Origin of the sequence: Nocardioides agri (assembly GCF_013778305.1) — a bacterium.
GTDB classification, from domain to species: domain Bacteria; phylum Actinomycetota; class Actinomycetes; order Propionibacteriales; family Nocardioidaceae; genus Nocardioides; species Nocardioides agri.
Genome location: NZ_JACEIC010000002.1, coordinates 335,005 through 375,634 on the forward strand (window position 1 = coordinate 335,005; position 40,630 = coordinate 375,634).

Annotated in this window: 39 protein-coding genes (1 of these 39 cut by a window edge); 14 read left to right on the top strand and 25 right to left on the bottom strand. The window is 68.9% G+C overall.

Annotation, left to right across the window (positions count from 1 at the left end; genetic code table 11):
• Together HZF07_RS06150 and HZF07_RS06155 are read right to left on the bottom strand one after the other, a co-directional pair.
• Positions 1-353, bottom strand: the 5' portion of a protein-coding gene (locus HZF07_RS06150) for a hypothetical protein (RefSeq protein ID WP_157340226.1). 268 nt of this gene lie to the left of the window's left edge; the window shows 353 of its 621 coding nt (coding positions 1-353); its start codon is at positions 351-353; the stop codon falls past the left edge of the window.
• Positions 354-438: 85 nt separating this feature from the next.
• Positions 439-918: a GNAT family N-acetyltransferase gene (locus HZF07_RS06155; RefSeq protein WP_157340227.1), complete on the bottom strand. Its 480-nt coding sequence runs from the start codon at positions 916-918 to the stop codon at positions 439-441.
• A gap of 63 nt (positions 919-981) precedes the next feature.
• Between HZF07_RS06155 and HZF07_RS06160 the strand changes: the two genes are divergently transcribed.
• Positions 982-1,293: a hypothetical protein gene (locus tag HZF07_RS06160; protein WP_157340228.1), complete on the top strand. Its 312-nt coding sequence runs from the start codon at positions 982-984 to the stop codon at positions 1,291-1,293.
• Here HZF07_RS06160 and HZF07_RS06165 read toward each other — a convergent pair.
• The 6 genes from HZF07_RS06165 to paaA are packed head-to-tail and all read right to left on the bottom strand — an operon-like array spanning position 1,281 to position 5,548.
• Positions 1,281-1,985 carry a hypothetical protein gene (locus tag HZF07_RS06165; protein WP_157340229.1) on the bottom strand — a complete coding sequence of 235 codons (705 nt, stop codon included), beginning with the start codon at positions 1,983-1,985 and terminating at the stop codon, positions 1,281-1,283. The genes HZF07_RS06160 and HZF07_RS06165 overlap by 13 nt on opposite strands.
• Before the next feature lie 10 nt (positions 1,986-1,995).
• Positions 1,996-3,057: a 1,2-phenylacetyl-CoA epoxidase subunit PaaE gene (paaE, locus tag HZF07_RS06170; protein ID WP_181644859.1), complete on the bottom strand. Its 1,062-nt coding sequence runs from the start codon at positions 3,055-3,057 to the stop codon at positions 1,996-1,998.
• Between the two features lies 1 nt (position 3,058).
• Positions 3,059-3,532, bottom strand: a complete 474-nt coding sequence (gene paaD / locus HZF07_RS06175) for a 1,2-phenylacetyl-CoA epoxidase subunit PaaD (protein WP_309504578.1) — start codon at positions 3,530-3,532, stop codon at positions 3,059-3,061.
• The gene (gene paaC / locus HZF07_RS06180) at positions 3,529-4,287 is read right to left on the bottom strand and encodes a 1,2-phenylacetyl-CoA epoxidase subunit PaaC (RefSeq protein ID WP_181644861.1); all 759 of its coding nucleotides are present in this window, start codon (positions 4,285-4,287) and stop codon (positions 3,529-3,531) included. Before paaC ends, paaD begins: the two co-directional genes overlap by 4 nt.
• Positions 4,284-4,568, bottom strand: coding sequence for a 1,2-phenylacetyl-CoA epoxidase subunit PaaB (gene paaB / locus HZF07_RS06185; RefSeq protein WP_157340230.1), 285 nt, complete (start codon positions 4,566-4,568; stop codon positions 4,284-4,286). Before paaB ends, paaC begins: the two co-directional genes overlap by 4 nt.
• Positions 4,565-5,548 carry a 1,2-phenylacetyl-CoA epoxidase subunit PaaA gene (gene paaA, locus HZF07_RS06190; protein ID WP_181644862.1) on the bottom strand — a complete coding sequence of 328 codons (984 nt, stop codon included), beginning with the start codon at positions 5,546-5,548 and terminating at the stop codon, positions 4,565-4,567. Before paaA ends, paaB begins: the two co-directional genes overlap by 4 nt.
• Before the next feature lie 77 nt (positions 5,549-5,625).
• Between paaA and HZF07_RS06195 the strand changes: the two genes are divergently transcribed.
• The 3 genes from HZF07_RS06195 to HZF07_RS06205 all read left to right on the top strand — a co-directional run bounded on the left by HZF07_RS06195 (position 5,626) and on the right by HZF07_RS06205 (position 7,338).
• A complete protein-coding gene (locus HZF07_RS06195) occupies positions 5,626-6,171 on the top strand; it encodes a GNAT family N-acetyltransferase (RefSeq protein ID WP_157340231.1) in 546 nt (181 codons plus the stop codon).
• Positions 6,172-6,352: 181 nt separating this feature from the next.
• Positions 6,353-7,042 carry an AzlC family ABC transporter permease gene (locus HZF07_RS06200; protein ID WP_157340232.1) on the top strand — a complete coding sequence of 230 codons (690 nt, stop codon included), beginning with the start codon at positions 6,353-6,355 and terminating at the stop codon, positions 7,040-7,042.
• Positions 7,039-7,338 carry an AzlD domain-containing protein gene (locus HZF07_RS06205; protein WP_157340233.1) on the top strand — a complete coding sequence of 100 codons (300 nt, stop codon included), beginning with the start codon at positions 7,039-7,041 and terminating at the stop codon, positions 7,336-7,338. The genes HZF07_RS06200 and HZF07_RS06205 overlap by 4 nt, the downstream gene beginning before the upstream one ends.
• A gap of 52 nt (positions 7,339-7,390) precedes the next feature.
• On the opposite strand, the gene HZF07_RS06210 is transcribed toward HZF07_RS06205, so the two are convergent.
• Together HZF07_RS06210 and dapB are read right to left on the bottom strand one after the other, a co-directional pair.
• Positions 7,391-8,914, bottom strand: coding sequence for a M4 family metallopeptidase (locus HZF07_RS06210; protein ID WP_157340234.1), 1,524 nt, complete (start codon positions 8,912-8,914; stop codon positions 7,391-7,393).
• 127 nt (positions 8,915-9,041) lie between these two features.
• Positions 9,042-9,788, bottom strand: coding sequence for a 4-hydroxy-tetrahydrodipicolinate reductase (dapB, locus tag HZF07_RS06215; RefSeq protein ID WP_181645499.1), 747 nt, complete (start codon positions 9,786-9,788; stop codon positions 9,042-9,044).
• A gap of 124 nt (positions 9,789-9,912) precedes the next feature.
• Here dapB and HZF07_RS06220 point away from each other — a divergent pair, with 124 nt between their 5' ends.
• Genes HZF07_RS06220 through HZF07_RS06230 form a run of 3 tightly spaced genes read left to right on the top strand, consistent with a single transcriptional unit; the run spans position 9,913 to position 11,598 of the window.
• The gene (locus HZF07_RS06220) at positions 9,913-10,380 is read left to right on the top strand and encodes a class I SAM-dependent methyltransferase (protein WP_232523019.1); all 468 of its coding nucleotides are present in this window, start codon (positions 9,913-9,915) and stop codon (positions 10,378-10,380) included.
• Between the two features lie 55 nt (positions 10,381-10,435).
• A complete protein-coding gene (locus tag HZF07_RS06225; RefSeq protein WP_157340237.1) occupies positions 10,436-11,029 on the top strand; it encodes a transposase in 594 nt (197 codons plus the stop codon).
• Complete coding sequence (locus HZF07_RS06230; protein ID WP_157340238.1) at positions 11,026-11,598, top strand: hypothetical protein; 573 nt, start codon at positions 11,026-11,028, stop codon at positions 11,596-11,598. The genes HZF07_RS06225 and HZF07_RS06230 overlap by 4 nt, the downstream gene beginning before the upstream one ends.
• A gap of 266 nt (positions 11,599-11,864) precedes the next feature.
• Here the strand turns inward: HZF07_RS06230 and HZF07_RS06235 are convergent, their stop codons facing one another.
• Positions 11,865-14,444, bottom strand: a complete 2,580-nt coding sequence (locus tag HZF07_RS06235) for an AAA family ATPase (protein ID WP_181644863.1) — start codon at positions 14,442-14,444, stop codon at positions 11,865-11,867.
• 343 nt (positions 14,445-14,787) lie between these two features.
• On the opposite strand from HZF07_RS06235, the gene HZF07_RS06240 reads away from it, so the two are divergent.
• The gene (locus HZF07_RS06240; protein ID WP_157340240.1) at positions 14,788-16,104 is read left to right on the top strand and encodes an ApeA N-terminal domain 1-containing protein; all 1,317 of its coding nucleotides are present in this window, start codon (positions 14,788-14,790) and stop codon (positions 16,102-16,104) included.
• Positions 16,105-16,429: 325 nt separating this feature from the next.
• Here the strand turns inward: HZF07_RS06240 and HZF07_RS06245 are convergent, their stop codons facing one another.
• From HZF07_RS06245 to HZF07_RS06260, 4 genes are all read right to left on the bottom strand, one after another.
• A complete protein-coding gene (locus HZF07_RS06245; RefSeq protein WP_157340241.1) occupies positions 16,430-17,974 on the bottom strand; it encodes a hypothetical protein in 1,545 nt (514 codons plus the stop codon).
• Between the two features lie 278 nt (positions 17,975-18,252).
• On the bottom strand, positions 18,253-18,750 hold the full coding sequence (locus HZF07_RS06250) for a DUF4160 domain-containing protein (protein ID WP_157340242.1): 498 nt from the start codon (positions 18,748-18,750) through the stop codon (positions 18,253-18,255).
• A gap of 148 nt (positions 18,751-18,898) precedes the next feature.
• A complete protein-coding gene (locus HZF07_RS24675) occupies positions 18,899-19,363 on the bottom strand; it encodes an HNH endonuclease (RefSeq protein WP_350339695.1) in 465 nt (154 codons plus the stop codon).
• A gap of 115 nt (positions 19,364-19,478) precedes the next feature.
• Positions 19,479-20,570 carry an HNH endonuclease gene (locus tag HZF07_RS06260; RefSeq protein WP_157340244.1) on the bottom strand — a complete coding sequence of 364 codons (1,092 nt, stop codon included), beginning with the start codon at positions 20,568-20,570 and terminating at the stop codon, positions 19,479-19,481.
• A gap of 216 nt (positions 20,571-20,786) precedes the next feature.
• Between HZF07_RS06260 and HZF07_RS06265 the strand changes: the two genes are divergently transcribed.
• Positions 20,787-22,433: a serine/threonine protein kinase gene (locus HZF07_RS06265; protein WP_157340245.1), complete on the top strand. Its 1,647-nt coding sequence runs from the start codon at positions 20,787-20,789 to the stop codon at positions 22,431-22,433.
• 116 nt (positions 22,434-22,549) lie between these two features.
• Here the strand turns inward: HZF07_RS06265 and HZF07_RS06270 are convergent, their stop codons facing one another.
• A complete protein-coding gene (locus tag HZF07_RS06270; RefSeq protein WP_157340246.1) occupies positions 22,550-24,052 on the bottom strand; it encodes a hypothetical protein in 1,503 nt (500 codons plus the stop codon).
• On the opposite strand from HZF07_RS06270, the gene HZF07_RS06275 reads away from it, so the two are divergent.
• The 3 genes from HZF07_RS06275 to HZF07_RS06285 all read left to right on the top strand — a co-directional run bounded on the left by HZF07_RS06275 (position 24,035) and on the right by HZF07_RS06285 (position 27,527).
• Positions 24,035-24,604 (top strand): tyrosine-type recombinase/integrase, encoded by a 570-nt coding sequence (locus tag HZF07_RS06275; RefSeq protein WP_157340247.1) that lies wholly within the window; start codon positions 24,035-24,037, stop codon positions 24,602-24,604. The two genes, HZF07_RS06270 and HZF07_RS06275, sit on opposite strands and share 18 nt — an antisense overlap.
• Positions 24,605-25,123: 519 nt before the next feature.
• Positions 25,124-26,149 carry a zinc-binding dehydrogenase gene (locus tag HZF07_RS06280; RefSeq protein WP_157340248.1) on the top strand — a complete coding sequence of 342 codons (1,026 nt, stop codon included), beginning with the start codon at positions 25,124-25,126 and terminating at the stop codon, positions 26,147-26,149.
• Positions 26,150-26,447: 298 nt separating this feature from the next.
• Positions 26,448-27,527, top strand: coding sequence for a serine hydrolase domain-containing protein (locus HZF07_RS06285; protein WP_181644864.1), 1,080 nt, complete (start codon positions 26,448-26,450; stop codon positions 27,525-27,527).
• A gap of 128 nt (positions 27,528-27,655) precedes the next feature.
• Here the strand turns inward: HZF07_RS06285 and HZF07_RS06290 are convergent, their stop codons facing one another.
• The 3 genes from HZF07_RS06290 to HZF07_RS06300 form a co-directional block, all read right to left on the bottom strand.
• On the bottom strand, positions 27,656-28,270 hold the full coding sequence (locus HZF07_RS06290; protein WP_198346335.1) for a histidine phosphatase family protein: 615 nt from the start codon (positions 28,268-28,270) through the stop codon (positions 27,656-27,658).
• 161 nt (positions 28,271-28,431) lie between these two features.
• Positions 28,432-30,444, bottom strand: a complete 2,013-nt coding sequence (locus tag HZF07_RS06295; protein ID WP_181644865.1) for an AMP-binding protein — start codon at positions 30,442-30,444, stop codon at positions 28,432-28,434.
• A 156-nt stretch (positions 30,445-30,600) separates the two neighbouring features.
• Positions 30,601-31,542, bottom strand: coding sequence for a lytic transglycosylase domain-containing protein (locus HZF07_RS06300; RefSeq protein ID WP_220131831.1), 942 nt, complete (start codon positions 31,540-31,542; stop codon positions 30,601-30,603).
• A 631-nt stretch (positions 31,543-32,173) separates the two neighbouring features.
• Between HZF07_RS06300 and HZF07_RS06305 the strand changes: the two genes are divergently transcribed.
• Positions 32,174-32,446 carry an acylphosphatase gene (locus tag HZF07_RS06305; protein ID WP_157340252.1) on the top strand — a complete coding sequence of 91 codons (273 nt, stop codon included), beginning with the start codon at positions 32,174-32,176 and terminating at the stop codon, positions 32,444-32,446.
• A 136-nt stretch (positions 32,447-32,582) separates the two neighbouring features.
• On the opposite strand, the gene HZF07_RS06310 is transcribed toward HZF07_RS06305, so the two are convergent.
• The 3 genes from HZF07_RS06310 to HZF07_RS06320 form a co-directional block, all read right to left on the bottom strand.
• Positions 32,583-33,368: an alpha/beta fold hydrolase gene (locus tag HZF07_RS06310; protein WP_157340253.1), complete on the bottom strand. Its 786-nt coding sequence runs from the start codon at positions 33,366-33,368 to the stop codon at positions 32,583-32,585.
• 167 nt (positions 33,369-33,535) lie between these two features.
• Positions 33,536-33,874: a hypothetical protein gene (locus HZF07_RS06315; protein WP_157340254.1), complete on the bottom strand. Its 339-nt coding sequence runs from the start codon at positions 33,872-33,874 to the stop codon at positions 33,536-33,538.
• 246 nt (positions 33,875-34,120) lie between these two features.
• On the bottom strand, positions 34,121-35,245 hold the full coding sequence (locus HZF07_RS06320) for a ThuA domain-containing protein (protein WP_157340255.1): 1,125 nt from the start codon (positions 35,243-35,245) through the stop codon (positions 34,121-34,123).
• A gap of 346 nt (positions 35,246-35,591) precedes the next feature.
• On the opposite strand from HZF07_RS06320, the gene HZF07_RS06325 reads away from it, so the two are divergent.
• On the top strand, positions 35,592-36,641 hold the full coding sequence (locus HZF07_RS06325) for an ROK family protein (RefSeq protein ID WP_198346337.1): 1,050 nt from the start codon (positions 35,592-35,594) through the stop codon (positions 36,639-36,641).
• A 128-nt stretch (positions 36,642-36,769) separates the two neighbouring features.
• Here the strand turns inward: HZF07_RS06325 and HZF07_RS06330 are convergent, their stop codons facing one another.
• The 3 genes from HZF07_RS06330 to HZF07_RS06340 all read right to left on the bottom strand — a co-directional run.
• Positions 36,770-38,365: a peroxidase family protein gene (locus HZF07_RS06330; protein ID WP_157340257.1), complete on the bottom strand. Its 1,596-nt coding sequence runs from the start codon at positions 38,363-38,365 to the stop codon at positions 36,770-36,772.
• 57 nt (positions 38,366-38,422) lie between these two features.
• The gene (locus tag HZF07_RS06335; RefSeq protein WP_157340258.1) at positions 38,423-39,034 is read right to left on the bottom strand and encodes a hypothetical protein; all 612 of its coding nucleotides are present in this window, start codon (positions 39,032-39,034) and stop codon (positions 38,423-38,425) included.
• Positions 39,035-39,416: 382 nt separating this feature from the next.
• A partial coding sequence (locus HZF07_RS06340) for an Ig-like domain-containing protein (protein WP_181644866.1) occupies positions 39,417-40,630 on the bottom strand: 1,214 nt, incomplete at its 5' end.

Here is a 40,630-nt window from a genome sequence, read left to right on the forward strand (position 1 = left end):
CGCCACGCCACGGTGGTCTCCGCGGCCAGCTGGCCGTCCCACGGCGTGCTGACCAGGACAGACAGGCCCCAGGTGCGGCTGGTGCGCACGGTCACGGTGGCCGTGCCGTCCTCGACCGTGGCGTCGGGGCCGTTCCAGGTGCGGACGCCGTACCTCGCGTCGTCGTCCCACCGGGACTGGACCAGCGAGAGCTCGCAGCCCTCGCAGTCGGGGACCTCGAAGGTGAGCGTGGTCGTCCTCGGCGCCGTCTGGCTGTCGGCCTCGGCGCTCGGGAGCGCCGCCGTGCCGGCGTAGAGGGCGGCGACCGCCGCGGTGAAGGCGAGGGCGGTGCGGAGCGTGCTGCGGGTGGTCATGTCACTGCTTTCTCGTTGCTCGTGAGTGGGGTGTGCAGTGGAGACGCCCGTACCCCGCCCGCGGTTGCATCGAGCTCGCGGTGATCTAGCCGCCCAGCGGGCGCTCGGCCCAGACCTGCTCCGGCCAGCCTGGCTGCTCCGCGGCCTCGCGGCGCACCTCGACGAACCCGTGCCGCGCGTAGACCGCGGCCGCGCGGTCGTTGCCCGCGGCGTACTCGATCGAGATCGCCCGGCGGTCCGCGGGCACGGCGTCGACGAGTCCGCGCAGCAGCGCGCCCCCGACGCCGGCGCCCTGCTGCGCAGGCAGCACGTAGAGCCGCCAGATCACGGGCACCTCGGGGCGGAGGTCGACGTTGGCGACGCCGACGACCTGGCCGTCGACCTCGGCGACGAGCGTCGTGGTCGTCCGGAGGCCCCGCTCCACCGCTGCCGGCGACCACCACGAGGTGAGGCCGTGCTCGATGTAGTCGTCGCCGGCGAAGTCGTACGTCGCGGGCCAGGTCGCGTGCCCGATCGCCGTGATCGCGTCCACGTCGGCGACCGTGGCGGGGCGGACGTGGACCATGCGGCGACAGTACTCATCGCGCGCCCGCGCCGTACTCTGATCCGAGACGACAGGAGGCAGACCATGGTGGCGAGCAGATCGGCTCGCGAGCGCAAGGCGGGTGCGGAGGCCGGCCCGCTGGCGACGGCGAAGATCGACCTCGACGCCCAGCAGCAGTTCGTCTACAAGATCGGCTGCACCAGCTGCGTCACCAAGAACCAGAGCGCCTGGTCGACCTACCGCTCCGGCGACGACAACGGCTACCTCGCGGCGATGGACCGCTGGATCCTGCACCTGACCGAGCGGCACGCCGGTGCCGAGGCGCCCTGCCTGGTCTACCTGCCCCAGGCCCAGCAGCGGCTCCAGGAGCGCCGCGAGGGCTTTCAGCCGTCGTAGCCGAGGTCCCAGTACGCCGCGGTCGCGTCGTCGGGCCCGTCGCCGAGGACGGCGCCGGTCCCCCGGCTGCGGATCAGCCCGAGCAGTCCGTCGTCGAGAGCGACCCCGTTGCTGACGAGCGCGACGCCGGTCAGCGAGGCCAGCGGCACCGACCCGGTCACCGCCTCGACCGCGGCAGCGGGCTCGTCCTTGGCGATCCAGTAGCCGCCGGGCCGGTTGCGGCGGGCGCGGAACGCCGAGATCTGGTCGGCCAGCGTGTCGTGGGCGGCCAGCACCTCGGCCCGGACCGACACCTCGCGCGGGTCGGTCACGACGACCGGTGCGGCCGCGTCGAGGACGACGCAGACGTCGGCGAGCACCAGGTAGTCGAGCCGGTCGTCGACGGCGCGCACGACGGCGACGGCGGCCTGCGGGCTGCTGGGATCGGCCAGGTCGCAGGTGTCGTGGTGGAGAGCGGCGACCTCGGAGATGGACTCCGCGAGCAGCGCCGACAGGTCGGCAGAGCCGGGCAGGCGGGCGAGCAGCGTCGCTCCCAGGCGGTGGGCGAACCACGCGGTCCCATGCCTGCAGAGGTGCTCACTCCCCCGGATGCCCGCGCCGTCGAGCAGCACCACGGCTCCGGGCACGGCGCCGACGAAGTCCTCGTTGGACCGGCCGGGGTGGCCGGGGCGGGTGGCCATCGCGACGCGCACGGGGCCGACGCTAGCCGTCGTAGTCGAGCACGACCTCGTCGGAGGTCGGGTGCGACTGGCAGGTCAGCACGTAGCCGGCGTCGATCTCGTCCGGCTCCAGGGCGTAGTTGGTGTCCATGACCACGGTCCCGGAGACCAGGCGCGCGCGGCAGGTGCCGCACACCCCGCCCTTGCAGGCGAACGGCAGGTCCGAGCGGACCCGCAGCGCGGCGTCGAGGACGGGGACGTCGTCGGGGCGCAGCGACAGCGACGACGAGCGCCCGCCGAGCCGGATCGTGACCTCCGCGGCGCCGTCGGCCCCGGACGTGAGCGCGGCGACCGGCGCCCGCGGCACCGGGTCGGCGTGGAAGAGCTCCGCGTGCACGTGGCCGGCGGGGACGCCGAGGTCGGCGAGCGTCGCGCGCAGCTCGGCCAGCATCTGCTGCGGCCCGCAGAGGAACCACTGGTCGACGTCGCCGACCGGCACCAGCGCCCCGAGGATCGCGGTGAGCCGGGCGCCGTCCAGCCGGCCGGAGAGCAGCTCGACCTCCGAGGTCTCCCGGGAGAGCACGTGCACGATCTGCAGCCGGGCCGGGAAGCGGTCCTTGAGGTCGTGCACCTCGTCGAGGAACATCACCGACCGGTGGGTGCGGTTGGCGTAGACCAACGTGACCGTCGAGCCGGGCTCGCCCTCGAGCAGCGCGCTGATGATCGACAGGACCGGGGTGATGCCCGACCCCGCCGCGACCGCGACGTAGGAGCGGGCCGCGCTCGGGTCGACGGCCACCGTGAAGCGGCCGGCCGGGGTCATCACCTCAAGCTCGTCGCCGACCCGCAGCCGGTCGACGACGCCCTCGGAGAACGCACCACCCGGCAGGCGCTTCACGCCGATCCGCAGCCGCCCCGACGAGGGCGGCGTGCAGATCGAGTAGGACCGGCGAACGTCGTCGCCGCCCCGGATGTTGAGGTGCTGACCAGGCAGCCAGGCGAAGTCGTCGGACAGCTCGGCGGGCACCTCGAAGGTCAGCGCGACCGAGTCGTCGGTCAGCTCGTCGATCGCTGCGACCCGCAGCGGATGGAAGGTCGCCGACACGTCACAGGGCCTTGAAGTGGTCGAAGGGCTCGCGGCACGAGCGGCACACCCACAGCGACTTGCACGCCGTCGACCCGAAGCGGCTGGACTCGCGCGTGTCGAGCGACCCGCACTGCGGGCACCGCACCGACAGCTGCAGCGCGACGGGGCCGGGCGGGGCCACGCCGTACGCCGCGAGCTTGGCCTTCGCCTCCTCGGTCATCCAGTCCGTGGTCCAGGCCGGTGACAGCACGAACTCGACGTCGACGTGCTGGTAGCCGGCCGCCGTCAGCGCGTCGACCAGGTCGTGGGAGATCGTCTCCATCGCGGGGCAGCCGGAGTAGGTCGGCGTGACCTGCACGTGCACCCGGCCCTGGTCGTCCTCGGTGACGTCGCGCAGGATGCCCAGGTCGGCGATCGTCACCACCGGCAGCTCGGGGTCGGGCACGTCGGCGGCGATCTTCCAGGCGGCGCCCCGGATGGCGGAGCCGGTCACCACGTCGCCCCCGGGTGCGAGCGATGCAGGTGCTGCATCTCGGCCAGCAGGTGGCCGAGGTGCTCGGTGTGCAGCCCGCGCCGGCCGCCCCCGACGGTGGGCGCGACGTCAGGCACCTCGAGGGTCGCCTCGCGGACCACCGCGGCGACCCGGCCGAGGACCGCGTCGCGCAGCGACGCCGGGTCGACGAGCGCGCCCTCGACGGGGGTGAAGAGCTCGTCAACGTAGGGCCACTCGGCGTCGAGCGCAGCCTGCATCCGCTCGTGCGAGACCTCGGTGCCGTCGCCGAGGCGCAGCGTCCAGAGCCGGGCGTGGTCGAGGTGGTAGGCGACCTCCTTGACCGCCTTGCCGGCGACGCCCGCGAGCGTGGCGTCGGAGGACGCCGCGAGCGCGGCGTAGAGCTCGGCCTGGTAGGTCGCGAAGACGAGCAGCCGGGCGATCGTCACGCCGAAGTCGGTCTGCGGGCGCTCGACCAGCCAGACGTTGCGGAACTCGCGGTCGTCACGCAGGTAGGCCAGGTCGTCCTCGGTGCGTCCCGCCCCCTCCAGCGCTCCGGCGTACGTCAGCAGCGTGCGCGCCTGGCCGAGCTGGTCGAGCCCGATGTTGGCGAGGGCCAGGTCCTCCTCGAGCTCGGGCGCGCGGCTGATCCACCAGCTCATCCGCTGCGCGGAGACGAGCGCGTCGTCGGCGAGCCCGAGGACGTAGTCGGAGGAGAAAGGAAGCGGGGGCGTCGAAGAACCCGGTGGGGTGATCACAGGTGCTCGACCCCTTCGGGGACGTCGTAGAACGTGGGGTGGCGGTAGACCTTGTCGTCGGCCGGGTCGAAGAACGCCTCCCGCTCCCCCGGGTCGGACGCGACGATCTCCGCGGACGGCACCACCCAGAGCGAGACGCCCTCCTGGCGGCGGGTGTAGACGTCGCGGGCGTTGCGCAGCGCCATCTCGGCGTCCGGGGCGTGCAGCGAGCCGACGTGGGTGTGCGAGAGCCCGCGGCGCGAGCGCACGAACACCTCCCAGAGCGGCCAGCCGCGGCTCATGCGGCCCCCTCCGTGCGGGCGACCTGCTTGGCGGCGTAGGCGTCGGCGGCCTCGCGCACCCAGGCGCCGTCCTCGTGCGCCGCGACCCGGTGGGCCATGCGGTCGCGGTTGCATGGCCCGTTGCCCTTGATCACCTCGAAGAGCTCCGTGAAGTCGACGGTGCCGAAGTCGTAGTGGCCGCGCTCCTCGTTCCACCGGATCTCCGGGTCGGGCAGCGTCAGCCCGAGCACCTCGGCCTGCGGCACGGTCATGTCGACGAACCGCTGGCGCAGGTCGTCGTTGGAGAAGCGCTTGATCCCCCAGGCCATCGACTGCGCGGAGTTGGGCGAGTCGTCGTCGGGCGGGCCGAACATCATCAGCGACGGCCACCAGTAGCGGTCGACCGCGTCCTGGGCCATCGCCTTCTGCGCGGGCGTCCCGTGGGACAGCGTGTGCAGGATCTCGAAGCCCTGCCGCTGGTGGAACGACTCCTCCTTGCAGACCCGCACCATCGCGCGGGCGTAGGGCCCGTAGGAGCAGCGGCACAGCGGCACCTGGTTGACGATCGCGGCGCCGTCGACCAGCCAGCCGATCGCGCCGACGTCGGCCCACGACAGGGTCGGGTAGTTGAAGATCGAGGAGTACTTCTGCCGGCCGGTGTGCAGCTGGTCGAGCAGGTCCGCGCGGTCGACGCCCAGCGTCTCGGCGGCGGCGTAGAGGTAGAGCCCGTGGCCGGCCTCGTCCTGCACCTTCGCCATCAGGATCGCCTTGCGGCGCAGCGACGGCGCCCGGCTGATCCAGTTGCCCTCCGGCTGCATGCCGATGATCTCGGAGTGGGCGTGCTGCGCGATCTGCCGCACCAGCGTGCGCCGGTAGCCCTCGGGCATCGGGTCGCGCGGCTCCACGCGCCCGTCGTCGGCGAGCAGCGCCGCGAAGGCCTCGTCGGTGAGTTCTGGTGCTCGCTCGGGGGCGCCGAAGTCGTTGCCGTACACGTGGGGCACGCTACCACGATCTGTTACAGGATCGATCCGGACGAACGCCGTTCTGTAACACCGCGGGAGGCTGACAGGATGGCCGCATGAGCAGCCCCACCGCCGACGTCTCGGTGCGCGTCGCCTGGGCCGACGACGCGCCCGCCATCGCCGAGCTCCAGCTGCGCACCTGGCGCACGACGTACGCCGAGCTCGTGCCGGCCGACGCGCTGCCGACCGACGTCGACGCCGCGGCCGAGAGCTGGCACGCCGCGCTGACCAGGCCCGGCGACGCCCGCAACCGGGTGCTGGTCGCGCTCGAGCGCAACCGCGTGGTCGGCTTCGCGATCACCTCCCCCGCGTCCGACCCCGACTGCGACCCCGTCGCCGACGCCGAGCTCGCCGAGCTGACCGTCGATCCCGGCGAGCGGGGCAAGGGACACGGCTCGCGGCTCCTGCAGGCCGGCGTCGAGACCATGCAGGCCGATCGCTTCACGCGCGCGGTGCTCTGGGCGGTCGCCACCGACGACGCGTTGCGCGCGTTCCTCACCGGCGCCGGCTGGGCCGCGGACGGTGCGCACCGCGAGCTCGACCTCGACGGCGAGGGCAGCGTCCTGGTCAAGCAGGTCAGGCTGCACACCGCGATCGCTTGATTTCCTGCGATCCGGAGTCAGGATGGTCTCGTGTTCGGACCGCTGCCCCGGCTCCACCGCATGGTCGTCAGGATCGCCGCTCTGCTCGCCGGCCTGATCGCCGGCCTCTGGGTGGTCGAGGCCGCGGCGGCGCCGCTCGGTCGCTGAGCCGGTCTCTGAGCCGGCCGCTACTCTCTGAGCGATGACCGACGCGCCCCTGGACCGCAGCGAGCGCGCCGCGATCATCCGCGACAGCCTCGGCGTGGGCATCGCCACCGGCGCGTACGGCGTCAGCTTCGGCGCCGTCTCGGTGTCGGCCGGCCTCTCGGTCGCCCAGACCTGCGCGCTGTCGTTGCTGGTCTTCACCGGCGCGAGCCAGTTCGCCCTCGTCGGCGTGGTCGCCGCCGGCGGCGCGCCGCTCTCCGGGGCGCTCACCGCACTGCTGCTCGGCACCCGCAACACCCTCTACGGCCTGCGGATGGCGCCGCTGCTGCGGTTCACCGGCTGGCGCAGGATCGGCGCCGCGCAGGTGCTCATCGACGAGTCGACGGCCATGGGCGTGACCCGTGAGACGACCGCCGCCGCGCGACTCGGCTTCCTCACCACCGGCGTCTCGATCTTCGTGCTCTGGAACCTCTTCACGGCCGTCGGCGCCGTCGCCGGCAACGAGATCGGCGATCCGCGCACCTACGGGCTCGACGCGGCGGTCGGCGCGGCCTTCCTCGCGCTGCTGTGGCCGCGGCTCCGGAGCCGGCGCAACCAGCTGGTCGCGGCGGCGGCCGCGGTGGTCGCGCTGGCGACCGTGCCGATCGTGCCCGCCGGCGTACCCGTGCTCGCGGCCGCCGCCGTCGCGCTGCTGGCGGGCGTCCTCACGACGGGTGAGAGCCCATGATGTGGTGGGCGGTGCTCGGGGCCGCGGTCGGCTGCTACCTGCTCAAGCTGGCGGGCCTGTCGGTGCCGCCGCGCGTGCTCGAGCGGCCCGTCATCGCGCGGGTCGCCGACCTGATCCCCGTCGCGCTGCTCGCCGCGCTGATCGCGGTCCAGGTCTTCGCCAGCGGCCACGACCTCGTCGTCGACGCCCGCGCGCTCGGGCTGGGCGTCGCGGTCGTGCTGCTGCTGCTGCGCGCGCCGTTCCTCGTCGTGGTCTTCGGCGCGGCGCTCGCCGCCGCCCTGGTGCGGCTGGCATGACGCGGGGCCCGCGTCGCAGTGCGACGCGGGCCCCTCGCGGTCTCCTGGAGGGTCAGCTCACGCCGACAGCGCTCCAGGCCGTGGCGACCGCGCTCTGCTGCGCGCTGCCCGGACCGTAGAGGTCCTGAGCCGCGCTCAGAGTCGCCGTCCGCGCACCGTGGTAGTCGGTGCTGGACGTCATGTAGACGGTCAGCGCGCGGTACCAGATGGCCGCCGCCGCCGTCCTGCCGATGCCCGCGACGGTGGAGCCGTTGCAGGTCGGGCTGTTGTGCGCGACGCCGTTGATCGTCTTGGCGCCCGAGCCCTCGGCGAGCAGGTAGAAGAAGTGGTTGCCGACGCCCGAGGAGTAGTGGACGTCGAGGTTGCCGACGCCCGAGGACCAGCAGTTGACCGAGTCACCGTCGGACGCGGGGTTGTCCATCCGCCGCAGGCCAGTGTGGTTCTTCAGGTCGAACTCCTCCCCGATGAGGTAGTCACCGGGGTCGTTGCTGTTGGCCGCGTGGAACTCCACCATCGTGCCGAAGATGTCCGACGTCGACTCGTTGAGACCGCCGGACTCGCCCTCGTAGGTGAGGTTGGCGGAGTGCTCCGTGACGCCGTGCGACATCTCGTGCCCGGCCACGTCGAGCGAGACCAGCGGACCGTAGCTGACGCCGTCGCCGTCGCCGTACGTCATCTTGGTGCCGTCCCAGAAGGCGTTGACGTAGTTCTTGCCGTAGTGGGTGCGGTTGTAGGACCCGGCGCCGGTGCCGAAGATCCCGTTCCGGCCGAAGGTGGACTTGTAGTAGTCCCACGTGACGTTGGTGCCGTACTGGGCGTCGACGCCTGCGGACTCGCGGCTGCTCGTGGCGCCGTTGCCGAACGACGTGTCCGGGCTGGTGAAGAGCGTGCCGGTCTTGCAGTTGACCCCGAAGAGCTGGCAGCCGAGGGAGTCGGTGCCGTTGTTGAGGTCCGTCGTGTAGGTGTTGCCGCGGGTCGGGTCCTTGAGCTGGTAGGTCGAGCCGGACCTGGTCAGCTGCAGCGGGACCGTGCCGGAGTAGAGCGACTGGCCAGAGCCGTCGACGGTCTCGATCTGCTGCTCACGCCAGAGCACCTTGCCCGTGGCCGCGTCCACGTAGGTCGCGAGGCGGCTCGGGGTGCCGTCGTCCTGGGTGCCGCCGGTGACGACCTCCCAGGCGAGCCGACCGGTGCCGGAGGTCGCGTCGACGACGAGGCGGGACGACTGCTCCTTCGCTCCCGTGATGTCGCGGGTCGCCGGCGCCTTCGCGAGCGCGTGGGTCGCGGCGGCCGCAGCGCTCACCGCCGGCGTCGTCACGAGCCGCAGGGGCGCGTCGAGCGTCTGACTGACGCCCTCGCGCTCGCCGGCGGCGTCCTCGTGGACGACCAGGTCGCCGCCGACGACCGGCAGCCCGCCGTACGTGCGCACCATCCGGGTGTGCGTCGTGCCATCGGCGTCGGTGATCGTGTCGACCACCCGGAAGCCCGTGGAGTCGTTCTCCGAGGCCTCGGCCGAAGGCAGGCCGGTGACGGACAGTGCGACGACCGCTGCCGCGGCGGCGCCCGAGAGTATGCGCATGTCGAAGATCCTTCTCGTCGTTGAGACGGCTACGGATCCGCAGCCTTGTCGGGCTCAACGACGAGCGGAACCGGGGGCGACGCTCAGGTTCGTGCAATGCACGAACCTGCACCTCCCGCCCGGTGGGTCAGTCGAGGTCGAGGAAGTGCTCGAGCCCCACGGTCAGGCCGGGGTGGTCGCCGATCGCGCGCAGCCCGGTGAGGACACCGGGCACGAACGACGCCCGGTCGAGCGAGTCGTGCCGGATGGTCAGCGTCTCCCCCGGGCCGCCGAGGATGACCTCCTGGTGCGCGACCAGCCCCCGGATCCGCAGCCCGTGCACCCGGATGCCGTCGACGTCGGCGCCACGGGCGCCCTCGAGGCCGGTGGAGGTGGCGTCCGGCACCGGGCCGAGGCCGGCCTCGCGCCGTGCCGCGGCGATCAGCTCCGCCGTACGACGTGCGGTGCCGGAGGGCGCGTCGGCCTTGGTCGGGTGGTGCAGCTCGACGACCTCGACCGACTCGTAGAAGGGGGCCGCCGCGGCCGCGAAGCGCATCATCAGGATCGCGCCGATCGAGAAGTTCGGCGCGATGAGCACGCCCACGCCGGGCGCGTCGGCGAGCCAGCCCGCGAGGACGTCGAGGCGCGACTGGTCGAAGCCCGTCGTGCCGACGACGGCGTGCATCCCGTGGTCGATGCAGAACTCGAGGTTGTCCATGACGGCGTCGGGATGGGTGAAGTCGACGACCGCCTCGGCGCCCGCCTCGACGAGTGCCGCGATGTCGTCGCCCGCGTCCACCGCGGCGACCAGCTCCATGTCCGCCGCCGCTTCGACGCCCGCGCACACCTCGGCGCCGACCCGTCCGCGCGCGCCGAGCACCCCCACCTTGACCACGCCGTCGCTCACGTCGGCCAACCTACCGGCCCGGCGGTGCCTGACTACACGCCGCCCGTCTGGCAATCTGGGGCCTATGTCAGTGCAGACGATCCCGCCTCGAATCCGGTGGGCGGTGGAGCTGATGGACGTCCAACCGTCCGACCACGTGCTCGAGATCGGCTGCGGGCCAGGGTTCGGTGCCGAGATGATCTGCGAGCGCCTGGAGACGGGCAAGCTCTTCGCGATCGACCGCTCCGAGTCCGGCGTCGACCGGACCAAGCGGCGGTGCGCCAAGTACGTCGACGCGGGCCGGCTGACCGTCCGGCAGATCGACCTGGCGACGCTCCGGGTGCCGGTCAAGCGGCTCCACAAGGTCTTCGCGTTCAACGTGAACCTCTTCTGGGTGCGCGACTGCGCCGACGAGGTGGCACTGCTGCACGAGCGGGTGCTGCCGGGCGGTGGCGTCTACCTCTTCTACGACTCCAGCCAGCGCGACCTGGTGCCCAACATCGTCCGCAAGGCCTCGCTCGCCCTCCAGCAGGGCGGCTTCCGGGTCTCGGTCGTGGACCAGAAGGCGCCGCCCGTCGTGGCCATCATCGGCCGTCGGTAAGGAAATAGCCTTCATCTCTCTTGCATAAGGCAATTCCCTGAACTAGCGTCGTTCCATGACCGTCGTCGTCCTCACCGTCGACCAGCGCGGCAGCCGGCGCGGCGCGGACCTGGTCCCCGACGCCCTCGCCGCGCTCGACGGCGTGCCCACCCGGGCGGCGTTCGAGCGGACGGTCGGCGACGAGCTCCAGGGAGTGCTCGACGACGGCGCGGCGCTCGCGGGCGCGCTGGAGGCACTGCTGCGCGCCGACTCGTGGAACATCGGCGTCGGGATCGGCCCGGTCGAGGAGCCCCTCCCCGACCACGCGCGCGCCGGCCGCGGCACGGCGTACCTCCACGCGCGCACTGCCGTCACCGCCGCCAAGTCGAGCCCCTGGCACACCCGCGTGGTCGGCGACGACCCGGGGGCGCGCGCCGTCGAGACGACCGTGTGGCTCTGGGCGGCGGTCCTCGGGCGGCGCACCAGCCGCGGCTGGGAGGTCGCCGACCTGGTGGCCCAAGGCCTCTCGTACGCCGAGGTGGGCGATCGGCTCGCGATCAGCCAGTCCGCCGTCAGCCAGCGAGCCCAGGCGGCGGGCATCGTGGAGTCGCGGCGGGCCCGGGAGCTCGTCGCGGACCTGACCGACGACCTGCTCGGGAGGCAGTCATGAACCCGTCCGACTACGGCGTCCTCGTCGCCGTCCTGCTCGGCCTCGGCGTCCTCGTCGCGGTCGCGGGCTGGTCCTCCCCCGCCGCCCGGCGGGTCTGCGCGCCGGCCACGGTCCTCCTGCTCCTCGCGGCCGCGATCTTCGCCGCCGCGCCCGACTCCGTGGCGGTCCCCTCTGGATCGGCCAAGGTCGTGTTCGTCGGCCTCGCGGGCCTGCTGGCCGTCGCCGGCGGCGGGCCGCTCACCGCCCTCGTCTTCGACCTCGTCGACCGCCGCGAAACGCCGGCGGACTCGCTCGCGCTCGCCGGCCACGTGCTGCGCGGCGGCGCCTGGATCGGCGGCCTCGAACGCGCCGCCACCTTCGCCACCCTCGTCACCGGCTGGCCCGAGGGGCTCGCGATCGTGCTCGCCCTCAAGGGCCTCGGCCGCTACCCCGAGCTGCGCGCCGCAGAATCTGGTGTCCGCAGCGGCGCCGCCGAGCGCTTCATCATCGGGACCTTCGTCAGCGTGCTGTGGGCCTGCGGGTGCGCCGGCGTGGTGGTCGTGACCACCGTCGGATCAGGCATCGGCTGAACGGTTCGGCCACGTCCTGGACGCACTCATCTGCCGTATCCGTCCTCCCTGCGAGCGAGTCCTTCCGCCCAGAATGATGCGCCTGTCGACTTCGTAGGAGCGCCAGGTGGACCGGTCGCAGACCAATGGATGGGTAGGTCAGACTCCCAGCAGTTCCGGTCACGCGCGTATCGAGGCAGCACCGGACTCCTCGGCTCGGCTGATCGACTCCTATCAAGTCCGCATGGCGCCCAGGAGCATGTGGAAGGGACTTCGCCGACCGTCCATCAGGCCCTAGCGGTCAGGGACGCGTCCAGTTTCCGAGTGCGGCGAGCGAAGGGAGTCTTGCCGCCCTCTAGGTGGTGGAGCGCGAGCTTGTTGAGGTCGTATCGTTCAAGCGAACCGCACGCCTCCACCTCGCCTTTGCCGGCGGTGGCACGCATTGTGATGAGCTGTTCAGAGTCGGCGCTCACAACCAGACCGGGGCTCCGTGTCGCGAACAGGTATTGGCGAGAGCCCCTCGATTGCCGAAGACGGTCGACAAGGTATTCCTCAATCCACGGTGCGTGCAGGGCGTCCTCGGGCTGGTCAATCAGTACCGGCGTCGTGCCGTCGGCAAGCAGGATGACGAGGATGGCGGTGCACTTCTGTCCGTGCGATAGATCCTCGATGCTTACATAGTCCTGCCCTTCTGGCTTGCGGAACTTCACCTCAAGGACGTCAGGTGTCTCGATGAGTTGAGCATCCAACAACTGCGCCCACAGGTCGCGGTCGCCGACCGTCGTAAGCAATCGCGCGAAATCTACAGAGGTGACCCCGTCTGGGAGATCACCAGCCTTCGAGGCATCGCCGCTCCAGAGTGCACGAACGAAGTTGTACGGCCGGATGTTCTCGGCGATCAGGTCGAGCGTGCGCTCACGGACCCGTGAACCAACCTTCAGCGCGTCGAGCGCACTGCGGAATGCCGTTGTGTCTCCCTTCGCCGGAATGTCGATCTTCACGAAGCCAGAGGTCTCGCGATTGAGATCTGCCGCGCGGGCTCGGCGCAGAGCCCGTCGATCGTCACGTGCCCGCTTAAGCTCACCGAGCATGGCTTCGCGCTCATCTTCGAGCCGCGTGTAGGTCGGCTCCGCATCGTTCTTCAAGGTCTGTGCGGCCGCCTCGGCCATGCTGAGGTTCGTCTGCGCCGTTTCAAGTTCACTACGCAACCGCGGAAGGGAGGTTGTCCCGGACTTCTCCAGTGTCTCGTCGAGTTGCTTCTTGAAAGCGCTGAACTCTGTGCCCAGTTCGTCTTTGACCGCGTGTACGACAGCCTTGAGATTGGCCACGCTGTCAACGACCAGCTTTTCGGCCGCGTCGACAGCGGACTTGAACGCCGCCTGCGCGACTTGGACCTTCTCGAACTGATCATCGTGGTCGGGGGTCATCTTGGATGTCGCGACAGCGGGCTCGCTCGGTCGGACAAAGGTGATGCCATCTACGGCATCCACGAGAGTCGTTAGCGCAGCCTGCTCGGCCGTCCAGCGCCCTTGGGACTTCACGAGGTCGTCGTCGAACAGTGCGGATAGTTCTCGCTCGCGTTCTTTCAGGCTCTTCGCCTCGGCAGCTTGTTCTGTGAGCATCTGCACCCTGTCGCGGGCGGCGATCAGAGCGGTGGCGTTCTCACGGAGCTTGGATTCGCTCTCTGCGATTCTGACGTCAATCTCGGTCAGGTCGAGTTTGGCGTCAATCAGGCCTACCCGGCCGACGGGCTGTCTGGCGTACTCGAGGATCTCCCCCTGCGAGAAGGCCGCGATGGTGAGGAGGTCGGCTGGGTCGTGGTCGACCCGAACCCATTCGTTGGCGACGTCCTGCTCGACCACGGGAACAGATTCTGCAACTCCGAAGGTCCGCGACACTCGGTACTGGTCGCTCGGCGCGCTGATCTCCACAGCAACGGTTGTTCCCTCGAGGAGAGCGGTTTCAAGTCGCCGATCGACTTCATCGCGGATCGTGGTGAACAGCTCGCCGTCGACCTGCTGGTTCAGCGCGAAACGGATCGTCTCAAGGACCAGTGACTTGCCAGCGCCGGTACCGCCCAAGAGGCAATTCAGGTCTGGGCTGAACTCCAACGACGTACCCCCGAGGAAGCCACCGGAAATCGAAACCGTGTCGATCGTGGGGTGCCGATCCGCGGTCACTGGATCGGTTAGCGTCACGCGTAGTTCGGGATCCTGTAGCGCGTAGCGGAGGCCACAGAGATCCGGGCGCGCAGCCTTGACCCAGGAACGCCGAATCCCGATACCCGTTCTGGCGTGGCGGCTGAGCGTCGCGTCGTAGGCGTCGGAACTCTGAACCAGGGCAGGCAGGCCAGCCTCACCGAGCTTCGCGGCAACCCTCGACGGAGTCTCGGCGAGGACAAACTCAAAGGCTTCAATGTTCGCGTCGGCCAGTAGTTGATTAACGTGCGTTTGAACAGGCTGCGTGAGGATGCCGCGCTCTTTGTCAATGTGGGCCGCGACTGCAAGGCCACCCTTGTCACGTATTTCGGAAGCGCACTCCGCCATGCTCCTTGCAGAAACAACGTCGAGATCGCCGAACCGGGTGCGCTCGATGCCAAGCCTGATCAGCACGTCTTCGATCGTCGAAGACGACGTTCCTTCCTCCCAAATGCCAAGTAGATGTCCATCGCTGGTGCTGAGCTCGAAGCCCGGGAGCACGACCAAGCTGGTGTCTCTAGCGGCCTCAGCCATCTGGCTGCACCAGGCAGCCGTGTTGTGGTCGGTTACCGCGATCGCGTCCAGCCCGGCGTCCAGCGCGGCCTGAACAATGTCGACGGCGGTACCGAAGTCCTCGTCCCGTGCGTCGTTAGAGCCGGGCGTGTGCACATGGAGATCGACAGCCCAGAACCGAGCCCAACTGCTTGTCATGCCCGTGCGGCCTCCCCGCGTGACATCGACTCCTGGTCGTAGTTCTATCGCAGAGCGTCGGCAGCTGGGGCGGAAATCGCGGGGCCTGCCTCCTTGGACGTGAACGACCTCGCTGACTTCCGCGCGCCTTTGCGCAGCGACAGCGGCCAGGTTATGCCGCCGCCCTTGCTAAGGGACTCTTGGCTTCTAAACGAGCGGAGCTCCGCTGGTAACCGGAGGTCACTGCGCCGTACATCCAGATCTTCGATGGAGACTCTTGAGACCTCGCGAGAGCCGTTCGTAACGTCAGTCAGGAGGATCGATGCTGGGAAACCAACTGGATGCAGGTGACAGCCGAGTCGGCTGGGCATGGGACGCGAAGATCACTACCCCTTATCCCGCAATGCTGTGTGACCTGGCCAACCAGATCGAACTCGTGATCCCGTACGACGAGTCGGATCAGCTGTTGAACCGTCGCTACATCGGCTCGATGGTGCGCTGGGGCGACGACCCGGATATGGATCAATTCGACTACGAACTGCCACAGCAGTTCTGGTTCATGGACGCCCGCGGGTTCGTGTCGCTCAACGGCATCCGATCGCGCACCGTCGAACCCACCGCGGGCGGGCCCACGGTGTTCAACCAGTGCCGAATCGGCATCGACTACGCGGTGTTTGCCGGAGAACCTGGCGTGGACCACTCCAGCGTCAATGGGCTGACGACTCGCATCGAAGGACTCGGACGATGGTTTGGCCATCGATCAATCCGGGACAACCTCCACGATCGACGGCGTTCGACTAAGGAGTTCTCGCTAACTATCTCACCCCCGCGAACCCAACGACTTGATGCCGGTCTCAATCTCTCGGTCGTTGCCGGCACTGACTGGCGGCTTCCAGGCGAGCCCGGGCTGACGCACCTGGAAGAAGTCGGCGCCATCAGAACCAGCGTGCAACGCAGTCGACCGTGGACCGAACACATCGAGCGACATCGCGCCATACATCAACTGCTGGAGATCAGCGCTTGGACGGCGCTCGGCTTCCAACAGGCCCGCGTCATGCATCGCAGCGATCCCCAGCGAGTGCTCTCGGGCGACAAAGTCGGCGACCGCTGGGCACCAGTCAAGACATACTCCTTACCAACTCCCACCAGCGAGCGCCGGACTGAGTTCCTCTTTACCTATCAAGACATCGAAGCCGCCGGCGTTCGGCGCTGGTTGCGGCTCAGGGAGCAGTTCAATCGCGGCATTCACGCCATGACCTTCTCGATCCGGAACAAAGGAACATCGCTCGACGGAATGATCTCCGACTCCGGCATCGGACTCGAGGAGATCGGCCACACGATCGATCTCGAACGAGGAGGGGGTGCCCGGCGTGGTCACCACGCGCATCTCCTAGACATAGCCTCAGAGATTGCTGACCTGCTCCCGTTCAGTGGCTCCGAATGGGCAACGCGGTCCACCGAGATCTACAACGACGTGAAGCACGCAGATCGACGTGACCCCACGGCGACCGAGCTCTACACGATGCTGATCAAGAATCGCCTCGTGTTCCGAGTCTGGCTGGCGCGCCGCCTTGGCGTCGCCCCTTCGACGATCGAGAGGGGCATGTGGCGGATGAAGCGTGGTATTGACGGAGACTGAGCTGACAATCCCGACTGCTTGCTCATCCGCTGGATCTCAGCCGGGCGGAGGGCTTCCCGATGGGCACGGCGTGGCGGTCAGCCGTACCGAGCGTGCGTCATGCCGCCGCCTCAGAGCGCCACAACCCGAGGTGCGACGACGCGAGGGAGGCGGACACCAGGAGTCCATTCTCTGTTGTTCGATGACTCACTGGATGAGGCCGCGTAGTGCGTCCGGCGATCCACCGGGCGGTCGATCAGAGAGCGCTGCAGGTCGGGCGCAGCTGGCGGGAGGAGCCCTGCAGAGCACTCATCGCTCTGACGGCTGGCGCGCCCCACAGAGTTCGTCAATCGAACAGTCGAGCCAGTACGACGTCGGGGCAGCCGAGGAGGCGCAGTGCGTGGGCGCGAACGACACGGTCGAGAACGCCATTAACCTCATCAAGGTCTTCGGCCTCGAATCCGCGTGTCCCATGTGCCAGGCCGTTGCGAACGCGGCGGAGAGCGTCGACGGTCGAGGTCGCCTCCTCCGAGATGACAACTCTGATCAAGCTGGTACTCGCAAGTCGGTCCTCGATCGAAGGGTCGGGGCTTCCCGCGTTGAACGACCACCGCAGCGCCGTCTCCAAGTTTCGGAACGGCTCCTTAGCAAGCGAGTTCTTGATGAACCGGAAGTCGTGATCGTCCACCTGCTCGCGGATTCGCTCAAGAGTCTCTGCGTGGCGCTGCTGGTAGGTCTGCTTCTTTTCGTCGAAGTCAGTCCGCGTCTCATGGCCGTACATCCCCTCTAAGGACTGGATGAGAAGCAGGAATCGTGAACGCGGGTGGTCCTCCTGCGCGTGCAACATCCCTGCGTAGGTTTCGATGAGAGGGTGGTGTTCTTCGGTGAGCTTCCACCAGGCGTGGACCAGCTCGAGGAGGTCGACTCCGTCTTCTCCGCAGAACAAGACGGACTTCTGGTTTCGAACCGTCTCGGAATCGGATTGGTAGGGATCCTGCCCCAGCCCGGTGCCGTAGATCTGCCATGCGGGCATGAGTGGGACGAGGTCTGGCTGATCTGCATCGATGTCGCTGTCGGTGTTGCGGCCCCTCGGCAGGGCCATATGCGTCGATTCGTCTGTTCTGCTGAGCATCACGTGGGTGATGGGCTGACTTCTGCCGGTTGCGATGGAGGCGATCGCGCGGACCGGGTCGACGTATCGCTGAAAGAGGTCGAACAGCGTTAAAGGTGTGGTCGACACGTCGAGGACCGGGGCAAAACGGATCGAGACGTTGTAGAAGTCGAAGGTGTTGACCTTCGCGGCGTAGGCGCCTTTCAACTCGTCTTCGCTGCCGGTCCAGGTAATCGGCGTGTCGGGACTTGTCTTGGCTGACCAGGTCCATGTGCCGTCGTCGGCCTGCTTGCGCGGTGAGGTCTTCTCGCCGATCGGGGTAGTACCGATGAGGGCGTCCAGCGCGCCGACCTGGAAGCGTGCGCGGCTGAAAGTGATCCCCTCGTCCGGGTCCGCATCAGGGTAGTTGGCGGGCTTCGACGGGAACGGGTTGCTGCGCTTGCGGAGAGCTGCTGCGGCGCCGTGAACCGTTCCGTGCCCGGCCCAGAACGTGACCTTCGCTTTCAGGACGACTAACTCGGCGCCATTTGCAAGGGTTGCACGGACAGCGAGGTAGTCATGCTTCTGCGGAAAGCTCATGACGGACTGACTGCCGGTGGTGACGCTGTCCAGGGGCAGGTCGCCGTAGATGCGACCGTACGGCATGCGAGACGCCCGAAGTTCGATCATCCCCGACAAGTGGACGGTGGCGCCATCAAGACCTCGGAGATGCCAGGTGCACAAGTAGTCGTCAGGTGGAAACGGGAACTCCAGCACGGACGAACGATCGGGGGTGGGCACGGTCCAACCCTAGGTGCGCGCGAGATACCTGGTTCTCAGCCTCACCTAAAGGCACGACACTGCGGAATCGTCGCCCCCTCACAGCGATCCGTTGTCCGTCGTCGCGGTGATAGGTGAGTCTTGAGGAGAGGAGTTGATGGGCCGTCGAAAACAAGAGAGCGGCGGAGCCCTCGTCGTCACTGCTCCAAACGTCCGGAGTTGGCGATCCTCACAGTCATTCCGCCGCATTGGCCGCAGCACAGCTCGCTCGCCGGCCGCACCGTTCCGATCGGTCGACGTCAGCGGGCCGAGGGGTCGTCAGGCAGGCTAACGTCGGTGCCGTGATACGTGGTCCACGTGCTGCATAGGGCCTCATGATGCTCGGACACAAGCGCCCTGATCTTCTTCAACTGCTTGGACCGAACTCCCCTCGGCAGTTCGCCCTCAATCTCATTCGTCTCGAGATTGATCTTGATGTCGTCGACCTTGTCACGTACGCCGGGTCGCTTGATGTGGACGTGCGGCGGGTCGTGGTCAGCGGTGCAGATCCAGAGCTTCACTCCATCAACTTCTGCAACTGAAGCAGCAGTGAGCGACAGGAAGAATCCGTCGTCGTCGTACGCGGCCGCTCGGTCTGAGTCCTCGTCCCCGAACTCGTGGACGGCCATTCGCCATAGGCGGTCTGCCACGTCCTGCGCGGTCAGTCGACCGGCCGCCACTTCGCGGTCCCAGTCGGCTTTGGTGAAGATGGCTCGCGCCGCTCGCTCTCGTGGCGTCAACTGCTCTTCGCTCGACATCGCACAAGTATCTGCGAGCCATATACCTTGCCTCTGCAGCACACCTCTTCCAAGTTGCGCGGACCCTTCCCCATCGGACGCCCGCGGCACCAGTGAAGAACCGGAGGCTGCATGCCGGCGCCCGTCGCGCGAACGGCGCTGGGAGCTGCTATCGCCGCCGAGCCGCCCATGACTGGCGCGCTGCGCGCTCCTCAGCATTCATACGTGCCAACACCCGGGTCTCGGTGCCGGATGGGACGTAGTTCGCGCGGCGGCGTTCGAGCGACAGTACGTACCACCAGGGAGGGCGCAGGTTCGACTTTCGCCGATTATGCACACGACAGAGTGCCTGGCCGTTGCTCACGGTTGTCGGTCCGCCCCGCGACCACGGGTAGACGTGGTCGACTTCCGTCGCTTCTGCGCGACAGCGCCCCCACGCCAGGAGCTGCGGTCCTTCACATCTACCGCCAGCTCGTTCTAAGACTTCCCGGCGCGATCCGAACCTGTATCCGCGCCATGGGTCGCGCCGTTGGAACATCCGCGGTCCCCGACCAGGCAGTGGAAGCGCCACCACGAGGAGCAGCACGACTACGACGGCCAGGAACGGCAGCATCGGACGCAGTCCGCCCAGCATCGAGGTCAGCAAGGTGTCAGTCACGGACAGGAGTGTGGCCCGAATGCAAGACGGTTGCGGCCCAGCCGGGGCAGAGGATGGCTCCAGGATCGGACTCGGCACTGCCGGCGTCCAGTCAGGACGTGGCTGTGGACAACCACCAGCGTGGGCTCGCAAGATCCAGTCGGTCAGTCACTCCGACGCCCGCCCAGGTCGGGGAGCCCGGGGGCTGGCTTCGATAGATGCCTCGGGCGACGGCTGCGACGCGGTCGTACTGGGTCGGCCACTGAAGGTCCGCTGCAAGCTGATCGAGAACCTTTTGATCTCGCGCGAGCACCCTGTCCACCAGAGTGAGCGCGGGTAGCGCGTGCCACTTGCTTCTGTTGCAGCGGACGCAGGAAGGAACGAGATTCGCCAGCCCGTCGATCCCGACTAACGACCACGGCAGCACATGGTCGATCGGGCTGTCCGGCCCGAGGGACGACGAGCAGTAGAAGCATCTTGGGCCGAAGGCCCCCTGCAGCGGTCCGCGGACCACACTCAGGGACAGGCGCTCGCGTCCGAACAGGTGGCCGGCGACGTCGGGGATGTCTTCGTCCAGGTAGCGGTTCATACGACGCACGTCTTCGACCCACATGATCTCCAGCGCTGGCTTGAGAAGGCCGGCGAGCCTGGCTAGTGCTGTCGCCACTCCGGGCATCAGAACTATTCGGTCGCCGTGTGCACGCAATGCCCGTCGCGAGATCTGGTCGTGGAGGAACGAATCGTCGTAGAGGAAGCACTCGCTGTCCGCCGCGCCAGGAACTCGTTGCAGCCGGTGTAAGGGCTGTTGGGCCAGGCACAGACCGATCTCAGTGATCGTGCCCTCGTACGCATCCGGCGCGCGAGTCGACGCCACCGCCAGCGACGTACCCCCGGTTCCGACCGCTGCCGCGGAACGCAGATCGAGGACCGCCTGCGGGATCCGAGCCCGGGTCTGGGTGGACTGTCGCAGTTCGCTGCCGTTGAACGGCCGGACCTGCGGCCAGTACAGCTCCAGCACGCGATGGGCCAAGTCAGGGATAGGCACCGGGATAGGCGCATCAGCGTCGCTCGGAACGTGCTCGATCGCATAGTCGATCAGAGCCATCAATACCGCGAGCTTGTACGTAGCCGTGCGCAGGCCAGTCTCCAGGAGCGCAACAACCTTCTGGCCAAGAAGTAGCGGATCTGCGCGGAACTCGGACATCAGCGGCAGTATCGCCCACCACGTCCACCGGCGAGACAGAACCAGACGCGCATCGGGTGCGTCATTCCGCCGCGATGATCCGCCCTTGTGCCGAGCCCGCGGCTCGGAGGCGTGCGCATCACGATCGGCCAACCGGGGTAGGTGCATCCCAAAAGGCCGCCCGGTCGAGGCAAAGACCCCTACATTCGCGCCACCATGAATCCGAGCATACGACCGTTGAACCCGGGCGACCCTGATCGCGTCGGCCGGTTCAACGTGGTCGCCCGCCTGGGCGCCGGCGGCATGGGGGTCGCCTACATGGCCCAGACCGATAGCGGGGATCCCGTCGTCATCAAGGCCGTCCAGATCGATTTCGCCGATACTCCCGAGGCTCGGCGCCGCTTCCGCCAAGAGGTGCTGGCCACTGCAGCGGTCGAGAGCCCCTTCGTGCCCCAGGTGCTTGCATCCGACCTCAGCGCAGCCCGCCAATGGGTGGCAATCGAGTACGTTGCCGGACCCACGCTCGGCGAGCTCATCAGACGGGACGGCCCGCTCGCGCGAAACCAGCAATACGCTCTCGCGGCCGCACTCGCCGCTGGCCTCGCAGAGCTGCACGCGAACGGTCTCATCCACCGCGACGTGAAGCCGGACAACATCATCTGCACGACCCAAGGCCCCCGACTAATCGACTTCGGTATCGCCACACGATCGAACATTCGCGGCCTAACCGCGACCGGCGCTCTAGCGCCAGGATCCCCGGGCTGGATGGCTCCCGAGCAACTGGACCCGCTCGCCCCACCCACGCCCGCCATCGACGTGTTCGCGTGGGGATGCGTCTGTTGGTACGCCTCAGGGACTCGCTCTCCATTCGCGGCCCCTACCACCGAGCAGAGCCTCAACCTCCTGCGCGCTTGGCGCGTCGACGAGGCGACACCCCCGGCGAGTTTGCATCCGGACTTGGCCAGCATGGTTCTCCACGCCCTCGCAGCAACGCCTGTGGAACGCCCAACTGCACTGGCACTCGCCGAATGCCTGGGCGACGCCGCCGGTACGGTCACCTCGGATCTCGTCGCCACCGCATGGGACCCGGCGGCCACCACCGCGGAAGTCATCGTTCCGACCGTATCCACAACTCAGTGGGAACCGAGTCCGGACGAGGGGCCGGGGCTGCGGGCGCCCCGGTCACCGCGGCGCATCAGACGAGACGCCGCCGCCGCTTCGGCAGCCGCAATCGCCGTGTGTGTAGCGTTCGCTTCGGGTGTCATCCTCGCCGACGACCCCGCACAAACAGCCGGGCCCTCGACGTCGGAATCGGCCACCTCGTCCCCACCGGGCTCCACGAACCCTGGCGGCGAGGGCGAAGGCGACCGCGAGGCCGATGGGGAGGCATCTCCAATTGACTCGTCCGAGAATCCTGGCGCCGCCACGGCCAGCCAACCGGCGCAGCCGGCGACCCCAACGCTGCCGTCGTCGAACGCGCCACCACCTGGTTACGGCGGAGATCACCCGATCGGATACGGCCAAGTGAAGCTCGGCATGACCCGCGCGCAACTGCTTGCCACGGGAGAAGCCACCGACTACAGCGGCAACACGAATGAACCATGCCTGCGATACAGCCTTCGCGCGGGAGGCTACGCCGGCTACTCAGTCGCCTTGAAACGCGTCGTGTACATCGAGTTCACCGGCAAGATGGCCACCTCTCGCGGCATCCGAATTGGCTCCACCGAGGACGAAGTCTTCGCGGCCTACCCCAACGCCTCGGCCGATCGGATGCAAAACGTCTATCCGCGGGTCGCTCCCGGCGTCTTCTACACCATCGGCATCTGGGATGGTCTAGTCGAACTGCTCATCCTGGAGAGCGAACGTCAGGACTGCGCAATGTGATGCGGCGGCCCTGCCGACGACCTCGACGCCGCGGTCATGGAGGCTGCGGACCATCCGTCATCCTGCCGCGACCCTGTGCCTTTCGGAGATGCGTCCTTTCGCCGCGTGGAGGCGCCCTAATCGGTCGCTTCGTGTCCGTTCTGCTCCTCAGCCTTCGAACTACTGTCACCTGCCTCGGAATGCTGCTCACTTCCAGAGCCTGGTGCGGCGCCGAGGACCAACCCCCGGAGGTCGATGTCGATCGGGCCACCCTCGTCGAACTTGTTCTCCTGCCGCACCAGCGCTGGGTCCCCGGGCATGCATTCGACCGCATGTGCAAGTGCCGCGCGAGCCTCGAGTACTGAACCGTCTGACGAAAGTGCACGAGCTGTCTCGACCCAGAGAAGCGCGTCGATCGCTGGACGGATCGGTTGAGGATTTCGCCGTTGGAGGTCGTTATGACGATCCTCCGCGAGGTCGCACCACTCGTCTACTGACCAGGGTGGCTGCTGACCGATGACCGCGGCGACAGTCAGCGACTCCAACGACGGCCCGCTCAATTCCTCCACCGCGACTTCCATCCACCTCTCCGAGCTGGGTCGATGCAGGTCTGGATGAGTGAGCCAGTGCCACAGAAAGTAGCTGGCCAGCATCGCCCGTCTCGGGGCTGCGTCCATGGGCCCGTTCAGTAGTTGTTCGATCCGCTCCAGAGCCGGACGCATGTCCGTCGAGAGCTGCTCCTCACGATTCGAGAGGACCTCGATGAAGATGGACGCGACCTCATCAAGACGTTCCTGAGCCGTTGACGTAGTCATGTTCTCGGGCCGCCACATGTAGTACTGAGGCGCGAGGTGCGCCCGGACCACGTTCGGCAGGTTCTCGCGATAGTTGTACGACTTGTCGACTTGAGTAGGACCTCGGCTGACGAAACTTCGAACCACGTGAAGACAAACCCGATGAAGACCTTCGTGGGTCAGCATCAAGTCACTGCCAGCTGGGCTGACCGTGTGCGCTCCGTCCGACATGACCCATGCCTCAGGCACGAGTTCCTTCAGGCTATGCACGCTGTCTGACCGGACTTGGTACGCCCGTGCCAGTGCACGAGGGAGCGAAGTAGGACGGATCGGATGAACGTGCGGTGGCAATTCCTCTCGGTAGAAGCCCGGCGTCAGGTGGTACCGAACGAATTCAACGAACCGATGCTTACTGCCGGCGCGCTCCGCCTCCAAGATCGCTGCTTGAAGATCTGCTGTCTGCGCAGGAGACAAATCCTGCAAGGCGGGCTTCAGTATCTTGCGCTTGCGTGAATCGAGACGTTCCCAATCGAGTCGAGGCGGATCGAAGCCTTCGGAGAGCGCCTCAAGTGAAGCCACGTAATCGGTGTAGGCCTGCGTCGGATCGTCGACGCAGCGACGTGCTGCATTCACAATCCGTCCGATCGCTCGCAACGCCCGTTCGTACTGGGGTCGGCTCAGAGCCAGCAACTGACCGATGAAGACCCTTGCATCGTCAATCTGCTCATCGGTGACACGTAGGTCGTTGTCGAACATCCGGCTGATGAACGCGCCCCGCCGGGTGCGGGGGCGACGCAACCGCTCACCGATCAGATGCCGGGCGCGATCATGATCGAGGTCGAACACGGCATTGAAGGCGAAGGACAAGATCGCCGCGAGGTCCAGGTCGCTCAGACCCTCACCGTCCACCACGGCGCCCTGGCCTACCTGCTCGGCATCAACGCGCTGCGAGCGTCCGAAGCCGCGGCAGTGCGGATCGAGGACTACGCCGAGACCCTTCGGGGACACCGCGTGCTGCACCTGGTCGGCAAGGGCAACAAGCCCGCCACCATGCCGATCACCGTGCCGGTCCTCCGCGTCCTGGAAGCCTGCCGCGGGCAACGCACCACCGGAGCACTCGTCCTGCGACCGATCTCCGGCAACCCGATCGACCGCCGCGACGCCTACCGCATGGTCGCCAGGATCGCGAAGGTCGCCGGCATCCCACGCCACATCAGCCCGCACTCCCTGCGCCACGCCGCCATCACCAACGCTCTCGACGCAGGCGTACCCCTCCGCGACGCGCAGATCCTGGCCCGGCACGCCGACCCCCGCACCACGGAGCACTACGACCGTGCCCGCGGCAACCTCGACCGCCACGGAGTCCACTTCCTGACCGCCTACGTGGCCGGCGTCTAGCCAGCCGCCACCGCGAGGCGGAGTCCGACCTTCTCGTCACCCAGCATCGCGAGGTTTCCGCGTCCAAGGCGCCGGCCTACTCGAAGACTTTGACGTCAAGTGCCACAGGCGGCACGCACCACACCAGTACGTGCCCGTCGGCAGCTTCTCGGCCTCAGGGCGCGCTCGACGAATCTTGCGTAGCGCGACCTCAGCCTGAAACTGAGATGAGTAAGGGACCTTGGAGCACGTCGACACGACGACACGTCCTAGATGTCGCCGCGCTCGGCTGGTCCATACCCAGCCCGGCACGGCGGTTCGCACTACACAGGTGCTCGGCCACGTCGAGATTCAGAGTCTCGCTGTCGCGTTAAACGTTACTCACCTCGGCGCCCGATCGCAGCGCAATCCCGAGCGTCTCCGGCTGCCGCCAACCAGAGTCATACCGCCGCCTACCGGTCTGCCCGAACTATCCGCTCATGCCGCTGTCGGCACGCAGGCGCCCGGCCATGCCGCTGTCGGAGGGTCGACAATGCACGGATGGACATCCGACAGGTCGTCATCACCAGCGCAGGCGCCCCGGAGCGGCTGAGGCTTCAGACGTCTCGGCTGGATCCACCCGCCCCTGGCGAGGCGCAGGTCGAGGTGGTCGCCGCCGGCATCAACTTCGCCGACATCCTCGCCCGGCAGGGCCTCTACCCCGACGCGCCGCCGCTGCCGCTGGTGGTCGGCTATGAGGTGTCGGGCACGGTGCGTGCCGTAGGAACCGGCGTTGAGGAGTCACTGGTCGGACAGGACGTCCTCGCGCTGACGCGTTTCGGCGGCTACAGCAGCGCGCTGAACGTTCCAGTGGCCCAGGTCTTCGCCAAGCCGGAGGTGCTGAGCCACGCGGAGGCAGCGTCGATCCCGGTCGCCTACCTCACCGCCTGGCAGCTCCTCGTGGTGCAGGGCGGCCTCCGCGAGGGCGACACCGTGCTGATCCAGAACGCTGGGTCCGGGGTCGGACTCGCTGCTCTCGACATCGCCCGCCACGTGGGGGCGCGCAGCATCGGCACGGCCAGCGCGGGCAAGCACGACTTCCTCACAGCCCGGGGCCTGGACCACGCCGTCGACTACCGCGGCGGTGACTGGACCCGCGAGGTCCGCGCCCTCACCGACGACCGGGGCGTAGAGCTGGTGATCGACCCGCTCGGCGGAGAGAGCTTCCGCCGTTCCCGTAGCGTGCTGGGCTCCACCGGCCGGCTCGGGATGTACGGCGTCTCCGCCGCCTCCAGCAACCAGGGCCTGCGCGGCAAGCTGCAGCTGGCGAGGACCGCGGCGCTGATGCCTCTGTTCCACCCGGTCTCGCTCATGAACGCCAACCAGGGAGCCTTCGGGGTCAACCTGGGGCACATGTGGGGCGAGGTCGACAGACTGCGCCGCTGGATGGAGCAGGTGCTCGAGGGCGTCGAGTCCGGTTGGGTGCGTCCGCATGTCGACTCGTCATACCCCCTGGCCGACGCGGGCCGGGCCCACGAGCACATCGAGGCTCGCCGTAGCACCGGAAAGGTCGTGTTGGAGCCCTGAGTGCCCCGTCGCGCTGATGCTCGATCCGCTGGTGCTCAACCTCTACAACGGCGATGCATGCCCACCTCGGTACTCAGCCACAGTCAGCCGCAGTCAGCCGCCTGGCCGTGCATGGGAGTGCCGACGGTCAACCGGTGCGGCTTGGCAGGCAACGTGGTTCCCGGAGGATCTGTAGGCCACCCGCCCAGCTGCGATCCGCTCGCTTGCGGAGTGCGTCTTGTCGCCGCTTGCGTATCCGTTCGGTCCGAATGGATCTGCCACGCTTCATGGGTCCGACCCGGCTTGAGAGGAGTGGTACGTGGAGCCCTTCGGAACCGTGACGCCGCCGTTCACAGCGGTGCGAGAGCTGTTCGCGGAGGTGCTCGCCGACCAGCCTGGCACTGGCGCCTCCTTCGCCGTTTGGTGTGGCGGCGACTGGGTGGTCGACCTCTGGGGCGGCTACGTCGATGCGGCACATGCCCAGCCATGGCAGCGCGACACGTTGGTGATGCCGTACTCGGTGTCCAAGCCGTTTGCGGCCATGTGTGTGCTCACGTTGGTCGATCGGGGGCTGGTCGAGCTCGACGCACCGATGCAGCGCTACTGGCCGGCTCTACGTGCCGCTGCCTCGGTGCGTGACGTCCTGTCCCATCGCGCGGGAGTCGTCGCCCTGGACGAGGACGCTCCGGAGGAGGCCTTCTACGACTGGGAGTTGATGTGTTCCCTGTTGGCCGGCCAGAAACCGGCCTGGCCCCCGGGAACCGCGCAGGGCGAGTCGGCGCTGTTCTACGGCCACCTGCTCGGAGAGGTGGTCCGCCGTGTCGACGGGCGCACCCTCGGCCGCTTTCTCCGCGAGGAGATCTGCGGACCCCTGGGTCTGGACTTCCACATCGGACTGAGCGAGGCCGAACTGGCCAGGGTCGCCGACCTGACCGGGTTCGACGCCGAGTTCCGCGCATCACAGCAGGACAGGCCTGAGCTGTACCGCCGAGCCATCGGGAACCCGCCGGGCGCTCGTGACCCCCAGGTCGTCAACGGCCACCGGTGGCGCCGGGCCGAGATCCCGGCCGTCAACGGCCACGGCACCGCGCGCGCGGTGGCCGGGTTCTATGTGGCACTGGCACAGGGCCGCCTGGTCGCGCCGGCCCTGGTGCAGGAGATCAGCCGGGGATGCGGGATCGAGCCTGACCTGGTGATCGGCGGCGACCACGACTGGGGGCTTGGCGTGGCCGTGGATGCCGACGGCTACGGCATGGGCGGCACAGGCGGAAGCTTCGGTTGGTGGAGCGAGGCCGGTCAGTACGCCGCAGCCTTCCTCACCGGCCACGTCGGAACCCACGACCGGGGCGACCGACTCGAGAACGGCGTGCGCGAGGTGCTCGGGCTTCCGCCGCTGTGAGCACCGATCACATCCATCCGCGACCCGCGCGATCCGGAACCCGCGCGATTCGCCGCCTGTCCGTGCCGTTCCAGGCTCGTCCGAGGGTGTCGACACCAGCGGTTGCCGGTTGGCCAAGGGAGCGCGGGTCACAGCCGCATGTGGGCGGGAAAGCCTGTCCATCGCAGTTCGACGGGGAGGTGCGACATCTCGTTGAACGCGACGAGGGCGGGCGGACGGTCGACGAAGTATCGGAGCACCGTGAGGGCGGCGTGACCGTTGTCGAGCCCCACCCAGCGCGAGGGCGGAGCCTCGCACGCATGGCGGACCAGCCAGCTGATCGTGAACGCATGGGTCACGACGAGATGGTGGCTGTCCTCATCGGCTCGCTCCGGCCCGGTCAGCAACCGGACGGCCTTCGCTGCGAGGGCGGCTCCGTGTGCCGCCTCCTCCGACGTGACACCCGCCAGAAACGCATTCACGCCAGCCCGGTACTCCGGCGCGACCTCGTCCCGGCACGGTACGTGAGGGACGTAGTCCCCCGCCGCGTCGAGCTCGGTCACCGGAACGTCGCTGACGAGCTGTTGCGATACGAGCCGCGCTGTTTCGACCGCCCGCGGGAGCGGGCCATGCTGAACTGAATCGAAGGGCAAGTCCGCCAGTCGACGGCCCAGAAGCACCGCCTGATCCGCACCCCGCTGGGTCAGGCTGCCGTCCTCGCCCGGCTCGCCGTGGCGGGTGAGGTAGAGGTGTCGCACCGACATGGTCGGCATCCAACCACGAGCCCGTCGCGACCGGCTGAGCCATCGCGCTCACCCACGTCCAGATCTGCCGTTGCGAGTGCGCTTCCGAGGCCCATGCAACGCGTGGACATGCCGCCGTCGGCCGGTGCGCTCGCGGCACGGTTCACGGACGGTCGGCGCGGCTACGTCGGAGTGTCCGTCGCAGCTACGGTCCTCACCAGGACCACGGTCTCGAACAGGTGTGCCGACAGCAGTGTCTGGACCTCCCCGGCCAGCTCGTCGTCAGGGACCGTGACGCTGACCCGCGTCCCGCGCGTCCCACCCAGGGACACCTCGACCGGTGGCGGCACGGGCAGCCGGGCGCCCAGCCGCTCCGACAGCAGGTCCTCGACCAGGCGGCGTGTTGCATCGACCCGTAGGTCGGGCTTGAACAGCTTGCCGACCGAGGTCATCGGCAGCGCGTCGAGGATGTAGATCTCCCGCGGCCAGGCCGGCCGTTCAGCGATGGTGGCGCGGGCGTGCTCGTGCAGCTCTTCGACGGATGCGGAGGCGTCGGGCCGCAGCGCGAGGTAGACCACCGGCAGCTCTCCGGCGTACGCGTCGGGCTGCCCGACAGCGGCGGCCATGGCCACGGCGGGGTGGGAGACCATCGCGTCCTCGATCATCACGGGGTCGATGTTGTGGCCGCTGCGGATGATGAGGTCCTTGACCCGCCCGGCCACCACCAGATTGCCGGCCTCGTCCCGGTAGCCGAGGTCGCCCGTCACCAGCGTGCGGTCGGTGAGCACGCCCGCGTCGTGCACGGCGTTCCGGTAGCCGGGCGAGACGTGGGGCCCGTGGGCCACCACGACTCCGATCTCGTCGGTGGCGGCGACTTCGCGCAGGGATCCGTCGGGTCCCTGCCGGAGCACCTCGAGGCGCATCCAAGGCGGGTTGATGCCGACCGTCCCGGGCGCGCCCGCGCCGGCGACCGGGTCGATGGAGAGGATCCCCGAGGACTCTGTCATCCCGTAGACCTGGTGCAGCCGGGCACCCGTCATCGCCTCGAAACGCTGCTGGATTGCGCTCGGGATGGGCGAGGCTCCGGTGAAGCCGGCGCGCACCCGCGAGAGATCGGCCTCACCGACCGGGACATCGACGACGGCCGCCAGCCCGGTCGGTACGGCGCCCGCGAGGGTCACTGCGTGGCGGTCGAGGAGCGCCCAGAAGTTCCGGACCACGGTCGGGCTGCGCAGCGCGGAGGGCGTCATGATCAACAGTTCTGCTCCGGCCAGCAGTGGAGACAGCCCGCAGAAGACCGTGCCACCGGCGTGGAAGAGCGGAAGCGTCGCTGCGAGCACGTCACCGGAGCCCATGTCGCCGAGCAGCGCACCACCCAGGGCTGCCAGCAGCTGACTGCGGTGGGTGAGGGTCACCAGCTTCGGGTCGCCGGTCGTACCCCCGGTGTGGAAGTACGCCGCCACCTCATCGTCCCTGCCCGGCTCGATGAGCAACCGGTCGGCGGGTTGGTCGGCCATGAGCGCAGCCAGATCAAGGGCGCCCTCGGCAGGTGCAAGTCCCGGCATGTTGAGGGCGACGACCTTGAGTCCCGGCACCAGGCCAGCTACCGCCTCGGCCTTCTGCCAAAGGTCCAGCGCTGGGTGGGGGCCCAGCGTGACCAGAACTGCGGCGTCCGCCGCACGCACGAGATCGGCGAGGTGCTCAGGGTTGAGCAGGAAGTTCAGCGGGACGGCGTACCCCGCGCTCTGCGCGCCCCACAGCACAGCATGGGTCTCCACCAGGCTGGGCAGCATGTACGCCACCCCGGGCCGTGGGCCAGCGAGCGCGACGAAGGCGTTGCCGGCACGGTTCACCAATCCGGCGAGCTCGGCGTAGGTGACCGTGCGCGGCTGCTCCTCCACCGTCCCTGCCACGAGCATCGTCAAGGCGACGGCTCCGGGCTGCCGGATCGCGGCGAACCTGAAGACGTCGTGGACGCTGCGCTCCTCGACAAGGCCCTCGAAGGTCGTGCTGCGCTCCAAGGCCGCGACGTCCCCTGCGCTTCTGACCGGCTCGCACCACCTGGTCATAACGTCCTCCCGGCCCGCGAGAAGCCCTCGTGCACCTTCCTTGGCAGGCTGGCACTGACGCAGCAGGCCGTCAACGGCTCTGTCAGCAGCGCCGGTTGGCGAACCAAGAAGCCGTGCGGGCCACATGCAGTCGCGGAGCCCACACTCAACAGGTGGGGCGACCGGATGAGAGCGACCGGGCATCCCTACCGAGCCTCGCCTGCCCACTGCTGCGCCATGCAACGAGTAGCCGCTGTCCGTAGGCCCCGCAAGGTACGTCCTACCGCCGCCGGTGCGGTGACCTCACTGGCCGTCGAGGCTCGGGTCGGTCGAGGCGCTCGGGGACGGGTCCGCCGATGGGCTCGGGCCCTGCGAGGGCTCCTGGCTCGGGTCCAGTGCCCGGGGCGGCTGCTCGGTCGGGTCCGTGGACGGGCTGGGCGGCGAACCCGAGCCCTGGCCGGAACCTTGAGTGGGGCTCTGGCTGGGACCTGTGGACGGAGATGTCGAGGGGTGCGTGGCCGGTTGATGGGGGCTCTTCGGCCCGTCGCCCACGGCGTGCCAGTGGCTCGCGGCGCTGTTGCCGGTCGTCATGCCGGGCCCGTCGCTGCCCTTCTCGCCGTTCTCGTCCTTGTTGCCGCCGTGTCCCTTGTCGCCGGCGTCGGTGGGGTGTGCGGACCGGACGGGGTCGACGGCGACCATCCGCGCCGCGATGACGGCCGCTTCCGGCGAGGTGTCGTGCAGGTACGCCTGGTAGATCGCTTCGACCAGCCGGCCGTACGGCTTGGAGTGGTTGTACGACCAGGCGGCGGACGCACGGCCCGCGACGCTGGTCAGGTCGCCGTCGGCCGCGCACAGGTAGACACCGGAGCCCAGGGCTGCGTCGCTGATGTTCTGTGGGTCCCGCCGCTTGTCGCCGTTGCCGTCGACCCCGACCGCGCTCCACGTCGCCGGGATGAACTGCATCGGGCCCACAGCCCGGTCGTTCCGCTTGTCCAGATCGAAGACTCCCGCGTCGGTGTCTGGCATCGTGAGCGTCGGCCCGAAGATCGCGGGCGTCGCCTGACCGGTCGGGCTCAGGTGACTGCCGTTCGCGGAGCCGTGGTTGGTCTCGACCCGGCCGATCGCGGCGAGGTACTGCCAGTCCAGGCCGCACTCGGGGTTCGCCTCCCGGATGACGGCCGCAGCGCGCTGGTAGGCGGCGACGGCCTCGGCCGGGATGTCGGAGACCGCTCGGCCTCCGAGCACGTGGCGGGCCGGGAGCCTGTCACGTCCGGTCGCTGAGGACCTGTCAGCTGCGGCGATCACGATCGGAGCCGGCGGCAGCACCGGAGCGGGGATCACGCTGACCTCGGACGCGACAGCGGCTGGGGTGGCCGAGCTCGTGTTTGCGGGGCGAAGGCTGGCGGCGGCGTTGACAGATGACACGCACGCCATTGCCGCGAGTGTCAGGACGGTCGCCGCAGCGAGGCCGCGCACCGTCCGACGCGGGGCGCGGCACGCACCTCGGTGAGCGGCACCCTGGCCGCCGGTCCTGAGACCGGACCGAGGACTGGGCCGAGGACCGGACCAGGTAGCCGTGCCACGGCGGCCCGTGCCGCCCTGGCTCGTCGCGCGATCGCCGCCCCGATGGCTCGGCTCGTAGCGGGCCTTCGGCCGCTTCTGCGCGTGGCTGCCTGACTGCATGGTGTCCTCCGTGCCGCGAGCCGTCGACCGGCCCTACCTGAGTGTCGGCACGTGCGTGGGGCCGCTTGACCGGAGCGTCCGATCAGGGTCTCGGTCCGTCTCGTCCTGGCCCCACGTGCCGGTGCGTCATGGCGCCGCGACAGCGGCGATGGTCCGTGTGGCGGTCTCTTCGCACCGAGCGCATGCTGGCACCATGTCGCGCGCTGTCGAGGTGAAGGTGTCGGGCGAGGTGCAGGGCGTGTCCTTCCGCTGGTACGCCGCCCAGGAGGCAGTTCGACTCGAGCTGGTCGGGTGGATACGCAACGAACCCGATGGTTCGGTCCTCGGCCACTTCGAAGGTCCGACTGACGCCGTCGAGCAGATGCTGGCCTGGTGCCGTGACGGCTCACCGTCTGCCCACGTCAGCGCTCTCGCGGTCCGCGACGTACCTCTGACCGACGCCTCGGACTTCCGCGTCGACCACTGATACCGTCCTCCGACGATCGGGGCAGACCTGCGTCACTCCGCCGCGACGCCGGCCATGGTCCCGCGTGGGCGTTCTCTTCCGGCAGAGCGCATGCCGGCACCAGGCGGCGTCACCATCGGGATCTCGAGCCAGTCGGTCAGCTCGCTTGCGCCAGTGCATCCGCGATGACGGCCGCGGTCTGTCGCGGAGCCTCGTCGGGAATGAGGAACACCGCCCCGGGGATGGTCACCAGAGTCACGTTGGGCGACGCCACGAGGGTGGCGCGCTCAGCGTCGGTGAGACCACCGTCGCCCTTCTTCTCCGCGTGGACGACCCACGCCGAGCTGGAAGACGAGGCGAGCTCGGCGGCGAAGTCTCGGTCCGCGGCGATGTAGTCGAGGTAGTCGCCGCACAACCGAACTGCATCGGCGGGCCGGTTCTGCTTGAGGTCCTCGATCAACTCACGCTTGTGGGGGTCCGGGATGTCGGCAGATCGGACCATCAGCGGCATCAGCCTGAACAGCACCGCGAACGGCCAGCTCCCCACTCGCTGGGACGTCCGCACCACGGCGCGGAAGAAGCCTGCCTCGTCGGGTGGCGTCAGGCTGATGCCGAGGAGCACGACCGGTCCCGCGAACTGCCGCGACAGCACCATCTCCAAAGCGACCGTCGCGCCGTGCGAGAACCCCACGACCGCGCCGCACCTGTGCTCTGAGGCCAGCTCCGCGGCCCGACGCGCCAAGCCCGGGATGGACACGTCCCCGCACAGCGGCGCGCCCGCCATCCCGGGCAGAGTCGTTGCCACGAGACGAACACCGGACAGCACCGGCTCCGCCATCACCAGATCGAACGAACGAGCGGCGTTGGCTCCGCCAGGCAGGAGCAGGACCGACCGCTCCGCATCCGCCGGGCCGGAGATCAACAGCTCCCAGGCCTCTCGCATGGCACCTCCCTGGGTCGCCCCCCCCTCAGCGAATGTATGCCTGATGGTCACCCCGTAGAAGGCCCGAGCTCTGCCGAGCTGCGACGCCTACGGATGCCGATGGCCCAGTCCCTCCCTCACCGCGCCTGTCGGGGCGGGATGGAACGCACGAGTGTGCCGAGATGTGGTCAGGTCGGAGACGAGTGCTCCCGGGACCTCTCGCGCCTTGACAGTCGGGAGTGCACGATCGCACCCACCATCAGGGACAGTCCGACCGCCGCCATCAACGCTCCGGCGACTCGTAGCCACCCCGGCACGTCCGGGGCCAATGCGAGTATCAATCCGGCGAGAGACATGATGAATCTGTCCGAGTCGGGAAACACGTACGCCGCGATGAAGAACCCACCCGTCACGACCTGCTGCCAGAACGGCTCCCCGTCAGCAACGCTCCACAGCGCGAGGACGAACCAGGCGAACCCGAACACAAGCCACATCGGGTGCCGACGGGCGCGGGAATCGGAGGTCACACCGGGACCCTAACCGGGCACCCGCCCACAGACGTCGCGGCTGGCGAACCCATCGGCGGGCCTGAGCGAGCGTCTATACCACAGGACACGCCGGTCCGTGAGCCCGCACGCGAACCGCTCGTCGGAAAAGGGGCGTGGAGCGACGAAGGTCGCCGCCCAGCCACGATCCGAAACCCACCCCTCCGCGGGGCACGGGCCGGTCCTGGCTGGGCGGCGACCTCAGATGCTGGCGTCGATCAGGTGGGATCAGAAGCCGACGAGGCCCTCCTGCCACTCGATGAGGTCAGCGATCTTGGTGACCAGCGTGCGGTCGTGGAGACCGTGCGCCTTGCCCTTGGCCTGCTTCAGGATGTCCGCGGCGGCGGCGTGCCGGTCCTCGTTGTGCGCGGCCTCCGCCTCGGCGAGGTACTCCGCGACGTCACCGCTCAACTTGTCCACCCGCCTGCTGCCCTGCGTGCCGGCGGCATCGTTGATCTCGTTGACCTCCTTGAAGGTCACGCAGTTGCCGCCGCCGCTCACCACGCCGGCGGTCCACTCGATGCCTCCGAGCAGGTGCGCGAGGAAGAGCGGGTCGGCGTACGACGCGTCCACGTGCCCGGCGCCTTCGTACCAGGCCCGCCCGCCCTCGAAGTTGTGGCACCACGAGATCGGGTGGTCAGCGCCCATGGAGCCGCCGGTGTACGTCGACTCGTCGAGCGTCAGCAGAACGTGGACGTCAGCCCGCGGGTTGGTCGTGAAGTTGTACCACTCGTCGAAGCGGATCCACTCCTTCGGCAGCATCGCGGTGGACGGGTGCGTCGGGCTCTCCACCCGCATCGTGGCGGTCTGCTGCGCCGGGTGGTTCCGGAACCGCGCGCCGCCGCCGGTCAGCCGGCTGTACCACGGGACGGCGTGCATGGCGTCGGTGGCCGCGTGCATGCCGACGAAGCCGCCGCCGTCGTGGATGTAGCCCTGGAACGCGGCCAGCTCGGCGTCGTTGAGGGTCCGAGGACGGGCTGGGTTCTGGTCGTTCGTCCCGTCGACGTTCGAGGCGAAGATGATCGTCGCGTACTGGTCCAGGCTCTCCGCGGTGGTGAACGGCGTGCTGGGCAGTGTCAGCGCCGGCTGGCCTGGCGAGTTCGCCGTGGCGGGATCCCACACGTCCACGGTGAACCCGTGCTCCTGCCCCAGCGCGATGACCGCGTTGGTCGTGTCGTCGATGTGTGAGTGCCGGAAGCCCAAGGTCTTGCCGACCACCAGCACCTTGTACGGGCCGGCCGCGACCTGCTCCGGTGCCGGGGCGGCCTGACTGGGCGCGACCATCGATCCAGCGAGGGCCAGAGCGCCGACGAAGACGCCGGCGAGCTCGTGCCGACGAGTGGGATGCCTCATGGAGAGTTCCTTCCGAGTGCAGGAAGACGGTGAGCCACCGTCGGGGCGCCAGATTTGTTGCAGTTCCCAACAAATATCGGCGTCGCGACCGTATGACGCTCGTCACGTCCTGTCAACGCCCGTCGTCCTCGGCGGAGTTCACGAGCGGACAGCGGCCGAGCCGCGAGGACGAGGCGGCAGGATGGCCCCCATGGAACTCTCGGCGCCGCCGCGCTCGCCCCGCACGGGTGCTCGGGCCTCCGAGGTGCGCCGCCACAACTTGAGCGCACTGTTGGGATGCGTCCACCTCGACGGATCGGCCTCCCGGTCCCAGCTGGGAGCGGCGACAGGGCTGAACCGCTCGACGGTGGCCGATCTGATCCACGAGCTCGCCGGACGCGGGTTGGTCGTCGAGGACGGGATGTCGTCCACCTCGGGACGCGGGCGCCCCTCGCCGATCGTGCACGTGCGCGCGTCCGGTGCGGTGGCGCTCGCCGTCGAGCTCGGCGTGGAGTCGGTGGCGGCGGCCACCATCGGCCTGGGCGGCCAGGTCCTGCAGCAGCGTGTCGAGCTCCCCATCGTCAAGCCGTCGCCGCGGGAGACTGCGCGGCTGGTCGCCGAGCTCGCCGCCCTGCTCGGTCTGGCCCCGGCTGATCGCGGGGTCGTAGGCGTGGGTGTGGCGGTGCCCGGCCTGACGCGCCGGGCGGACGGGTTCGTGCACCTCGCGCCCAACCTGGGCTGGAAGAACGTCGACCTGGGCAGATTGCTCGCCGAGGCACTCGGCATGCCGGCCGAGCGGGTGCACGTGGGCAACGAGGCGGACCTGGGCGCGCTGGGTGAACACCGTCGAGGGGCTGGGCGCGGGTGCGAGAACCTGGTGTTCGTCTCCGGGGAGGTCGGCATCGGAGCAGGGTTGATCATCGGGGGGCGACCGATGCTCGGCGCGGCGGGCTACGCCGGCGAGGCCGGACACATGCTGGTGAACCCGGACGGTCGGCGGTGCACCTGCGGGGCTTCCGGCTGCTGGGAGACCGAGGCGGGTGAGGCGGCACTGCTGCGGGCGGCGGGTGTCCGCGGCATGAGGGGCGTCACCGCCGTCAACGCCGTGGTGGACAGGGTCGCGGCCGGTGACGCGTCCGCTGTGGCGGCTGTCGCCGAGATCGGCCACTGGCTCGGGATGGGAGTCGGCAACCTGATCAACCTGCTCAACCCGGAGGTCGTGGTGCTGGGCGGGATCTTCCAGCCCCTGTTCCCGTTCCTGCGCGACCCGATGCTCCGCGCTGTCCGCGCCAGGTCCCTCGACGAGGTGTCGGACCTGGTCACGGTGGTGCCCAGCGCCCTCGGGACGTCGGCGCAGCTCCACGGCGCCGCGGAGATGGCGCTGGCGGTGCTGCTGGCCGATCCAAGCCTGCGTTGAGGACGCTCGACCCGCCACCACCCCTCGCAGGTGCCTCCGAGTCGCTCCCGCGGTGATTTCGAGACAGTGGCGGGAGGTCAGTCATGGCACCAAGCGAGGGCAGCTACCGCGCGGACTCTCACTCCCTGTCAGGCCGCGCCCGCGAACTTCAGCAGGTCGACGAAGCCGAACTGGCCGGTGACCGGTGCGATCGGGGGCGCGGGCTTCCAGGCAGCGTCGAGGTAGAGGTAGGAGTTGGGATCGCGCTGCAGCAGTCCGACCAGCACTTCAGCGACGATCCTGCCCCCTACCGCGCCCAGCCGCTCGGCGTTGTTCGGGGGGAGCTCGGCCTCCTTGAGGATGTAGAACCAGAGCGGTGCCTGCCCGCCCCACCCCGGATCGTTGCTGAGACCGAGGGCTGCGTTGGTGAGCACCGGGGCGCGCATCGCCTGGGCGACCTGCTGGCCGGAGGGGAGCCCGACCTGCTTGCCGCGGAGCGAGTTGCGAACGGCGAGGTGGACCGTCGGGTCCGGAGGCGGGACGACCGAGGGAGGGAGCGTCGCGAGCGGGAGCGACAGCTTGGTGTCGATCTTGCGCGGCTTCCGCGCCGGGAAGTTGGGGTCGACGGGAAGGATGTTCCTCCAGTCGATGGCCAGGTCGGCGGGGATCGGGCGGCCCCCGTTGAGGTTGAACCCTCCCTCGGGCCCGAAGACCGGTACGCCGCCGCGCTCGAGCGTCGCCTGGTTGAGGACGTAGAAGGGCCGGATGATCGTGTGCCCGAACCGGTAGGCAGCAACGGCGAACTCGACCGGCATGAACGGGCGACCGTCCTTGTTGGTGGGCCGGTAGTAGCTCAGGGTGATCACGGGCGGCTTGCCCGCGACCTCCTTGTAGACCGTGCCGCTGGGCCCGACGAGCGCGTCACCGACGAAGCGGGGCAGGAAGTCGTGCGTCACCGCCCACTGGTAGTGCCACCGGGTGAGGCGACGCGCAGACTCGAACACCCACTCGCGGCGGACCCCTTGCCCGCGGACGTGGTCGACCATCCGATTGTGGAACTGGGCGACCGCCTTGTGGAACTGGACGACGATCAGGTTCTCGTCGTTGCGCGCCTCGGGAACGATCGCGCGGCCACTGGCGTCCCGCGGCAGGTCGACGACACCGTTGACGTTCAACGTCAGCAACAGCTTGTCCGGGTCGGCCGGGTCGTAGAACTGTGGTTCCGCTGCCGGCCCACGACCGTAGACCGAGTCGAGGTCGTAGCGCGGCGTCCGGAAGTTGATAGTCGCGTAGGGGTCCGCCTGCTGCTGAGCGAGCGGCGTGTTGTCGAAGGTGATGTCGTGGTCGATGAACTGCCCGATGAAGGTGAAGCCCGCGAAGAGCCGCGGACTGGTGTTCAAGAAGCTGTCGTCGGGAACCGTCTGGTCCTCCACCATCGTCCTGGCGAGACCGTCCAGGAGGTCGTCGCGCGGAGCGAACGGCGGCAGCTTCTTGAACATCACGCCGAACCGGCCCTCGGCCACCCGGTCCTTGCTGGCCAGGTACATGCCGCGGAGCTCCGCGCCGTGGAGAGCCGCGGCGCCGGGTGCGGCACTGGGCAGGACGGTGACGGCTGCGTTGGCGGCAGTCCGTGCCCTGCCGATCACGGCGCCGACCGAGAGGCCCGCCGCGCTGGCGAGAAACGCCCGCCGAGCGAGGTGACGCCGATGCCCGTCCGATGCGGACGGGCGCTTCGTGGAACTCATCTCCGTCTCCTCCCACTCTCCGATGCACTCGGGGTCCGACACTCGATGAGCGCCGGATCAGTCCACCGTCAGGTTGCCGTTCGCGAGTACCCCGGCCCGGGCGTAGAACACGGAGGCCGGGTCGAGGTCGGACGTCAGCAGCGTCACGGTCGACAGCTTGATCGAGAAGAAGTCGCCGGTCGACGGGGCGCGGTTGCGGTCGTTGTCTCTGACGATGACCTCGAAGCGACACCCGGACGTGGTCTGGGCGCACGCCTGAGGAAACCCAGCCGGGGCCGTCGTCGTCGTCCGGTAGCGGCCCAGGAAGATGAGCTCGTTCGTGCCCGGCGGCGGTTCCTGGCCGATGCACACCATCGACTCGAGCACCGGGTCAAGAGTGTCGACCGTCCCGTGCACGGCGAACCCGCCGCCGAGAGGGTTCGTGCCGTGGTCGGCGTACGAGAGCTCGATGTGCAGTCGACCGGCCGGCGGGTTGGTGCTGGTGCTGTTCGAGGAACGCTCACAGCTGAAGCTGAACCCGAACGACGCGGCGCCGGTGAACAGCACGCCGTCCGGCGGGAGCTGTCCGCCGCCCCGCCCGGTACACGCCGACAGCAGCGCCACCATGGTGGTGAGAGCGCCGATCGCGACTGACCGGCGTACCGAACGGGTCCGCGCACGAGTCATCATGCCTGTCTCCGATTCCCTCCGGCGCGGACCGCGAGGCCCAACCCAACGGCGCACGCCACTCCCTGAAAGGGCGGGTACCCGCCAACCCGAGGAGGGCATGCACGCCGCATCGAGGAACTTGGCGACATGTGCCGCAGCGCGACGGCCAGGTCACCGTGCCCATCGGAAGGGACGGCAGCGTGGCGCGACCCGCAGCGGGCCACGGGTCCCGGCGGGTCGCATGCAAGAAGTTAGCGGCTTTCCCGCCGGGACCTCCGAAGCGCGGCGCGGCATACCCGATCTTGGGTCCGCAGGCTGGTGTCACCATTCGGCGGCGCGCGCCACCCTGCGGACGGGATCGTGGTCAGCGGCGCGCAGCCCGCGGTGCCTGCTTCCTCCGGGCTCAGGGGCGGACCGTCCCGTGCCCGGGTCCCTGGTGCACCCGGTCCCGGCCACCCCGGCCGACGAGGGTGTCGTCCCCGGGTCCACCCCAGAGCGTGTTGTCCTCGTCGTCGCCGTACAACTGGTCGGCGTAGCGCGAGCCCACCAGGTCCTCGACGTCGACGATGACGTCGGTGCCCTCTCCGGTCGCGCGGGCACGCAGCAGGTCGCAGCGCACGCCGCGGTCGCTGCCCGCGAAGCTCGCGGTGTCCTCGCCGGGCCCGCCGTCGATCGTGTCGTCGCCGCGCCCGCCCAGGAGCACGTCGTCGCGCTCGTTCCCGTAGAGGATGTCGTCGCCTGCTCCGCCGGCGATGCGGTCGTTGCCGGCCAGGCCGCAGATCACGTCGTCGCGCCGCGTGCCGGACAGGTCGTCGTCGCCGAAGGTGCCGACCACGGTGCACGAGGCACCCCTCACGGACAAGGTCGCGATGGCCGTGTCGTTGACGGGGTTCGGGTCACCCACGGCCTTGATCGTCGCGGTGTCGGAGATCCGGCCGCCACGGACGAACGCTCCCGTCACCTCGATCGTCACCTTCTGCCCTGGCGCGAGGGCACCCAGCACACAGGTGAGCGTTCCGGTCGGCGCGCTGCAGGTGCTCGGAGTGACCGACCGGACCTTGAAGGCGGTCGGCAGCCTGTCGGTGAGGGTGACCGCCCCGGAGAGCGCGGCGCCCGTGTTCGTCACCACCACCCGGTAGCCGCTCAGCGAGCCGATCTTGGGCTGCGCGAGGAGCGCCGAGTTCGTGACCGACACGTCTGCCCCGCTGACGCCGGTGATGGTGACGGTGACGGTGCCGGTGTCGGTGCCGCCGTGGCCGTCGCTGATCGTGTAGGTGAAGCTGTCCGTGCCGTTGTAGCCCGCGGCCGGGGTGTACGTGCACGTGGTGGTCGTGCAGGTGACCGTGCCGTGCGCGCCGTTGGTCTTGCCGGTGACAGTGAGGGTGTCGCCGTCGGCGTCGGTGTCGTTGGCCACCACGTCCTTCGCGGCCGAGGGCGTGCCCTGGCTCGTCGTGATCGCGTCGGCGACGGCGTGCGGGGTGTCGTTGACCGGGGTCACGGTCACGGCGACCGTGCCGGTGTCGGTGCCGCCGTGGCCGTCGCTGATCGTGTAGGTGAAGCTGTCCGTGCCGTTGTAGCCCGCGGCCGGGGTGTACGTGCACGTGGTGGTCGTGCAGG

Excerpts from the sequence above, each read along its gene's own strand:
- HZF07_RS06295 (WP_181644865.1), bottom strand. The coding sequence starts at position 30,444 with ATGTGGCCCGCACGGCTTCTTGGTTCGCCAACCGGCGCTGCTGACAGA.
- HZF07_RS06210 (WP_157340234.1), bottom strand. The coding sequence starts at position 8,914 with ATGCGCATACTCTCGGGCGCCGCCGCGGCAGCGGTCGTCGCACTGTCC.
- HZF07_RS06320 (WP_157340255.1), bottom strand. The coding sequence starts at position 35,245 with ATGAGGCATCCCACTCGTCGGCACGAGCTCGCCGGCGTCTTCGTCGGC.
- HZF07_RS06205 (WP_157340233.1), top strand. The coding sequence starts at position 7,039 with ATGATGTGGTGGGCGGTGCTCGGGGCCGCGGTCGGCTGCTACCTGCTC.
- HZF07_RS06305 (WP_157340252.1), top strand. The coding sequence starts at position 32,174 with ATGTCGCGCGCTGTCGAGGTGAAGGTGTCGGGCGAGGTGCAGGGCGTG.
- HZF07_RS06280 (WP_157340248.1), top strand. The coding sequence starts at position 25,124 with ATGGACATCCGACAGGTCGTCATCACCAGCGCAGGCGCCCCGGAGCGG.
- HZF07_RS06195 (WP_157340231.1), top strand. The coding sequence starts at position 5,626 with ATGAGCAGCCCCACCGCCGACGTCTCGGTGCGCGTCGCCTGGGCCGAC.
- HZF07_RS06260 (WP_157340244.1), bottom strand. The coding sequence starts at position 20,570 with ATGTCCGAGTTCCGCGCAGATCCGCTACTTCTTGGCCAGAAGGTTGTT.
- HZF07_RS06250 (WP_157340242.1), bottom strand. The coding sequence starts at position 18,750 with ATGTCGAGCGAAGAGCAGTTGACGCCACGAGAGCGAGCGGCGCGAGCC.
- HZF07_RS06275 (WP_157340247.1), top strand. The coding sequence starts at position 24,035 with ATGATCGAGGTCGAACACGGCATTGAAGGCGAAGGACAAGATCGCCGC.
- paaB (WP_157340230.1), bottom strand. The coding sequence starts at position 4,568 with ATGAGCCGCGGCTGGCCGCTCTGGGAGGTGTTCGTGCGCTCGCGCCGC.
- HZF07_RS06200 (WP_157340232.1), top strand. The coding sequence starts at position 6,353 with ATGACCGACGCGCCCCTGGACCGCAGCGAGCGCGCCGCGATCATCCGC.
- HZF07_RS06155 (WP_157340227.1), bottom strand. The coding sequence starts at position 918 with ATGGTCCACGTCCGCCCCGCCACGGTCGCCGACGTGGACGCGATCACG.
- HZF07_RS06160 (WP_157340228.1), top strand. The coding sequence starts at position 982 with ATGGTGGCGAGCAGATCGGCTCGCGAGCGCAAGGCGGGTGCGGAGGCC.
- HZF07_RS06225 (WP_157340237.1), top strand. The coding sequence starts at position 10,436 with ATGACCGTCGTCGTCCTCACCGTCGACCAGCGCGGCAGCCGGCGCGGC.
- HZF07_RS06330 (WP_157340257.1), bottom strand. The coding sequence starts at position 38,365 with ATGAGTTCCACGAAGCGCCCGTCCGCATCGGACGGGCATCGGCGTCAC.
- HZF07_RS06310 (WP_157340253.1), bottom strand. The coding sequence starts at position 33,368 with ATGCGAGAGGCCTGGGAGCTGTTGATCTCCGGCCCGGCGGATGCGGAG.
- HZF07_RS06230 (WP_157340238.1), top strand. The coding sequence starts at position 11,026 with ATGAACCCGTCCGACTACGGCGTCCTCGTCGCCGTCCTGCTCGGCCTC.
- HZF07_RS06220 (WP_232523019.1), top strand. The coding sequence starts at position 9,913 with ATGGACGTCCAACCGTCCGACCACGTGCTCGAGATCGGCTGCGGGCCA.
- HZF07_RS06240 (WP_157340240.1), top strand. The coding sequence starts at position 14,788 with ATGCTGGGAAACCAACTGGATGCAGGTGACAGCCGAGTCGGCTGGGCA.
- HZF07_RS24675 (WP_350339695.1), bottom strand. The coding sequence starts at position 19,363 with ATGCTGGGCGGACTGCGTCCGATGCTGCCGTTCCTGGCCGTCGTAGTC.
- HZF07_RS06335 (WP_157340258.1), bottom strand. The coding sequence starts at position 39,034 with ATGATGACTCGTGCGCGGACCCGTTCGGTACGCCGGTCAGTCGCGATC.
- HZF07_RS06290 (WP_198346335.1), bottom strand. The coding sequence starts at position 28,270 with ATGTCGGTGCGACACCTCTACCTCACCCGCCACGGCGAGCCGGGCGAG.